Source organism: Virgibacillus chiguensis, from assembly GCF_900129865.1.
Classification (GTDB): domain Bacteria; phylum Bacillota; class Bacilli; order Bacillales; family Amphibacillaceae; genus Virgibacillus; species Virgibacillus chiguensis.
Genome location: NZ_FQXD01000015.1, coordinates 57,672 through 110,030 on the forward strand (window position 1 = coordinate 57,672; position 52,359 = coordinate 110,030).

General features: G+C 36.3%; 49 protein-coding genes, 1 other RNA gene and 1 riboswitch (1 of these 51 cut by a window edge). Of the genes, 30 read left to right on the plus strand and 20 right to left on the minus strand.

Translation table 11 applies throughout. The features are described 5' to 3' along the window. The 3 genes in view from recR to dnaX are tightly spaced (at most 32 nt apart) and all read right to left on the minus strand, a layout consistent with a single transcriptional unit that may run on beyond the window. Nucleotides 1-587, minus strand: partial view of a recombination mediator RecR gene (gene recR / locus BUB45_RS15235; protein WP_073011599.1) — the 5' portion only. Its footprint begins 10 nt before the window's first position; only the first 587 of its 597 coding nucleotides appear in the window; its start codon is at nucleotides 585-587; its stop codon lies off the left edge, out of view. 17 nt (nucleotides 588-604) lie between these two features. Beyond that, on the minus strand, nucleotides 605-919 hold the full coding sequence (locus BUB45_RS15240; protein ID WP_050350515.1) for a YbaB/EbfC family nucleoid-associated protein: 315 nt from the start codon (nucleotides 917-919) through the stop codon (nucleotides 605-607). Between the two features lie 32 nt (nucleotides 920-951). Next, on the minus strand, nucleotides 952-2,640 hold the full coding sequence (gene dnaX / locus BUB45_RS15245) for a DNA polymerase III subunit gamma/tau (RefSeq protein ID WP_073011601.1): 1,689 nt from the start codon (nucleotides 2,638-2,640) through the stop codon (nucleotides 952-954). A gap of 549 nt (nucleotides 2,641-3,189) precedes the next feature. Here dnaX and BUB45_RS15250 point away from each other — a divergent pair. The 4 genes from BUB45_RS15250 to BUB45_RS15265 all read left to right on the plus strand — a co-directional run bounded on the left by BUB45_RS15250 (nucleotide 3,190) and on the right by BUB45_RS15265 (nucleotide 7,920). Next, nucleotides 3,190-3,753, plus strand: coding sequence for a beta-class carbonic anhydrase (locus BUB45_RS15250; protein WP_073011603.1), 564 nt, complete (start codon nucleotides 3,190-3,192; stop codon nucleotides 3,751-3,753). A 479-nt stretch (nucleotides 3,754-4,232) separates the two neighbouring features. Next, entirely contained in the window at nucleotides 4,233-4,637 is a 405-nt protein-coding gene (locus tag BUB45_RS15255) for a hypothetical protein (RefSeq protein WP_073011605.1), read from the plus strand. 60 nt (nucleotides 4,638-4,697) lie between these two features. After that, a complete protein-coding gene (locus BUB45_RS15260) occupies nucleotides 4,698-7,214 on the plus strand; it encodes a hypothetical protein (RefSeq protein ID WP_073011608.1) in 2,517 nt (838 codons plus the stop codon). A 4-nt stretch (nucleotides 7,215-7,218) separates the two neighbouring features. After that, nucleotides 7,219-7,920 (plus strand): ABC transporter ATP-binding protein, encoded by a 702-nt coding sequence (locus BUB45_RS15265; protein WP_073011611.1) that lies wholly within the window; start codon nucleotides 7,219-7,221, stop codon nucleotides 7,918-7,920. Nucleotides 7,921-8,008: 88 nt separating this feature from the next. Here the strand turns inward: BUB45_RS15265 and ffs are convergent. Together ffs and tadA are read right to left on the minus strand one after the other, a co-directional pair. Next, nucleotides 8,009-8,274, minus strand: an RNA gene (gene ffs, locus BUB45_RS15270) — signal recognition particle sRNA large type. 88 nt (nucleotides 8,275-8,362) lie between these two features. After that, nucleotides 8,363-8,845, minus strand: a complete 483-nt coding sequence (gene tadA / locus BUB45_RS15275; protein ID WP_073011614.1) for a tRNA adenosine(34) deaminase TadA — start codon at nucleotides 8,843-8,845, stop codon at nucleotides 8,363-8,365. Nucleotides 8,846-9,053: 208 nt separating this feature from the next. Between tadA and BUB45_RS15280 the strand changes: the two genes are divergently transcribed. After that, nucleotides 9,054-9,587, plus strand: coding sequence for a cysteine hydrolase family protein (locus BUB45_RS15280; protein ID WP_084723737.1), 534 nt, complete (start codon nucleotides 9,054-9,056; stop codon nucleotides 9,585-9,587). A 66-nt stretch (nucleotides 9,588-9,653) separates the two neighbouring features. Further along, on the plus strand, nucleotides 9,654-10,946 hold the full coding sequence (locus BUB45_RS15285) for a glycoside hydrolase family 18 protein (RefSeq protein ID WP_073011617.1): 1,293 nt from the start codon (nucleotides 9,654-9,656) through the stop codon (nucleotides 10,944-10,946). Between the two features lie 268 nt (nucleotides 10,947-11,214). On the opposite strand, the gene BUB45_RS15290 is transcribed toward BUB45_RS15285, so the two are convergent. Together BUB45_RS15290 and BUB45_RS15295 are read right to left on the minus strand one after the other, a co-directional pair. Then, nucleotides 11,215-11,730 carry a type 1 glutamine amidotransferase domain-containing protein gene (locus BUB45_RS15290; RefSeq protein WP_073011621.1) on the minus strand — a complete coding sequence of 172 codons (516 nt, stop codon included), beginning with the start codon at nucleotides 11,728-11,730 and terminating at the stop codon, nucleotides 11,215-11,217. Between the two features lie 63 nt (nucleotides 11,731-11,793). Then, entirely contained in the window at nucleotides 11,794-12,228 is a 435-nt protein-coding gene (locus tag BUB45_RS15295) for an RrF2 family transcriptional regulator (RefSeq protein WP_073011624.1), read from the minus strand. Between the two features lie 140 nt (nucleotides 12,229-12,368). Here BUB45_RS15295 and hmpA point away from each other — a divergent pair, with 140 nt between their 5' ends. Further along, complete coding sequence (gene hmpA / locus BUB45_RS15300; RefSeq protein WP_073011627.1) at nucleotides 12,369-13,601, plus strand: NO-inducible flavohemoprotein; 1,233 nt, start codon at nucleotides 12,369-12,371, stop codon at nucleotides 13,599-13,601. Nucleotides 13,602-13,956: 355 nt separating this feature from the next. Here hmpA and BUB45_RS15305 read toward each other — a convergent pair whose 3' ends face one another. The 3 genes from BUB45_RS15305 to acsA all read right to left on the minus strand — a co-directional run bounded on the left by BUB45_RS15305 (nucleotide 13,957) and on the right by acsA (nucleotide 17,343). Next, complete coding sequence (locus BUB45_RS15305) at nucleotides 13,957-14,565, minus strand: class I SAM-dependent methyltransferase (protein WP_073011630.1); 609 nt, start codon at nucleotides 14,563-14,565, stop codon at nucleotides 13,957-13,959. A gap of 113 nt (nucleotides 14,566-14,678) precedes the next feature. Beyond that, nucleotides 14,679-15,218, minus strand: a complete 540-nt coding sequence (locus BUB45_RS15310; RefSeq protein WP_073011728.1) for a nucleotidyltransferase family protein — start codon at nucleotides 15,216-15,218, stop codon at nucleotides 14,679-14,681. 415 nt (nucleotides 15,219-15,633) lie between these two features. Further along, the gene (acsA, locus tag BUB45_RS15315) at nucleotides 15,634-17,343 is read right to left on the minus strand and encodes an acetate--CoA ligase (protein ID WP_425303971.1); all 1,710 of its coding nucleotides are present in this window, start codon (nucleotides 17,341-17,343) and stop codon (nucleotides 15,634-15,636) included. 958 nt (nucleotides 17,344-18,301) lie between these two features. Between acsA and BUB45_RS15320 the strand changes: the two genes are divergently transcribed. The 5 genes from BUB45_RS15320 (at nucleotide 18,302) to BUB45_RS15340 (ending at nucleotide 22,210) form a co-directional block, all read left to right on the plus strand. Beyond that, nucleotides 18,302-18,643: a hypothetical protein gene (locus BUB45_RS15320; protein ID WP_073011636.1), complete on the plus strand. Its 342-nt coding sequence runs from the start codon at nucleotides 18,302-18,304 to the stop codon at nucleotides 18,641-18,643. Between the two features lie 80 nt (nucleotides 18,644-18,723). Continuing rightward, on the plus strand, nucleotides 18,724-19,377 hold the full coding sequence (locus BUB45_RS15325) for a DUF5819 family protein (protein WP_073011638.1): 654 nt from the start codon (nucleotides 18,724-18,726) through the stop codon (nucleotides 19,375-19,377). 78 nt (nucleotides 19,378-19,455) lie between these two features. Next, the gene (locus BUB45_RS15330) at nucleotides 19,456-20,418 is read left to right on the plus strand and encodes an HTTM domain-containing protein (RefSeq protein ID WP_073011640.1); all 963 of its coding nucleotides are present in this window, start codon (nucleotides 19,456-19,458) and stop codon (nucleotides 20,416-20,418) included. Then, nucleotides 20,405-20,812, plus strand: a complete 408-nt coding sequence (locus BUB45_RS15335; protein ID WP_212590780.1) for a thiol-disulfide oxidoreductase DCC family protein — start codon at nucleotides 20,405-20,407, stop codon at nucleotides 20,810-20,812. Before BUB45_RS15330 ends, BUB45_RS15335 begins: the two co-directional genes overlap by 14 nt. A 198-nt stretch (nucleotides 20,813-21,010) precedes the next feature. Continuing rightward, entirely contained in the window at nucleotides 21,011-22,210 is a 1,200-nt protein-coding gene (locus tag BUB45_RS15340) for a transglutaminase-like domain-containing protein (RefSeq protein WP_073011645.1), read from the plus strand. Nucleotides 22,211-22,350: 140 nt separating this feature from the next. On the opposite strand, the gene BUB45_RS15345 is transcribed toward BUB45_RS15340, so the two are convergent. Next, on the minus strand, nucleotides 22,351-23,595 hold the full coding sequence (locus tag BUB45_RS15345) for a dicarboxylate/amino acid:cation symporter (RefSeq protein ID WP_073011648.1): 1,245 nt from the start codon (nucleotides 23,593-23,595) through the stop codon (nucleotides 22,351-22,353). Between the two features lie 523 nt (nucleotides 23,596-24,118). On the opposite strand from BUB45_RS15345, the gene bioB reads away from it, so the two are divergent. Further along, entirely contained in the window at nucleotides 24,119-25,111 is a 993-nt protein-coding gene (bioB, locus tag BUB45_RS15350; RefSeq protein ID WP_170861767.1) for a biotin synthase BioB, read from the plus strand. Nucleotides 25,112-25,673: 562 nt separating this feature from the next. On the opposite strand, the gene BUB45_RS15355 is transcribed toward bioB, so the two are convergent. After that, on the minus strand, nucleotides 25,674-26,210 hold the full coding sequence (locus BUB45_RS15355) for an HD domain-containing protein (RefSeq protein WP_073011651.1): 537 nt from the start codon (nucleotides 26,208-26,210) through the stop codon (nucleotides 25,674-25,676). 236 nt (nucleotides 26,211-26,446) lie between these two features. Further along, nucleotides 26,447-27,538, minus strand: coding sequence for an oxidoreductase (locus BUB45_RS15360; RefSeq protein WP_073011654.1), 1,092 nt, complete (start codon nucleotides 27,536-27,538; stop codon nucleotides 26,447-26,449). A gap of 396 nt (nucleotides 27,539-27,934) precedes the next feature. On the opposite strand from BUB45_RS15360, the gene BUB45_RS15365 reads away from it, so the two are divergent. The 5 genes from BUB45_RS15365 to opp4C are packed head-to-tail and all read left to right on the plus strand — an operon-like array spanning nucleotide 27,935 to nucleotide 33,681. After that, on the plus strand, nucleotides 27,935-28,969 hold the full coding sequence (locus BUB45_RS15365; protein WP_073011657.1) for an ABC transporter ATP-binding protein: 1,035 nt from the start codon (nucleotides 27,935-27,937) through the stop codon (nucleotides 28,967-28,969). Next, nucleotides 28,966-29,979, plus strand: a complete 1,014-nt coding sequence (locus BUB45_RS15370) for an ABC transporter ATP-binding protein (protein ID WP_073011660.1) — start codon at nucleotides 28,966-28,968, stop codon at nucleotides 29,977-29,979. Before BUB45_RS15365 ends, BUB45_RS15370 begins: the two co-directional genes overlap by 4 nt. 26 nt (nucleotides 29,980-30,005) lie before the next feature. Then, nucleotides 30,006-31,763 carry an oligopeptide ABC transporter substrate-binding protein gene (opp4A, locus tag BUB45_RS15375; RefSeq protein ID WP_073011662.1) on the plus strand — a complete coding sequence of 586 codons (1,758 nt, stop codon included), beginning with the start codon at nucleotides 30,006-30,008 and terminating at the stop codon, nucleotides 31,761-31,763. Nucleotides 31,764-31,795: 32 nt separating this feature from the next. Further along, a complete protein-coding gene (gene opp4B, locus BUB45_RS15380; RefSeq protein ID WP_073011665.1) occupies nucleotides 31,796-32,761 on the plus strand; it encodes an oligopeptide ABC transporter permease in 966 nt (321 codons plus the stop codon). A gap of 17 nt (nucleotides 32,762-32,778) precedes the next feature. Next, nucleotides 32,779-33,681: an oligopeptide ABC transporter permease gene (opp4C, locus tag BUB45_RS15385; RefSeq protein ID WP_073011668.1), complete on the plus strand. Its 903-nt coding sequence runs from the start codon at nucleotides 32,779-32,781 to the stop codon at nucleotides 33,679-33,681. Nucleotides 33,682-33,736: 55 nt separating this feature from the next. On the opposite strand, the gene BUB45_RS15390 is transcribed toward opp4C, so the two are convergent. After that, nucleotides 33,737-34,423, minus strand: a complete 687-nt coding sequence (locus BUB45_RS15390) for a copper homeostasis protein CutC (protein WP_073011671.1) — start codon at nucleotides 34,421-34,423, stop codon at nucleotides 33,737-33,739. Nucleotides 34,424-34,576: 153 nt separating this feature from the next. Beyond that, nucleotides 34,577-34,676, plus strand: a riboswitch (TPP riboswitch). A gap of 168 nt (nucleotides 34,677-34,844) precedes the next feature. Here BUB45_RS15390 and tenA point away from each other — a divergent pair. The 5 genes from tenA to BUB45_RS20660 all read left to right on the plus strand — a co-directional run bounded on the left by tenA (nucleotide 34,845) and on the right by BUB45_RS20660 (nucleotide 39,099). Further along, the gene (tenA, locus tag BUB45_RS15395) at nucleotides 34,845-35,540 is read left to right on the plus strand and encodes a thiaminase II (protein ID WP_073011732.1); all 696 of its coding nucleotides are present in this window, start codon (nucleotides 34,845-34,847) and stop codon (nucleotides 35,538-35,540) included. Between the two features lie 294 nt (nucleotides 35,541-35,834). Then, nucleotides 35,835-36,488 (plus strand): response regulator transcription factor, encoded by a 654-nt coding sequence (locus BUB45_RS15400; RefSeq protein ID WP_073011674.1) that lies wholly within the window; start codon nucleotides 35,835-35,837, stop codon nucleotides 36,486-36,488. 1 nt (nucleotide 36,489) lies between these two features. Then, the gene (locus tag BUB45_RS15405; protein ID WP_073011676.1) at nucleotides 36,490-37,935 is read left to right on the plus strand and encodes a sensor histidine kinase; all 1,446 of its coding nucleotides are present in this window, start codon (nucleotides 36,490-36,492) and stop codon (nucleotides 37,933-37,935) included. Further along, nucleotides 37,935-38,663 carry a hypothetical protein gene (locus BUB45_RS15410; RefSeq protein WP_139300179.1) on the plus strand — a complete coding sequence of 243 codons (729 nt, stop codon included), beginning with the start codon at nucleotides 37,935-37,937 and terminating at the stop codon, nucleotides 38,661-38,663. Before BUB45_RS15405 ends, BUB45_RS15410 begins: the two co-directional genes overlap by 1 nt. Nucleotides 38,664-38,976: 313 nt before the next feature. Next, nucleotides 38,977-39,099 carry a hypothetical protein gene (locus tag BUB45_RS20660; RefSeq protein ID WP_280157521.1) on the plus strand — a complete coding sequence of 41 codons (123 nt, stop codon included), beginning with the start codon at nucleotides 38,977-38,979 and terminating at the stop codon, nucleotides 39,097-39,099. 85 nt (nucleotides 39,100-39,184) lie between these two features. Here the strand turns inward: BUB45_RS20660 and BUB45_RS15415 are convergent, their stop codons facing one another. Beyond that, nucleotides 39,185-40,201, minus strand: coding sequence for a D-alanyl-D-alanine carboxypeptidase family protein (locus tag BUB45_RS15415; protein WP_073011681.1), 1,017 nt, complete (start codon nucleotides 40,199-40,201; stop codon nucleotides 39,185-39,187). 21 nt (nucleotides 40,202-40,222) lie between these two features. After that, a complete protein-coding gene (locus BUB45_RS15420) occupies nucleotides 40,223-40,933 on the minus strand; it encodes an N-acetylmuramoyl-L-alanine amidase family protein (protein WP_073011685.1) in 711 nt (236 codons plus the stop codon). 393 nt (nucleotides 40,934-41,326) lie between these two features. Between BUB45_RS15420 and BUB45_RS15425 the strand changes: the two genes are divergently transcribed. Beyond that, nucleotides 41,327-41,911: a TetR/AcrR family transcriptional regulator gene (locus BUB45_RS15425; protein WP_073011688.1), complete on the plus strand. Its 585-nt coding sequence runs from the start codon at nucleotides 41,327-41,329 to the stop codon at nucleotides 41,909-41,911. Nucleotides 41,912-41,946: 35 nt separating this feature from the next. Further along, nucleotides 41,947-42,867 carry an MBL fold metallo-hydrolase gene (locus BUB45_RS15430; RefSeq protein ID WP_073011691.1) on the plus strand — a complete coding sequence of 307 codons (921 nt, stop codon included), beginning with the start codon at nucleotides 41,947-41,949 and terminating at the stop codon, nucleotides 42,865-42,867. Nucleotides 42,868-43,037: 170 nt separating this feature from the next. Here BUB45_RS15430 and BUB45_RS15435 read toward each other — a convergent pair whose 3' ends face one another. Together BUB45_RS15435 and BUB45_RS15440 are read right to left on the minus strand one after the other, a co-directional pair. Further along, nucleotides 43,038-44,363 carry a 6-phospho-alpha-glucosidase gene (locus tag BUB45_RS15435; protein WP_073011693.1) on the minus strand — a complete coding sequence of 442 codons (1,326 nt, stop codon included), beginning with the start codon at nucleotides 44,361-44,363 and terminating at the stop codon, nucleotides 43,038-43,040. Between the two features lie 23 nt (nucleotides 44,364-44,386). Next, nucleotides 44,387-45,994, minus strand: a complete 1,608-nt coding sequence (locus BUB45_RS15440) for an alpha-glucoside-specific PTS transporter subunit IIBC (RefSeq protein ID WP_073011696.1) — start codon at nucleotides 45,992-45,994, stop codon at nucleotides 44,387-44,389. 1,018 nt (nucleotides 45,995-47,012) lie between these two features. On the opposite strand from BUB45_RS15440, the gene BUB45_RS15445 reads away from it, so the two are divergent. Together BUB45_RS15445 and BUB45_RS15450 are read left to right on the plus strand one after the other, a co-directional pair. Beyond that, nucleotides 47,013-47,657 (plus strand): pentapeptide repeat-containing protein, encoded by a 645-nt coding sequence (locus tag BUB45_RS15445; RefSeq protein WP_073011698.1) that lies wholly within the window; start codon nucleotides 47,013-47,015, stop codon nucleotides 47,655-47,657. Nucleotides 47,658-47,898: 241 nt separating this feature from the next. Then, a complete protein-coding gene (locus BUB45_RS15450; RefSeq protein ID WP_073011701.1) occupies nucleotides 47,899-48,666 on the plus strand; it encodes a MurR/RpiR family transcriptional regulator in 768 nt (255 codons plus the stop codon). A 216-nt stretch (nucleotides 48,667-48,882) separates the two neighbouring features. Here the strand turns inward: BUB45_RS15450 and BUB45_RS15455 are convergent, their stop codons facing one another. Continuing rightward, nucleotides 48,883-49,077 carry a hypothetical protein gene (locus BUB45_RS15455; protein WP_073011703.1) on the minus strand — a complete coding sequence of 65 codons (195 nt, stop codon included), beginning with the start codon at nucleotides 49,075-49,077 and terminating at the stop codon, nucleotides 48,883-48,885. A 909-nt stretch (nucleotides 49,078-49,986) separates the two neighbouring features. On the opposite strand from BUB45_RS15455, the gene BUB45_RS15460 reads away from it, so the two are divergent. The 3 genes from BUB45_RS15460 (at nucleotide 49,987) to BUB45_RS15470 (ending at nucleotide 51,755) form a co-directional block, all read left to right on the plus strand. Beyond that, nucleotides 49,987-50,682: a hypothetical protein gene (locus tag BUB45_RS15460; RefSeq protein WP_073011706.1), complete on the plus strand. Its 696-nt coding sequence runs from the start codon at nucleotides 49,987-49,989 to the stop codon at nucleotides 50,680-50,682. Between the two features lie 61 nt (nucleotides 50,683-50,743). After that, the gene (locus BUB45_RS15465; protein ID WP_073011709.1) at nucleotides 50,744-51,463 is read left to right on the plus strand and encodes a hypothetical protein; all 720 of its coding nucleotides are present in this window, start codon (nucleotides 50,744-50,746) and stop codon (nucleotides 51,461-51,463) included. Between the two features lie 28 nt (nucleotides 51,464-51,491). Beyond that, the gene (locus tag BUB45_RS15470) at nucleotides 51,492-51,755 is read left to right on the plus strand and encodes a hypothetical protein (RefSeq protein ID WP_073011712.1); all 264 of its coding nucleotides are present in this window, start codon (nucleotides 51,492-51,494) and stop codon (nucleotides 51,753-51,755) included. Between the two features lie 142 nt (nucleotides 51,756-51,897). Here the strand turns inward: BUB45_RS15470 and BUB45_RS15475 are convergent. Further along, nucleotides 51,898-52,359: hypothetical protein (locus BUB45_RS15475; RefSeq protein ID WP_342068362.1), on the minus strand; the 462-nt coding region annotated here is incomplete at its 5' end.

Here is a 52,359-nt window from a genome sequence, read left to right on the forward strand (position 1 = left end):
CTTCTGCCTTCCAATGCTTTGGAAAGTGTAACTTCATCTGCATATTCCAAATCACCGCCTACTGGTAAGCCATGAGCAATACGTGTAGTACGAATGCCTGACGGTTTTACAAGCCTAGAAATATACATCGCGGTTGCTTCCCCTTCAATATTGGGATTTGTCGCAAGAATTAACTCTTCTACTTCTTCATCCTTTAAGCGTTGAATTAAACCAGGAACATTAATATCTTCTGGTCCAATACCGTCCATGGGCGAAATAACACCATTTAATACATGGTATTTCCCATGAAATTCTTTCATTTTTTCCATAGCGATGACGTCTTTCGGATCTTGAACGACACAAATAACAGATTGATCTCTCGATGTGTCTTGACAGATCGCACAAGGATCCTGATCGGTAATATGTCCGCAAACAGAACAATGTGTCAGCTCGCGTTTTGCATTTACCAATGAATTTGCAAAATCCAAGACGTCGTCTTCTTGCATATTTAGTACAAAGAAAGCCAGACGGGCGGCCGTTTTCGGGCCGATACCTGGCAATTTAGTAAAACTATCGATCAGTTTAGAAATCGGTTCTGGATAATACATTTATGTGCCTCCTAGAATTAGAACATCCCAGGCATATTTAAACCTTTCGTGAATTGTCCCATTGTATCATTTGTCTTATCATCTATTTGCTTTAATACATCATTTGTTGCTGCTAAAATAAGGTCTTGCAGCATTTCAGCGTCATCAGGATCAATAACCTCTTCTTTTATTTGTACATCGGTTATTTCTTTTTTTCCATTAGCAACCACTGTAACCATGCCACCGCCAGCAGATGCTTCGAACGTCATTTCATGCAATTCATCCTGTGCTTTCATCATTTTCTTTTGCATTTTTTGCATTTGCTTCATCATGTTATTCATATTTCCCTTCATGGAAAATACCTCCTTTAGAAAATGTAATCGTATTAATCATGAATTTCTATTATATCATCACCAAATAGCTTCTGTGCTTCCGTAACTACTGGATCCTCAACAGCTTCCTCTTTGGATGATGTTTTTTCTTGTTTGGCAACATATTCATTGCGCAATTCTACCCAATCTTTCTCGGGGATCGGTATGATGGTCAAGTTTTTTCCTAACACAGAAGTTAAAACAGATTCCACCATTTCCTGATTATCTAAGAACAAAGAACAATGAATTTCATACTTAAACGCTACGACAAGTGCTTGTTCAGACGCCGCTGCAGGTTTACTATCCTGGATAGTAGCGTGTGCAGGAGCACTTGCTTTTTTCAATTGTCCTAAAAATGTTCCCCATTGAGCGTGAACTTGTTTTAAAGCTGTTTTTTCAGCTTCACCTAGTACATGTCGAATCCGTTCAAAAGGCACTTTGTACGTATTTTTTGCGGTTCGATTTGGAGTCCTTCTATTTTCACGTTGTGGTGTTGTTTGTGTTGGTACGACAGGGTTATCCTTTAATTGCTTTATTTCCTTCTCCAGTTTTCCAAGTTTTGATGTAAGCTTCATTATCGTATCAGAGCTTGCTATCGAATCAGTCGTTCCTTGTTCCTGTATACCATTTGCTATTGTCAAAATAGCAATTTCGATATAAACTTTTGGGCTATTCGTCCATTTTATTTCTTGCTGACATTGATTTAACTGTGCCATTGCCTCTTGAATCCAATGGTCGGATATCGTATCTGCTAATGATTGAAAAGCTTCATCAACGCGCGCCCGTTCTAATAATTTTTCTAATGTCGGAGCACTTTTGTATAACAGCAGATCACGTAAAAAATAAATCATATCATAAACGAAGCGAGCAGGATCTTTTCCTTTTTGTATTAATTCATTTAAATCCATTACCGCTTGTTGCACATTTTTTTCATACATATGGCGAATAATATTTGTTAAAGTATGTTGCGAGACACCACCTGTAACTGCTAAGACATCTTCTAATTCTACCGCATCATCACTGTAAGAAATAGCTTGATCAAGAATACTTAACGCATCACGCATTCCACCTTCAGCAGCAAGTGCCACCGTGTCCAAAGCTTCTTTAGAAACTGTCACTCTCTCAGCTTCCACAATCGTTTGCAATCGCTCTACAATAGAAGGATTGGAGATCGGTTTAAAATCAAACCGCTGACATCTGGATAAAATCGTAAGGGGAATTTTATGTGGTTCGGTCGTTGCTAAGATAAAGACAACATGACTTGGTGGTTCTTCCAACGTTTTCAGTAACGCGTTAAAAGCACTTACTGATATCATGTGTACCTCATCAATGATATATACTTTGTACGGCACTTGGCTAGAAGCATATTTTACATTTTCTCTAATTTCTCTTATATCCTCAACACTTGTATTGGAAGCCGCATCGATTTCAATCACATCGGAAATCGATCCATTTTGAATTCCTTTACATGCTCCACATTCGTTACAAGGCTCCTTTACAGGAGAATGCTCACAGTTGATTGTTTTGGCAAAAATCTTCGCAGCACTTGTCTTTCCTGTCCCTCTTGGTCCAGAGAATAAATAAGCATGAGAGAATTTCTCTTGTACAATCGCATTTTGCAATGTACGGGTAATATGGGCTTGCCCAACGACATCTGCAAAAACCGTCGGACGCCAAACGCGATATAAAGCTTGATAGCTCATGATATGATTCTCCTTTAAAATCTCTTTCTAATTATACTCTATTTAAGGGGGAAATGTGAACCATAGCGTTACATAAAGTGAAAGCAAACATTGAATTATTTGCTATTGGCTAAATAAGAGCGAATATGCAGTGAGAAGACCCGCAGAAAAAAAGCGAACTGCTTTTTCCACTATAGGGTTTTTCACTTATGTAAAACAAAAGCTTTCGCCGTGACAAGCCAAGCTTTTCTAACGAGAAGGCTATGGCGCATGCTGCTGGAAAGCGTAGTGTTTTTTACGTCTGTATGTTTTTAAAACAATTATTGCACTAAAAAAAACAATAAACGTGTACATAAATTACGTGCTGAGAAGATAGAGGTTATATCTATATCGAGGGAAACTGAAGACAAGCTTTTTGACAAATGATATGCGAAGTGCCGATTTTTCCGATATAATAAATATATATTGAAACAATTTAGCTTTTAAAGGTTAATAGAGCTTTTCTTTGAAAAGCTCATTGCTAAACAGCAAGCTAACAGCTTTTATATTTACTAAAAAGGGGTTTTGTATATGAATCTTTTAGGAGAAATCTTAACACATAATAAAGATTTTGTAGAGAAAAAGGAGTATGAAAGCTATCAAAGCAGTAAGTTTCCTAATAAGCATGTCCTTATTCTCTCTTGCATGGATACAAGGCTTGTAGAACTACTACCAAAAGCAATGAACATCTCTAATGGAGATGCAAAAATACTTAAAACAGCAGGAGCGCTTGTTTCCCACCCGTTCGGAAGTATTATGCGCAGTATTTTAGTCGGTGTCTATGAGCTTGAAGTAGATGAAATTTATGTTGTTGGACATCATGATTGTGGCATGGCCAGTGTAAAAGCAGAGCAAACGTTAGAAAAAGTAAAGCATCGCGGCATCTCTCAAGAAACATTGGATACATTACAATATTCTGGTGTTGATTTCAACCGTTTCTTTCGAGGGTTTGATAGTGTGGAAGATAGTGTAAGACATAGTGTATCCACAATTGGAAACCACCCGCTAATGCCTGATTCAGTGCCTGTTCACGGCCTAGTAATGGACCCTGAAACGGGAAAGCTTAATCTTGTTGTGGACGGCTACAAAAAATAATATCATTACCCATGTTTATGCCCCTGTCTAAACGAGGGGCATTTAATATATTGAAAGATATTTTTAATTTTAATAAATGATTGCAAATATGAATACAAAGGAAAATCCTTTTATTAGCTCGTTTCTCTATCCCTTTAAAATGGGAACCCTTTCTTTTAAATGTAAGTATGTGTTTAAAAACTTTTACAGTCGCTCGTGTGATTAAATGCATATAAAATCTTTACTACGAAGCACGTAATGAGTCTATGAAGTTATTTGAATTGGATATAAAGAAATGTAGTAACTCTTCGCTTTCACCTATCTCTTCCTTTTCCACCAAATGAAGTAACTCTTAACTATAGATTATGAATAAAGATTCAATCCAATATTTATAAGCATCAAATTCTCTTTTCAAATTAATTAGTTTAATTTTTTAAAATATTGTTTTTTTCAAAATATACGATATAATCAAAGTATATTCCATACAAGGAGGTGAAACTATGATAAAAAAGTCAGCTATAGTTGGTATCTTTACAGCTTTTGTATTTATTTTTACATCTAGTGTCGCTTTTGCTGATACCCCTATACCTCAAAAAGAAAAAACAAATGATGTCGAATTAAACCAACTGAGAGTCAGTTTAACTCCTAAAACACAACGGATTCAAGGTGCTTCCCGAGCGAATTGGACTTTAATAGCAGCACATAATGATGGTAGATTACCTATCAGCTATACACTTCGACCAGGTGATGGTACCCGTTATACAGCGACATCGTTTAGTAACAGATATTCTTTTAATCACCGCTATGACCCATCAGGCTCGTCAAGGACTTTCAATGTAACTGGTAATGCAATTTACGATTGGGGAATGGGCTCTGATAACGCAACCGTATATTGGAGACGGTAAACAAACGAACAAGTCAGGTGTTGATATCTAATCAATGCCTGACTAACAAGGAGGTGCTTTATGTTCCATATCCATTGGCAACATATAAAATCTCGACCATTTGCTTATTTTTTTACACTATTATTAATCACCATTATTCTTGTGTGTCTTCCAATTGCTGCTTCCTCTTTTACACAGGCAAACGAACAAGTAAAAGGAGACATTACGGATTTTTCAAGAGGAGAGTACGATCTACTTGTACGCCCGAAAAATGCGACTTCCTTGATTGAAAAGAGATTAGGACTTGTGGAACAAAACTATTTAGGGGTGGGAACGGGTGGCATTACATTAGATACATGGAAGGAGATTCAAACAGACGAACGCATTGAAATCGCTGCTCCTGTTGCAGCTTTAGGTTCGTTTACGAAAACAGAGACTACTTTTCAAATACCAAAATTGGATCCACCTGTTCGTTATACCGCGCAATATTATACTAATAATGGCGCTACTTCCTACAAAATAGGAAAAGATGTTGGGTATGTATTACACCCTTTACCTAATGGTCAGCTGGTCGAGAACAATGAAGTTTATTCTTCGAACAAGCGTATGGTTGATACTTGGTTAAATAATACTCCTGGATTTATCTTACCCGCTTCCTATCACCCTGTTGTAGCCATTGACCCTGAATCAGAAGCAGCTTTAACCGGAATTGATTTTTCTCCCTTTCAAACAAATTCACTGAAACCTTATTTTGATATGCCGGGAGCAAAAGAAATACCTTTAATAGGTGTGGAAAATACGAAAACGCCTATCCAAGCTAGTATTACAGTAGAACCGCTCAATTTTACTAAAACGGAGCTTCAACAACTAAAGGACGATGTTGGCCTCTCCGAACAAGAAAACTTGGGAGACATCATTTTTACAGATGATCTTAGATTGATCCAAACGGTGAAACAACGCCTAGCAACTATTCCCGCTTTAGAAACAAATACACACACTGTTGATTTCTCTAGTGTGCTTACATCATTTGAAAAAGATTGGTATATGTTAGACGATGCGTATGAAATCGTCATGCACAAAGACTATGATTTAGCGAAGCACGGAGAAGCTTTAGCCATTAGTAATATAAACGTTCATAGCAGTTTCTTCAAGGTATCACCACTTGACTATAAACTAGATGGAGAAGACATATATGTCAATCTATTAAACCAAGAAGGGGATATCCCCATACATAGAGATGTGGAAGAGGTAAACTTTCAAACCTACAACGCTGAAGCAAAGGAAGAAGAATTTGTCTATTTTGTGGAAGTAGCAAAAGCTCCACTTCAAGAATACAAAAACAGTCTTGCTGCCAGCCCACTTGGAATCTATCAATATAACTATGGAACATTGCAAGCAACTGGTGAGGCTTTACATCCAACCCATTTAGCAGGCGATTTTTTGCCAACTCCTGCTCATGGGCTAGTGCCCTTAGAGTGGGCGGAATTCTTTAAAGGAAATGCACCGATTGACGCCATTCGAATTAAAGTTGCTAATATTACGGGTTATACAGAAAAAGCAGCCTCAAAAATAAAGGAAATCGCAGAAGATATTGAAGCTAAAGGGTTACATGTAGATATCATAGCTGGGGCTTCCCACCAAACTTTAGTTCTCGATGTAGAGAAGATTGGAAAAGTAGAACAACCATGGACAACATTAGGTGCAGCAGATAAAATTCTTAATAGCTGGAATCTCTTTTCCATTGCAACTGGAATTACATTTCTTCTTGTTGCAGTTTTAGCCCTTATTTCTCGTTTCCAAGTAATGCAAACAGAGCAACAACCTGAACGTCATCGCTTGGCTTGGATTGGTTGGTTACCAACAACCATTAACCGCTTCTATCGCCAACAATGGTTCGGACAATGCATTCTCGCTATCATCACTAGTATGATTATCTTATTCGTGACATTTGGTACTCCATCGATTATCTGGTTTGGCTTTGGCATTTCTATTGTTATTATTCTCGTTATTAAATGGTTCGTTGGTTATATTTATACGAATAGAAACGAGCGACCGATAAAAATTAAGCCACGCAAATCATTGCTATTAACCAATATGTACTACTATCGACACCACATTCTTGCAACTGTTTATCAAGTTTTACTTACTACTTGCTTACTTAGCTTTTTACTTCCATTATCGTACATTACCATTCGTAACATGACCGAAACAACGCTGGGATCATACATCCATTGGCAGATGAACGAAGAACAGTGGGTTCTTGTCATAGGTATTAGTACTTTAACGCTATTTACATTAATCGAATCGCTGTTTCATTTATGGAAAGCTAGAAAAAACAACCTGTATCTCCTCTACAAAATTGGTTGGAAAAACAAGCATATCCGTTTGCAATTACGTAAAGAGACACTAATTTGGAGCTGTATTTCAACAGGGGTAGGGTTTATTGTTAGCATTTTTTTAATCCTATTGACAGAGAATATGACATGGCTATTGACTGGAGCAAGTATTGGAATAGCAATAGGAATAGTTATTTTTATCTTAATAATCAATGAGTATATTGCAAGTCAGTTTATTGGGCGAATACAAAAGGAGGGATGAATACATGGAAATAAAAATTAAAAATCTTACCAAAACGTATCAAACGAAGCAAGATGCAAAAAAAATTCTTCATCAGGTGAATTTGCAAGTTCATCATGGAGAATGGGTCAATATTATTGGTCGCTCCGGTTCAGGGAAGACAACCTTGTTAAAATGTATCGCAGGTTTAATACCAGTAGACAACTTATCTACTATTTCGCTTGGACCACTTGAAATGCAACATGCTACAGAGGAAGAAAAACGTGATTTTCGCCGAAACCATATCGGTTTTATTTTTCAAGAATATGAGTTGTTTCCTGCTTACACCGCAGTACAAAATGTAATGCTCCCTGAATTACCTTATAAAAACAAGGAAGAACTTTCTATAAGAGCAAAGGAACTATTAGAAACATTAATGCTAGAACATCGTATCAAAGCTGTCCCAGACCAATTATCGGGTGGGGAAAAGCAGCGTGTGGCAATCGCCAGAGCCTTGTTAAATAACCCTGGGTTATTGCTTTGTGATGAACCAACGGGAAATCTTGATCGAGATTCACGCGATCAAATTCTGCATATTTTAAAAAAGTGTCAAGCTGAAGGGAGAACGATTGTTTTTGTGACACATGATTTGGAGATTTTGCCTTACGGAGATCGTGTCATGAGCATGAACAGCGGGAAATTAGAAGAGGTAGATGCAGAAATCGTTGCTACAAATCCATTTCCCTAATAAAGGAATTAAATCTATTTACAAAGCTATCATATTAGAAAAGCTCTATCCAATAGTTGGACAGAGCTTTTTATAGTCATTATGTATACCGTGCACCCGTCATCGATACGGTGACCCTATGCGTTACTCAAGTTCATGGCTCGGCTTAGGCTTCCCCGCGGCACACAGAAATGACCACTTACTGCTGCTTCCTTCCGGACCTGACAGGATTCGTGGGTTTCTGTTGCGCAGGACCTAAACGTCAACACCAATCCCTTGAGGCAGACCATAAAGTCATCGTACCTCAGACGGGAATTCGGCCTCGCTATAGCGGATTGCGAGTACAGGGCACCGCTACCTCCCCGCTTAGCACGGTACTAATCATTATAACGATAATACAGGCAAATTGCAATAGCAGATGGTGGAAAGTTTGGGTACAATTATATTTAAACGATATCCAGGTCTAATTTTCTTTTTGGTCTAGCTTTTTTTGCTTGCGAATCTTTTTAAAAAAATCCTTTAGTAAGGTAGCACATTCTTCTTCCAAAATGCCTGCAGTTATATCAACTTGATGATTAAAACGGTCTTCATGTAGTAAATTTAGCAACGTACCAGCACAACCCGCTTTAGGATCAGGCGCCCCATAAACAACCCTTTTTATTCTCGACTGCACAATTGCGCCTGCACACATTGGACAAGGTTCTAATGTAACATACAACGTACAATCCTCTAATCGCCAACTACCAATCTTATCATTTGCTTTTTGTATTGCTAACAATTCCGCGTGCGCCAACGTACTTTGTGTTGTTTCACGTACATTATATGCGGTAGCTATTATTTCATTTTGGTATACAATGACAGCACCAATCGGAACTTCATTTTGTGCGGCTGCTTTTTTTGCTTCTTGTATAGCTGTAAACATCCTTTGTTCATCTATCGTATTCATCTCATCACACTACTTTCTAGTTTGAAAAACGGAAATTCGGTAATAATACTAAAAAAGTATCCGATACACAACTGATCTGTGATGTCCACCCTTAACCGTTTTTCATTGGATATGACTTATAATTGAATTTTCGTGTACTTTATCTCACAGATTAGTCACATGAAAGATAGCCTTATATACTCTATCAGAAGAGAGAGAGGAAATTTTCGTGCTCAAATCATTGGAAAAAACCGCCGTTTTATTTGTCGATATTATCAACGATTTTCATTTTGATGGTGGAAAAGCATTAGCTTCCAACACAAAAGAAATCCTTCCGCACCTTATTTCTTTACGGGAATTTGCCAAAACCAATGCATTGCCTATTATTTATGTTAATGATCATTACGGTCTTTGGCAAGCAGACTTTCGTAAAATAATTGACCACTGCTACAATGACGCAAGTAAAGACATTATAGAAGCTTTAAAGCCAGATGACCAAGACTATTTTCTTATTAAACCACAGCATTCCGCCTTTTTTCAAACGCCTTTACAATCTTTGTTATCTGAATTAAATAAAGACAGCCTCATTATGGCAGGAATTGCCGGGGATATTTGTATTCTGTTTACAGCAAAGGATGCCTATATGTATGGATATAAGATGCATATTCCAGAAAATTGCATGGCTTCAGAAGGGAAAGATAATAATGCTTATGCCCTATATTTATTACACGCGGTTATGAAAGCAGACACAACAGCAATATAATTAGCATACCTCCGTCTCCCTCCTCATAAAGTAACAGTAGCAAAACTTTGAAAGGAGGGATTTATTTTGCAAATTCATGTTGTGTCTGCAGGAGATACGTTGTTTCAAATCGCTTCTACATACAGAACTTCTACGCAAGCAATTATTGATGCCAATGAGTTGGATGCACCTAATAATTTAGTTATCGGTCAAGCGCTTGTCATTCCTATTATTGGACAATTTTACTTTGCTCAACCTGGAGATAGTTTATTTTCCATTGCCCAACAATTTAACATACCTCTTGAAACGTTAGCACAAATAAACGGAATCTCGCCAGGAAATTTCATACCAGTGGGATTTCAATTATATATTCCGCCAGCACCTAAGACTCCAATTACGACAAACGCATATATTGAGCCTTCCGGTGATACGGTGTCAGAAACCCTAAAGAATTCTGCTCGAAAAGCAGCGCCTTATTTAACTTATTTAGCTATTTTCAGCTACCGTGTAGGCCGCGATGGCAGTCTAACACCACCGCCGTTAAATGGTCTAGCTGACATTGCTGAACAAAATAATGTAGCAAAAATGCTTGTTGTAACCAACCTAGAAGGAGGAGAGTTCAGTCCGGAACTTGGGCATATTATCGTTACCGTACAAAGCGTACAAAATACGTTGCTTGATAATATTATTAATACAGCAACTACACAAGGGTATAAGGATGTCCATTTTGATTTTGAATTTTTACCAAGCGAAGATCGTGAAGCATATAATGCATTTTTACGGAAAGCAAAAGAAAGGCTGTCTCAAGCAGGCTTATTAATGTCCACTGCATTAGCACCAAAAACACGAGCCGATCAACCAGGACAATGGTATGAAGCCCATGATTATGCAGTACATGGGGAGGTTGCTGACTTTGTTGTCTTAATGACCTATGAATGGGGATATACGTATGGTCCACCATTAGCTGTTTCACCTATCAACGAAGTACGAAAGGTAGTAGATTATGCACTCACAGTAATTCCAGCGAACAAAATCTTATTAGGGCAAAACTTATATGGTTATAACTGGACATTGCCTTATGCTGCTGATAACGGAAAACCCGCTCAAGCCGTAAGTCCACAGCGAGCTATTACCATTGCACGAGAAAATAATGCGGAAATTATGTTTGATCAAGGAGCACAAGCACCGTTTTTCACCTATACGGATGAGGCAGGGACAAGACATGAAGTATGGTTTGAGGATGCAAGGTCGATTCAGGCAAAGTTTAATTTAATCAAGGAATTAGGGTTGTTAGGCATTTCTTATTGGAAAATAGGGCTTGCCTTCCCGCAAAATTGGTTATTATTACAAGATCAATTTACGATTACAAAATTAGAATAACCGTACACGCTAACTTTTGCTTCAAAAACGTGGACTACATGATAAAGCCTAAAAAAGCTTCCACATTCTCTGCCTTGAAGCAATTGGAAGTTTCCTTATTACTATGAGCTTTATTAGAAAAACTTGGCAGTCACCCAGTTGCTGGTCTCTGGAGCCGGACGTGGCTTATTCCGTTATTTCATTATCCCAAAACACAGATTTTTAAAGCTTTATCATCTACTAAAAAATAAGCCCTCCACTACAAGAGGACTTATTTTTTGTACCTATTTTATTTTAATACATTTAAAGACTCCCGATTAAAAGCGGGAATGTCATCTGGCTGGCGACTTGTAACGAGTTGGTTTTGGCAAACAACTACTTCTTCATCTACAACCTTGGCGCCTGCATACTCCATATCCACTTGGATGGATTTAAATCCAGTTGCTTTTCTTCCTTCCAATGTTTTCGCTGTAATTAACAGCTGTGGACCATGACAAATGGCAAAAACGGGTTTTTTCTCGTCCATAAAATGCTTGGCAAATGTGACAAAGCGTTCATCTGCGCGCAGCATATCAGGAGAAAAACCACCCGGAATAAACAGCGCATCAAAGTCACTCGGATTAACATCGTCAATTCCATAATCAATCGTAACGGTAACTTGGTTGTTTTTCCCTGTTACTTGTTTCCCTTTTTCTTTTTCAATTGTAACTACTTCATGTCCAGCATCTTGAAAAGCTTTGGCTGGATCTGTATATTCTACATCCTCAAACATATCTGTGATGACAGTTGCAATTCTTTTACTCACAAACGATTCCTCCTTTATGAATATTACATAAGTACTTTTTCCCGAAAATCACAAATTAAAACATCATATCCCCATAAGCTTACGCAATGCTTGTTCATTATGGATTAAATCCTTTAATGTATATGTATCTAACACTTGAAAAAAAGCCATTAATGCTTGATTTAGTGCATGTTTTAAAGTGCAAGCTGGAGAAATAACACAGTGATTCGTTTCCTTATCAAAACACTCCAATAATACAAAATCGTCTTCCAATGTTCGAACTAATTGACCGATATTGATTTCCTCCGCTGGCTTTGCTAAACGGAGACCGCCATGCCTGCCACGAATGGATTCGATCAGTCCTAATTTCGTCAAGTTATGAACGACCTTTCGTAAGTGCTCCTGTGATATATGATAAACAGTAGAAATTTCCTTAATCGTGGTTAATTCCTGTTCTGTTTTCATTCCAGCCAATATTAATACTCGAAGGGAGAAGTCGGTGTATTTTTTAAGATTCATTTTGTCACCTGCTATATAATGGTTTTTGTTTTTCACAATATTGTAACACAAATGTGATGGAAGTGGTTTTATATCATGTTCTTTCATTATACAATAAAGATGTATTCAAAATACATCTTTATTGTATGGGAGGATTTTTTATGGAAACAACGGCAAAAACCAAATTAGATGAACAAAGTAAGCAATTGATTAAAGCTACAGTTCCAATTTTACAAAAGCAAGGGACAGCTATTACAAAGCGATTCTATCAACTTATGTTAAGCAATCACCCCGAGTTAAATCACCTTTTCAATCAAACGAATCAACGACGTGGCGATCAACCTATCGCATTAGCCAATACGGTGTACGCAGCTGCAGCAAACATTGACCAGTTAGAAAAAATCGTACCTCACGTCCGGCAAATTGCCCATAAGCATCGAAGTTTAAACGTAAAACCAGACCAATATCCGATTGTTGGGAAATACTTATTATTAGCGATGAAAGATGTCTTAGGAGATGTAGCGAGTGATGAAATAATTGCTGCGTGGGAAAAAGCATACAGTATCATTGCGCAACTATTTATCGACATGGAGCAACAGCTATATGAAGAAGCTGAAGCACAAACTGGTGGATGGACAGGATTCCGTAATTTTAAAGTCATTCAAAAAATAAAAGAAAGCGACGTCATTACATCGTTTTATTTGCAACCTGAAGATGGCCTTGCCATTCCTGATTTTTTTCCCGGGCAGTATATCACGCTGAAAGCAGAGATTCCAGAAGAACCTTACACCCATCTACGCCAATACAGCTTATCTACATCACCTAACAAAGATCACTACCGAATTAGTGTTAAACGTGAAGCCGGTGATGCCAAAACTCCAAACGGAAAGGTATCCAATTTCCTACACGAATCGGTGAACGAAGGAAGTGTTTTACCACTTACAGCGCCAGCTGGTGATTTCTTTCTAAATAGAAACGATAACAGACCTATCGTGCTCCTTAGTGGTGGAGTAGGAATAACACCAATGATGAGCATGTTGGAAACAGTCATTCATACACAACCGAATAGAAAAGTAGTCTTTATTCATGCTGCAAAATCAGGTAATTATCACGCATTTAAGGATCGTGTAAATACAATTAGTAAGCAACATACAAATGTTTCAAGCTATACTTTATATAGTCAACCTGAAAACGAGCATCCATGTGATGTAAATGGCTATATCAGTTACAACTGGCTACACTCTGTTTTGCCAACTACCAATGCATCCTTTTATTTCTGCGGTCCAAAAGGCTTTATGCAAACAACATTGCTTATCCTCAAACAATTACATGTAGACGATGCAGATATCCATTATGAGGTTTTTGGCCCCGCGGCAGATATGAGCGCTTCGTAACTTTTTTCTATTCTGTTTTGAAGCTTGTATTAACATTTGGAAATAAAGTGATCTTCCATCAGTGGGGGATTTATCCCTCACTGTTGCGAATAACCATTTGTCACGAAATCTTTATGGAGTAATTCTTCCATTTTCTTAAACTTTAACTCCTAAAAAATTTTACCCTTTGCTATAGTATAGCGGTGATCTAAATATCCTAGGAACTTAGTTTCTTTTATCGTCCTCTTAGACTTATCTTGAAGGAGTAATTTTACTACAGTATTCGGAATAAAACCTAAACTATTGTTGAAGCAAAGGAAATAACACATGGATAACACAAGCTCAGTCAGTGTGTTATCCATTAACCCTCACCAACCTACCGAGCTGTTTTCTGAACGGCTACTTGCACAACATGGCACAGACCTGAGTGTCTCTTTCCTTCATGTCGTTCGGCCTCTCCATAATAAAAATGAATCCATTTATGACCATCTAACCAGTTCAACATATCTACAGGACGATATAACATCGATTTCTCCTTTGGCCCTCCACTTTTATATGCTAATTGATCCTCCGAGTAAACTTCGAATAGGAGATAGCCACCCGTTTTGAGCGAGTTCAACATATTATTAATAAAAAAGACTTGCTTTTCTCTAGGAACATGCCCAAACACCATAAAAGCAGCGTCATATTGTTGCACAGGTACGCTTTCTGTGGTAAGGTCTTTAACTACGGTTTGAACAGCTACATCTTTTTCTTGAGCGAGTTGGGTTGTTTTTTTAAGCCCTACCGTGGATTGATCATATGCTGTTACATGATGCCCACATTCTGCTAAATATACCGCATTTCTACCTTCCCCTTCTGCAAAACAGGCTACTTTCAAACCTGCTGCAAGCATCTCATTCATGGAACGAATAAACGCATTTGCTGTTTTGCCATACACAAACTCATTTTCTGAGAAACTTTCATCCCAAAATTCCTTTGACATTGTTTCCTCTCCTTGCTTCATTATCGATTAAGTAGTTATATATCATAAAATACCCCTATATGTAATGTAACAGATAAGCACAAGATGCGAAATAAAAGGGGCTTCTATTGTTTTTACGTGACATAAATCTTTAGCTTCTTCCACGTAGATTGCCAATTCTTCTTATTTACTCTTTGTCGATAGATTTGCATTCTTTTCTCGTTTCGCAAAAAATACGGAGTCGGTTTTACTTCTAACTGAAGAACATCTTCTATGCCATGTGGGGCTGTTAAAATAACATTTTCATGCTGATCTAGCCTTACCCCTAATGCAGTTGCAGTTTCTGGAAACTTGGCGATAGCATCTTCGGATGAAAGATATGGTGGAACGTGATTTCTAGTATGCATTCTTGCTTGGTTTTTCACCGACCATGGAAGAGCAGGCAAAATATGATGAAGTTTCTCTTCTAATTGTTTATCTATATCTTCTGCCGTGTGTTGATGATTAAAATAAATGACATCAATATCAGGAAGTGGTGTCTTTTCTATTCCATGCAATGTATCCCAAATTTTCGTCCTTACAAAACCAGCACATACCCAGCAATCTGGTAAATCAAGTGACATAACTGCTTTTAATACCGTCATCATTTCAACGTCTTGCCCAATAGCGTTCATAATATCTTGTTTCGTTGCTAACAAATGTCTCACCCCTCTATTTGTACATCATAGCACCTATTACATAGATGTAGGCTATTTTACGCTAGTTAGTATTGCATCTTTACATTTTCAGCAATCGGGTTTATTTGTGAAAATTGAAGACAGAAAACAAAATTAAAATATCATCTTTGGTATTATAATCTATCTAGTTTAAAATGGATTGCAACATAATTTACCCAATCCCTTTTTTGTATTGTGCAGAATTATTTCCTGAAATACCTCAATAAACCGACTATGCATAAAAAAATTAAAGCAAAGCTTCCAATAAATCCAAGTAGCATAAATAATATGAAATCCAAGATTTTATTCCTCCTTTTTCCAAGCGCGATAAAAACTGGTCATCCAACTGTGGGATAACCAGTTTTGTTACATCTTATTCTTCTAATGTAGATGTATCGCCTGTTGGCAATCCGAGTTCCCAGGATTTTAATAAACGCCGCATGATCTTTCCACTCCGCGTTTTCGGAATAGAATCTTTTACTTCTAACTCACGAGGAGCAGCATGTGCGCTTAAACCTGTTTTCACAAACTGCCTTATTTCTTCTCGCAAAGCTTCTGAATCCTCATAGCCTTCATTTAAAGTAATAAAGGCTTTAACAATTTCTCCTCGTTCTGGATGCGGCTTGCCGATTACACCAGCTTCTGCAACAGCTGGGTGCTCAATGAGCTTGCTTTCTACTTCAAATGGACCTACTCGTTCTCCTGATGTATTAATGACATCATCTAAACGACCCTGAAACCAAAAATAACCATCTTCGTCTTTATAAGCACTATCGCCAGACACGTACCAATCTTGGATAAAATAGCTTTCAAACTTTCCAGGGTTATTCCAAATGGCGCGCATCATCGATGGCCAGCCTTTTTTAATGGCTAAATTCCCCATTTGATATGGTGGTAATTCATTTCCTTCATTATCAACAATGGATGCCTCAATACCCGGTAGCGGTTTCCCCATAGAACCAGGCCGTATTTCCATAGATGGGAAGTTTACAATAATATGTGCCCCCGTTTCTGTCATCCACCATGTATCGTGAATACGAAGGTGAAAGGCCTTCAATCCCCATGAAATTACTTCTGGGTTTAAAGGTTCACCAACACTCAAGATATGACGTAATGCAGAAAGATCATAATTTTCAACTGTCTCCTTACCGGCACTAACGAGCTTACGTAATGCGGTTGGTGCTGTATACCATACCGTAACGCAATATTTTTCAAGTGTATGGTACCAATCATCAGGCGTAAACCTACCACCACGAACGACATTCGTCACGCCATGAAGCCAAGGGGCAAAAATACCATAGCTTGTGCCTGTTACCCAACCAGGATCGGCAGTACACCAATAAGTATCGTCTTCCTTTAAATCCAACACCCAATCGCCCGATGCATAGTGCTGTATCATCGCATGATGCACGTGATAGACCCCTTTTGGTTTTCCAGTAGATCCAGAGGTATAATGAAGCAGCATACCATCCTCTAGATCAACCCATTCCATTTCTGTTTGATCGCTAGCGGCTTTCATTTCCTCGTGATATTGAATGTATGATTCCACCTTTCCCTCGTAATCGCCAACTAGAACAATTTTCTCAAGTGCTGGTAAATCAGCTTGTGGTACGCGCGCCAATAAATCAGGCGTTGTAATCAGCATTTTCGCCTCACTATCTTGAAGACGATCTCTAACTGCCTGCTCCATAAATGCTTCAAATAAAGGCCCTGCAATGGCACCAACTTTTAAGATACCAAAGAAAGCAGCATAAAACTCTGGCGTTCTCGGCATAAATAAAAATACACGATCTCCTTTTTTTATTCCATATTTCCGTAATACATTTGCAAATTTATTACTCTCATGACGTAGATCATTAAATGTCAGCTTCTCCTCACGGTCCGGTGATGAAAATAACAGTGCAGTCTGATTGCTTTTATTTGGGTTATCAGCATGACGATCAACAGCTTCATAAGCCATATTCACCTTTCCTGTTTCAAACCAGGAAAAATTCGTTTTTATGCTCTCCCAAGCAAATGATTCTTTCATACAATTATAATCTTTTAAATTATGATTTCCCTCTCTAGCAGGGATTTTTTTCATTTCCACGTGTCATCACCCCTAATGTTTTAATGGTATCGGTTACAAAAAGCCTGCTGTTTACTTCAGTTTACCTTCTATAAATCTAAACTCGAAACAAAAGGATGCACTCTTTTAAATTATGAAAACATTTTGGTAACTACTATTATTTTAGAACATTTTGTGACATTTTTAAAGTGATATCTAAACTTTCAGCCTATCTATATGGAGAAAAAAGCGGATATATTTACTTTTAAGCTAAGATACCAGTGAGGAGGAGCAGTTTGCTATATCATTTTCCTAGTCAATATTGTGTAAAAAGAAACCCCAGCACCCTTAATAAATGACAGACTAGTCCTTTTCGTTCAATAAAATTTACCTATTATTGGGATTTTTTCGCTTTTTTAACAGGACTTATAGCACTTGTAATCGCAGCGCATAAGTCTTAATATTATGACAAGTTGTTTTATGAATGAATTAACACATAAAATAATTCACCTTCGTTCAGCCTACCAAGAATATCCTATTAACTAAGTTTGACTAGCTACTTGTAGAAAAACGTAGCTCACCCCAAGTCTTTAGCAAAAGCTTTTCGTTTTTCTTATGCTATAAACCCTAAAATTTTATACTTTTGTATAAAAAAACATCTTCTTAGCTAGAAATCCATTTTCATACTAAATGGTGGTTCACTCCATGCTAGTCATGGTGGGTTCGTATAGGATAAAAATAAGTCAACTCTCAAAATTTCATTATATTCACCTTAGAATAGAAAAACTTGGCTTGATGCCAAGTCTTATAGCGAAAGGCTTTGTTCTTCTTATACGATAAACGCTAAAAATTTTATACTTCCTATAGTGCAAAGAATGCCTACATTATTTAAAGGAGGCGATTCATGAATAGAATTTAGAGGAATACAGTTTTGGTCATTGTTGCTATTGTTGCTTTTGTTTTAGTTTTTATATTTAATTAGGAGGATGATTTGATGAAAAAGAAGCTAATCACCGGAGCACTGGCATTAAGTTTATTTATTGGAGGAACAACGACAACCTCTGTCTTTGCTGGAACAGATAATATTAAAAATGAAAAAGCAGTCCAAACTGAATTGGCTACCAACAAAGAAGTATCTCCTCAGGCTACTCCCGCAGTTGCCGGAGCTTATGCATTAAAAGGAGCAGGCGTTGCGGGTGCAGCTTTTGTTGGTGGAGTTACCGCCAAAGCTGGTGCAGATGCTTATGATTGGGCTAAACAACAATTAGGCGGCAGTGATGAGAAGATGAGAGGTAATGCAGAATATGAAGATATCAAAATTGTTTTTGACCAATAATTCTTTACTTGCCCTTTACTAAAATATAAGACGATTGTCCCACAAATTGGGACAATCGTCTAATTCATAGAGGTGATCCTATGTTAAAAAAAGTAATCATTCTATTTTCGGCTTTTTTGTTTTTTATCCATTTTATGTTTACCGCTATTTATTTAGCTCCTTTTAATCCAGTAAAAGCCAAATATGGGTTTATTGTAAATGCCTATATGGAGCCTTTATTTTCACAAAACTGGAAATTGTTCGCACCAAATCCAGCAAGTTCAAATAACCAATTTCTAGTTCGTGCACAATTTTCTAATGGCGAAACAACAGAATGGACCAATTTAACATCGTTTATGATTGAAAAAAACTATAAAAATCGCTTTACTCCTTATAATCGTTTAGTGCGCATCCAACGAGGTGCATTTATGTCCCTGTATCAAAAAGATGATGTAACACGGAAACTATCCCAAGAAGTAGAAGAAAGAGATTTAAATAAAGAGGAGTATGATTATATTCTAGACAATGAAATGACAAAAGAGCAAGAAGAAAATGGGATAAATATATTAAACCGATATGCTCAATCTTATGTAAGTAGTTTATATCCTGAAAAAGATATCACACGCACACAAATTGTCATAAGAGAAACAAAAGCCACACCTTTTTCCGAACAAGACAATCCAAACTTTGAAAACGAAAGAACTATTCATGAATTTGATTGGAAGGAATTTGAAACAGTTTCTTCTGTGTTTTAAAGGCTTATCTATCAATTTTAAACTTTTTCATATAGCAACCACTTATTTCCACCATTTTTAAGAGGAGGAATTTTAATTTTGAATACTATTTACAATAAGCTAACTACTGAAAAACATATGTTAATCGGCGCCAGTTTAATTAGAGTTGCTTTTGGTCTATTAATTTTATATTTTTATTTTATTCATTATGGGCAACGACGATTTCTGTGGGGGCCAAATGGCATGCAGGAGCACGAGACGTTTACGCAAAATCTAATTACCACTAGTAATCTTTCTTTGTATCAATTAAATGATTCTGTCTTGTACTTTGAAATCATTTTTCATATTGGCATTGTAGTCGCTTTGCTCTTTACCTTAGGTTTCATGGGTCGACTAACAGCCATCTTAAATTTTGTTTTTATTTGGTCTTTACAACATGTAAATGTTTTAATTCTAGACGGTGGAGACAATGTAATGAGAATCATTCTGTTTTATTTGTTATTTGCAAATACAACAGCATTTTTTTCATTGGATCGCTATAGAAGAAAAGAGAAAACACCTAGTAGCATCACAGCAACCCCACTATCCAATAGCTTTCATAATTTAGCCATTCTTGCCTCCATTATACAAGTTTCCTTTATGTACTTAACTTCTGGTATGCATAAAATTATGGGAGAGGTGTGGCAAAATGGTACAGCGCTTTACTATATCTTGCAGGTAGATGAGTATACGCATCCATTTTTCAAGGAATTCATTTTATCATCTAACATTCTCTTGCTAATTGGCGCATATGGAGCTATTTTTGCACAAATAACCTATCCATTTCTATTATTTAACCGCTATACCAAATATATTGCTATTTTTAATATTATCGCTATGCACGTCGGAATTGCCATTGTCATGGGTTTGTTTACATTTTCTGCGACAATGATCTCCATACAACTGCTTTTACTAAAAGATAAAGAGTATGCTTGGGCATATGCTATCATCAAAAATCTATCATCCAAGTGGAAACTAAGAAAGGGGAGAAAATATGAGGCTGAGCATGTTGAACAGGCCTAATAAAAAAAACAATGTCCTTGTTTTTTATGATACTTGGTGCCCTATTTGTACAAAAAGTATGAAAACACTAGCAAGATTAGATTGTTTTCGTCGTCTTCAATATGAATCTACTAGAAACAAGGCTGTTCTAAATGAGTACAGTTTAAATTATGAAAAATTGGAAAAACGAATGCACACTATTCGATTAAAAGATGGTAAAATAGAAGAAGGTATAGATAGTATATTTCGTATAGTTAAACAAATTCCCCTTTTATGGATAGCTGTTCCCTTTCTCCAACTATCTATATGGATAGGAGTAGGATCCAAAATATATGACTGGTTGGCAAGTAAACGAAAAATACTTCCCGTTGGGGGCTGTGAAGGTGATTTTTGTAGACTTCCCGACAGAAGCTAACGTTTGCAGATTATACCTATAAAATCTCAATCAGTGGGGGCTCTTTCATCCTCCACTGTTTGTTTATAACCCAAGGACTATGGCCTAAAGGTCCCTACGTGTATTGGATATTTAGCTTCTATTTAGACTTATTTATGAATTCTAAAGCAAGTCCACAGCATCTTATACGCTAAATAAAATAATAAAGCAGGTGAAGATTTGGACAATAAAGTAGTGTATACATTTCAATATAAAAATCCTACCTCAGCTAACGTGTATTTATGGTTAGCAACCCCACCAGATACGAAACATCAGCAGGTTATTAACGAAAAGAAAACGCCTCCTTGTCAAAAAAATGAAGATACAATTGGGAATAAAATTAGCTTTTATGAAATCAAACCCAACGAAACCATAAAAGCTTCTTATAAAATACAATTGTTAAACAATACGGAAGATACTTTGCCCGAATTAACACAAGAAGAAAAAAATTATTATTTAAGATCCACACCTATGGTTTGCGTAAACGAAGAAGTAAGAGACATTGCTTCCCTCGTTACTAAAGGGGTGGAAAATCCAAAAGAGCAAGCCAAGCTACTATTTTTTTATATTGTCAAAAATTATAAATATAAATTCCCCCCAAAAGCTAGAGGAGTTACCCATTTCCTCAAAAGTAAGAAAGGAGATTGTGGTGAATTTTCTTTTTTATTTGCAGCGCTATGCCGTGCAATAGAAATTCCTTGTCGTATCATGGTAGGGGCGTTTACAGGTGGAAATCATCGGGCGCATGTATGGAATGAAATTTACCTCGAACAAGAAGGTTGGATACCCGTCGATACGAGTATGGCTGCTACAGTAAAAAGGCAGCTATGGAGATATTTTTTCTCTCCATTTCAAACTTTGTTTTGGAAAACATATTTCGGAAAAACGGAGCATCAACGCATTGTTTTTTCTATTGACACAGAACATCAGCCTGTACCAGCTTACCCAAAAGCTATTGTGCAGAATAAACAACCATATAGCCCATTTGATATAGCAGGAGAGCCATTTATTTGGGGGAAAGATTTAGTTCAGAATAAAATACCTTACTTCCAACCTATGTACCTATATTATGAAGATCAGAAACCCTTGAAAGATAGAACGGAAAATTTTCTTGGTCTATGGAATGTTCAGGAAACTGGAAAACAAAAATTAACACTTCTAGTTAGATCAATATCAGGATATATTGCTCTGCTATTTGCCATATTTTATTTTTCCACTAACTGGGATCTGTTAAGTATTCTGTTTCCATTTCCCGCGTTTTTGTTTTGTCTATCTTTCGTTATAAGAAAAGAAAGGGTACTATTCTTCTCGTTCGCAACCGTTTTTTTTGGAATTATTATGCTTTTAGTCAGTATGGGCGCAATATCTACCATTTTATAAACCTGTGTCATTCATTCCATGAGGAGGCCTCTTTCACCATGTATTTGCCTGCGAAGCATCTATGTCGTGATAGAAGGCCGTCTCTCCTCTAGCAGAAAAACGCGCCTTCTCGTAGACGCGCTCTTAAAATTTACATTCCATTATGCTGTTTGTTCGGTTTGTTCCTCATCTATACCATTTTTCCGTTTATCATCTTCCGAAATGATATACGCACACGCTGCATCACCCGTAATATTTAACGATGTTCGTATCATGTCTAGCAACCGATCTACCCCGATAATTAAAGCAATTCCATCTACTGGTAAACCTACTTGTTTTAACACCATCGCTAACATAATCAGCCCTACCCCAGGGACTCCTGCTGTTCCGATACTTGCTAGTGTAGCTGTTAAAACAACCATTAGCATTTGACTTAAGCCTAGCGGTTCTGCATACACTTGCGCAATAAAAACCGTAGCAACTGCTTGCATAATTGCAGTTCCATCCATATTAATCGTTGCACCTAATGGCTGCACAAAACTACTGATCGATTTTTTTACACCGAGTTTTTCCTGCGCTATTTTCATAGATACTGGTAGTGTTGCACTGGAACTGGATGTACTAAAAGCAACGGACATTGCCGGGAAAAACGCCTTATAAAATTTTAATGGGCTTGCTTTTCCTAACGTTTTAATAGCAATACTGTACGTAATTACTCCGTGTAAAACAAGAGCCAAAATAACTGCCAACATATACATAAACATGGAACCTATTGCATCTAAACCAGCTTCTCCAATTGCTGATGCAATTAAAGCGAACGCCCCATAAGGAGCTGTTTTCATAATCGCATTCACAAGAAAAATTAATATGTCATTGGCCTGCTCAAATAAATTTCTGATTCCACTCGTTTTTTCTCCTAACATAGCTAGTGCAACTCCAACAAAAATGGCGACTGCAATAATTTGCAACATATTTCCTGTTGATAGTGCTTCTACTGGATTTTCAGGAATGATTTGCACAAGCGTATCCATAATCGGTGGCGCGGCTTGTTCTTCATAGGAAGCATCATCTATGGAGAAATTTCCTCCTTCACCTGGCTCTAGTACTAATCCAACTCCTAATCCAATAACTAGCGCTATGGCTGTCGTTACTAAATAAAAACTAATCGTCTGTACCCCAATTCTTCCTAATTTAGATGGGTCGCCTAATCCAACTGTTCCAAGCACAATCGAAACAAAAACAATGGGAACAACTATCATCATAATTAAGTTTAAAAATATTTCTCCAACAGGATTTAATACATACGTATCAATAGGTGTAAACAGTTCTGCAGGAGCAAAAGTTAAACCTATTCCAGCGAAAATTCCTAATAGTAAGGCAAGTAATATTTTTTTGGTTAAACTCATAAGCATTCGTCCTTTCTTGTTGTGTGAACAGTTAAATATAAACAGAAAGCTAAGACTTATCTGTATTCTTAAACTACTAAAATTGAGATGTCTTATAAATTCTTAGAAAAGAATGCGCTTTCTCCGTAATTTGCCACTAAAAAACGAATTATTCTAGTGATTTATTCTTTTTTTCATGTTTTCCTATATGAAATATAGATGAGTAGAATAAAGAAATGGGATACAGAGCAGTGTGTTACAAGGTATAAAATTATAGAGTTGCTTTTCTATTTTATCATTTTTCTTACTACTTGAATAGTCCTATTTTTTGTAAGGTAGATGATAATACTATATTCCTTATTTAATCGTATACATAACCAGTAAAAATTATTTTTACGATCCAATTAACGTAGCGTTTTTTATTACGCGCATTCTTGACAATAGTTTATAAAATCTTTATTGTTAACCTATATAAATTTATGTTTACAATTTGTTTTTTAGGATTTCTTCATCAAAATTTTTAGGAGAGGATGAAATAGAGAAGATGATAGACTTTCAATCTTTAGCAAAGGCTGTTTTGGAAGGATACCAGATAACAGAAGGAGAAAGTTTAGCCATTTTAGATTGCCCTGACGAAGCTATACTTCCATTACTACATAGTGCTTACGTGATTAGAAAGCATTACTACGGTAATAAAGTAAAACTTAATATGATTATTAATACAAAATCAGGTGCTTGCTCAGAAAATTGCGGCTATTGCGCGCAATCCCGTGATTCAACAAATCCAATTGAAAAATACAAAATGATGGACAAAGATTCGATTGTAAAAGGAGCAGAACGAGCTAGTCAATTGCATGCAGGCACCTATTGTATTGTTGCGAGCGGACGCGGACCTACAGATAGAGAATTGAACCATATTATTGGTGCTGTCAAAGAAATTAAAGCCAAGTATGATTTAAAAATTTGCGCTTGTCTCGGTATTCTAAAACCTGGGCAGGCAGAACAGTTAAAAAAAGCAGGTGTAGACAGATATAACCACAATATTAATACATCAAAAGCTCACCATGCTACGATAACTACTAGCCATACTTACGAAGATCGTATACAAACTGTAAACAAAGTAAAGGAAGCGCGTATTTCTCCTTGCTCAGGCATCATTGTCGGAATGAAAGAAACGAAACAAGATGTTATACAAATGGCATTTGCCTTACAAGAACTAGAGGCTGCTTCTATTCCTGTGAATTTTTTACACGCCATGGAAGGAACCCTTTTAGAAGGTACAGATGAGCTTACGCCTCTCTATTGCTTAAAAGTTCTATGCCTATTTCGTTTTACAAACCCCCAAGCAGAAATTAGAGTTTCCGGAGGACGGGAAGTTAATTTAAGAAGCTTGCAACCGCTTAGCTTATACCCAGCCAATTCTATATTTATAGGCGACTATCTCACAACTGCTGGACAAGTGGCAAAAAAAGATTATCAAATGCTTACAGATCTTGGTTTTGAAATTGATGATGTGAACTCCGAAGTACCCGTCTAAAACAAATGCATACCACGGTATAAATGATAAGCAAACAGCCCCCGCGTACTACTTATCGTTTATGCCGTTTTTCTTCTAATAAAACCAAAAAATCTTATGTTTCTCTATAAGGAGAAAAAGACTTGCACCTTGCTATAAATAGAGAAAACAACATACCAAAAACTCCTAATGCTCGAAGATAGAAAATAGTTTCGTCTGCTAAGTAGTATGGGGAAGCTCGCGAATAGTCACCAAGGATTGTATACATGCCAATAAAGGTAAACAGTAACCTCCCATTTTTAATGTTTTATTTTTACTGCGTACCTAGAGGTTGATTTGCCCAGCGTAAATTCAACGTAATTCGTATGCGCTTTCAGTTTTACGAACGGAAATGGTAATATGAGAAAAGGAGAAAATAAAAAATGCATGCCTGACGTTCAAGATTTTTTACAGAGGGGAGATAAAGAAGGGTGCTTTTTATTGAAGCAACAGAGATTATGTAAAACAAGAAAGCAAGGAAAATGGGATAGGAGATAGATAACGCTCCAATCCATACAGTATGCTTTCCTACTTGTCATTCAATTTAAATAATATGTTTCATCTCGTTCATGCTTAACCATTGCATGATCTTTTGATCTAACAATTGAATTCGCTCTAAGGCCGATTTGTCATCAATGCGCCTGTAATGATGGTTTCCACCAGTTTCTTCATCGGCCTCATCTGCCAAGTGTACAACTTGCTGTAATGGTTTTAATTGTAATTCGCCATTCGGCAAGTAAGAATCCGTATGCAACAATATAGCTACAGCTATTTCTTTAGCTACTTGAGGGTCCTCGCCAATACGAATGAGTAGTTTATGCGCACGACTTGCACCTTTAATTGCATGAATATCATTTTTTCGATATTTGTCATAATCCCATTTTCCTTCTGTATACCAAGTATAATGCCCTACATCATGCAATAGAGCCGCCTTCGTAGCATGATCGCGATTTACTTGATACTGCTTGGCAAGATCAAATGCATATTCTGCAACCGCAATGGCATGAGCTATACCTGAACGTTTCAAATAACGCTGTGTAACAGGATGTAGGAACACAGTTTCTAATGTTACATTTCTCATCTATAGATACCTCCTTTATATGTTCTTTTTTAATACTCTCTAGTATAAGGGGAAATTTTTAAAACTATAGCATATGAACATGAGTTATTGCAAGTTATATACTCGGTCCGATTGTTCCTTTTTTTTGAACTAAATTTATCTCAGCTCCTTATATTTCCTTTAAAGTAAGTAAAAAACAACTGCCATAAATAAAAGCACCCTTATGCATGCTTCTATTTGCGACAGTTGTTTATACATTACATTTCTAATTCAAAGTCTTTGACGTATGCTTTTGGTGTCAGTATTGCTTTTCCATCAAATGCTTGTAGCTCTTCGCCATTTTTCACCCGATTTGGAGTATCAGGATTTGCTAACGCTTGACGAGCAATAGCTATAAAATCAGCCTTTCCTTGCTTAATAACTGCTTCTGCTTTTTCCGGATCGCCTAAACGTCCGCAAGCAATTACAGGCTTCCCAGCATATTTTTTCGCTACCTCTGACATCGTCATTGTTCCTTCACCAAATCCAGGTGTCGTTGCGTCATCATCGGAAATATGAATATAGTCGACATCCGTTTTTCCTAGTTCAGAAAAGATGATGGATGCTTCTTCCTCTCCACCAGGCCATTTGTAAGCTTTATCGGTAGCTTTTAGTTGAGAAATACGAATCCCTACAATCATTGTCCCGCCAACTGCTTCTTTCACATCAGCTATAAGTTCCTTTAACAGTCGAACTCGATTTTCTACACTGCCTCCATACTGATCCTTTCTTTGATTAATATTTGCTGATAAAAATTCATCGAGTAAATAGCCATTTGCTCCATGTAATTCGACTCCATCAAACCCAGCCTTCTTTGCATATTTCGCGGATTGAACAAAGCCCTGTTTTACTTCTTCAATTTCATGAAGGGTTAATTCCTTTGCTTCTGGATACGGACCGCTACCACCGTAAATTTCTGCCTTATCACTTGGAGGTGTAAACGGCGATGGTGCTACGGTAACATTTGTATAATAATTCCCTTGCGTTTGAGCACCGCCATGCATCAATTGCGCAATCATCAACGCCCCATGGGATTGTACACTTTCTACAATTGGCTTCCAATGTGTAGCATGCTTTTCCGTGGCTAAACCACCTTGAAATTCATATGCTTGACTATATTTCGTGTCAGGATAAACGCCTTCTGTAATGACAACAGCGAAGCCACCTTTAGCATATCGTTCATAATAACGCTGAACGCGCTCATTCGGTGTTCCATCTGCTTCAGAGCTTACTCTTGTCATTGGAGCTAAAATATAGCGATTCTTTAACACATATGTTCCGAGATACCCTTGTTCAAACAATTTATTCATCATCTTCACCCTATTCTTTGTTGTTATTTAAAATTAACATTTATCGCTAATTTTATGCAGTATATTATTGCAGGTATTTTTATTTTCTGCAAATTAGTTGCTTATACGAACTGTTTTGAACTTAATTTGGCATACTGGCTTTTAAAAATTGGTATTTCAAATCTAAAACCGATGTATATTCATTATCTTTTAATTTTCACCATATGCTTTGGTATAAAAATGATTTTATATTAGGAAAATGCCTCTCATTACAAAGCATAGTACTTTATTATTATAGTTGTGAAAAAATTCCTAATAAAAGTATAAATAGACTTGTTAAAAAATAATAAATATTATATACTCTCAAATAACAGAAAAATTACGATTTATTGAATTTAACAATAAGGGGGGCTTAAGTTGTCTCAAGAACAGCAAGATCAAAACGTACTTAATATAAAGAATTTACATACAGGTTTTTTGATAAATGATGAATTACATCACGCTATAGTAGATGTGAATTTTAACGTGAAACCTAAAGAAATAGTTTGCGTTGTTGGTGAATCAGGCTGTGGAAAGAGTGTAATGTCATTATCAATTATGCAGCTTCTTCCAAAGATAAATTCTAAAATTTCAGCTGGAGAAGTTCTTTTTAATGGAGAAAATTTGGTACAAAAGTCCGAAAAGGAAATGAACCAAATTCGTGGTAAAGATATTGCAATGATTTTCCAAGAACCAATGACAGCTTTAAATCCCGTTTTTTCAATTGGATGGCAAATGCGCGAGATTTTATTTAATCATTTAGACATTACTAAGCAGGAAGCAAATCATAAAGCAATTGATTTGTTAAAACAAGTGGGGATATCACGTCCAGAAAAAATTCTTAATGAATATCCTCACCAATTGTCTGGTGGAATGCGCCAGCGTGTAGTCATCGCTATGGCAATTGCTTTACAACCGAAGCTTTTAATTGCAGATGAACCTACTACAGCATTAGATGTAACCATTCAGGCGCAAATACTAGAGTTACTTAAAGATATCCAAAACAAAGTGAATATGGCCATAATGCTTATTACCCATGATTTAGGTGTTGTAGCAGAAATGGCTGACCGAGTCATTGTCATGTATGCTGGTAAAATTGTGGAAGAGGCTAGTGTTGTAGATCTATTTACGCAACCAAAACACCCATACACACAGTCATTACTAGATAGCATACCTAAAATGGACCAGACAACGGACAAATTAAACACTATTGATGGTGTCGTTCCTTCATTAGAAAGCATGCCTGAAGTAGGGTGTCGCTTTACAGATAGATGCCCAAAAGCTTTTGGAGATTGTCCACTCGTTACACCACAACTTGCTAAAGTGAATAATGATCACTATGCACGCTGCCTCCTATATGACGAGTGTTATTCAAAAGAAACATCTTATGCTAAGGAGGTAGAAAACGTATGATGCAAACTGACGAAGTAAAGAAAAAAGATTTAACACAAAAGGATACACTTTTAGAAGTCCAAAATTTAAAAAAATATTATCCCATTCATACTGGATTTTTCAAAAGAAAAACAGGTGATGTGAAAGCAGTAGATGATATTTCCCTTACACTTAGAAAAGGAGAGACGTTCGGTCTTGTTGGTGAATCAGGTTGCGGAAAATCTACCGCAGGACGCACCATTTTAAGGCTCACAGATGCTACTGATGGAAATATTTTCTTTGAAGGGGAAAACATCACTAAAGTAAGCGGTTCCAAACTTCGTAAAGCGAGACAGGATTATCAAATGGTTTTTCAAGATCCATATGCTTCATTAAATCCGAAAATGATGGTTGGCCATTTAGTAGATGAGCCTATTCGTAATTATAGAAATAAATCACATAAAGACTTAAAACCCGAAGTACAACACCTATTAAAACGCGTCGGTCTACGTGAAAAAGATTATTATAAATACCCACATGAATTTTCTGGGGGACAACGACAACGGATTGGAATAGCACGAGCACTCGCTTTAAACCCTAAATTAATTGTTGCAGATGAACCAGTTAGTGCACTTGATGTCTCCATCCAATCACAAGTATTGAACCTTTTAAAAGAACTGCAAGAAGAGTTTGATTTAACATATTTATTCATTGCCCATGACTTAAGTGTTGTCAAACATATGAGTGATCAAATCGGCGTCATGTATTTAGGTAAAATGGTGGAAGTTGGAGATAATGAATCCATTTATAGAGAACCATTGCATCCTTATACACAAGCACTTATTTCTGCCATTCCTGAACCGAATCCACTAATAAAGAAGGAGCGCATTATCTTAAAAGGCGATGTTCCAAATCCACAAAACCCGCCAAGGGGATGCGTTTTTCATACGAGATGTCCAATGGCAATGGAGAAATGTAAAGAATTTGTACCTCAATTAAAGGAGGTGAGGCCTAACCACCAGGTCGCATGTCTTTTATATGAGAACCAATAATAAAACCATTTAAGGGGGAGTCATTGTTGAAAAAGAAAGTTTGGTTGTTTTTATTCATTTTCCTTTCGTTCACTTTATTTTTAGCAGCATGTGCAGATAACACGTCGGAGGAAGGCAATGCTGAAGGAGACGATAAAACAGAAGAAGCAGAAGGGTCTGACGATGATGCTAAAGAAGAAGGAGAGCCTAAAAAAGGTGGCACTGTAACATTTGCTTTTACGCAACCGTTTCAAGGCTTGTTGGAGCGTGGATTATACGAAGGAGAAGATGATGACAAAATTTTAAGGTTTGTAACGGATAGCTTAGTCGATACGAATGATGAATTACAACCTGAACCTGGCATGGCGGATTTTGAGGTAGACGAAGATAATAATACCGTCACTTTCACGCTAAAAGATGGTATTACATGGCATGACGGCGAGCCACTGACTACCGAGGATATCGCCTATTCCTATGAAGTTATTGCTCACAAAGATTACGAGGGAATGCGCTACACAAATGTCAATATGATTGAAGGTGCAGAAGCATATAACAAAGGAGAAGCAGACAGCATTTCCGGCATTGAAATTGTTGATGAAAAAACCATCGTATTAACGTTAACAGACGTTGCACCAAATACAATTTCAAATTTATGGAACTATCCAATGCCAAAACACCATTATGAAGGAATAGAAGTAGCTGATTTACCGGAATCAGACGCCGTACGTAAAAACCCAATTGGTACTGGACCATTCAAGGTAACAAACGTTGTACCAGGTGAAATGGTAGAAATGGAAAAGTATGCAGATTATTGGCAAGGAGAGCCACACTTGGATGGTGTCGTTTATAAAGTTATTGATGCTTCCGTAGCTACTGGATCCCTCAAGAATGGAGAGATCGATATTATGCAAGCTCCAAGTAGCCAATACCCGGAAATAAAAGAATTAGATAACGTAGAAGCAATCGAAGAACCAGCACTGGGCTTTAACTATATTGGCTTTAAATTTGGTCATTGGGATGCTGAAGAAGGTGTTAACGTAATGGATAATGAAAAATTCCAAAACAAACAACTTCGTAAAGCAATGGCTTATGCAATCGACGTGCAAGGAATTCTCGATTCCTTTTCCAATGGTCTTGGTGAGGTAATCGGAGCACCAGTACCTCCTGTCAGCTGGGCATATGCGGATCAAGCAGAACTAGAAGATTACAGTTATGACCCTGAAAAAGCGAAAGAACTATTAGATGAAGCTGGTTACGTGGATACTAATGAGGATGGTTGGCGTGAGAACCCAGACGGAGAAGAGTTTACAGTAAACTTCGATACGATGTCAGGTTCAGATATTTCTGAGCCACGTGCTCAATACATTTTACAGAATTGGCAAGATGTTGGAATTAATGCGAAATTAAACGGTGGTCTAAAAGAATTTAATTTATTCTATGATGTCCTGGAAAAAGATGAGGAATCGGTGGAAACATTTATGGGCGCTTGGGGGCTTGATTCTGACCCTGATCCAACTGGTTTGTGGAAATCAGATAGCGTATCAAACTTTGCTCGTTGGGTGAATGAAGAGTCAGATGAGTTAATTGAAAAAGGACTTAGCGATGAAGCTTTTGATCAAGAATACCGTAAAGATGTATATGCTGAATGGCAAAAATTGATTAACGATGAATTGCCAAACATTTTCCTATACGCACCAGTGGACGTCTATGCAGTGAACAAACGTCTACAAAATGTTCACACCAATTCATTTACAGCTCAGCAAGACACACATTTATGGTGGGTAACAGACGCTGATAAAGAATAGACTATAAAACTAGTGAATAAGGGGAAAATAATATGCTCATATACACATTACGAAGAATAGCCATCATGATCCCCATTATTTTCCTGGTCTCTGTAGTGGTATTTTTCCTGGCAAACCTTATGCCAGGAGATGCCCTTACAGGGAGAATTGATCCATTAAATACAGATCCAGCTTATATTGAAGAAATGCGGGAGAAGCTTGGCTATAACGATCCCATTTATGTGCAGTATTTAAACTGGATTAGTGGATTTTTTCAAGGGGATTTTGGACAATCCTTCGTGCATAAAATGCCCGCTTCAGAATTAATATTATCGCGACTGCCTAATACCATATTATTAGCCGTGGTAGCCATGATTATTACATACATAGTTTCCTTTTTAATGGGGAGATACGCAGGCCGCCATCCCTACACATTAGGCGACTATGGTGTACAAGTATTAAATTATTTAGCACTTGCCATGCCGAGTTTTGTAGCAGCCTTATTGTTTATTTACTTTGTTTCCTTTCAATTAGGATGGCTTCCAGCGACGGGAAGTATTGGGTCGGGGGTAGATCCTGGAACATGGGAATATATTATTAGTAAAGTAGAACATGCTATCTTACCGTCATTATGTCTTGGTTTATTACCCATTGCTAGCTATACGCAATTTTTACGTAATGACATGATTGAAAGTTCTCAAAAAGATTTTGTACGTATGGCACGTGCCAAAGGAACGCCAGAAAGGAAAATATATAATAAACATATTTTACGTAATTCTGTTATTCCTATCGTTACATTATTAGGATTTGATTTAGCTGGTATTATTGGCGGTTCTGTTATTATTGAAACCATTTTCACATACCCAGGGGTAGGGCAATTATTTGTAGATTCCATTAATAATCGAGATTACACCGTCGTTATGGCTGTTACAATGTTACTAACCGTAATGACACTTATCGGAAATCTACTAGCTGATATTTTCTATGCTTTAGTAGATCCTAGAATACGATTGGATTAGTGGAGGAGGTAGATTAAATGGAACCATCAACAAACCAAACCGTACAGCTGGCCCCTCCAAAGAAGAAAAGCTTATCACAATGGGGAATTGCTCGTAAAAAGTTTGTCCGAAATATTCCTGCGATGGCAAGTCTTATTTTCCTGTTCGTTGTAACAGCATTATCGATGTCAGCTTCCCTTTTATCAGACATTGATCCGAGTCGTATTAACCCAAGACTCGTTGAAGTGCCGCCTTCTGCTGAACATTGGCTTGGAGCAGATTCTGCTGGAAGAGATATTGTCACCATGCTGCTATACGGTGGGCGGACGTCACTATTAATTGGTTTTTCTTGTATGACCATTATTATAACCATTGCGACAATAATAGGAACCATTTCAGGGTATTACGGTAACATAGTAGACAGCATTCTTATGCGATTTACCGATTTCATGATGAACTTCCCATTTCTCATTTTTGTTATCGTATTACAAGCAATCTTTGTTGACAGTGGAGTGTTAGCATTAATTCTTGTTATCAGCTTGCTTAGCTGGACAGGGGCTGCAAGGGTAATTCGAAGCAAGGTAATGTCGGAAAAAGAAAATGAATATGTGTTGAGTGCTATATCCATTGGTACAAGGCCTTCTAAAGTTATGATTAAACATATATTACCTAACGTCATGTCAACGATTATCGTTCAAGCAACGCTGTTATTAGCAGCGATGATCGTGGCGGAGACAGGACTTAGTTACCTTGGATTTGGGGTTCCTGTCGGTACACCAAGCTGGGGCAATATGCTACAAGCAGCACGCGATCCTGGCACGTTTGAAAACCTGTGGTGGATTTGGCTACCACCAGGTTTATTAATTACATTAACTATTTTATCCATCAACTTTATCGGTGAAGGGTTTAAGGACGCTTTCAATCCGAAATCAAAAAAATAATGCATGAAGCGAGCCTGAGCTTATTTAATAAACTCAGGCTCTACCTATGTCAGATTTATTTTTGGAGTATATTCTTTATGTGTTGTATCTTGCTGCGATCCAGTTTATAGGCGAATGAATCATTCCTTCTAGCGCCAGAACCAAAGTGGAATGCGTGAGGCTTTACTTGCTCGTATACATCAGCAAAGGTTGCTGGCTTTAAACCATGCCCCACCATCATATTTACATGTGTATCCGCAGCCAAATCAATTAATTGTTGTAGTTGCGAAATTGCCTCAGGTGCTTTATAGTTACCTCCTGCAGTTAACACTGTCGTTATTTGCTTATATTGTGCCAAGCATGCTAACGCTTCTTCTTGGTCACGAGCAAAATCAAACGCCCGATGAAAAGTTACTTCTAAATCATCAGCCACGTTTAATAGCTGTTTCAACACTTCTTCATCAATCGTTTTTTCAGCAGTCAATGCCCCTATAACGATACCGTTTGCACCCATCTTTGTAATCAGATCTATATCTGCCTTCATCGTGTCTAGATCGTATTTGTTGTATACAAATGATTGACTATGTGGACGAACCATGACATTGATAGGCAAATGGACAGCTTCAACTGCTTTTTTTAGTAAACCGTAACTTGGTGTAAGCCCTATTTCTGCCATCGCAGGGCTAAGTTCAATCCGATCTGCTCCATACTGCTCTGCTTCTATCACATCTGTTAAGTTCGTAGCAATAACTTCTAAAAGCATGAACAACCCTCTCCTTTACATACAATACCCTTATCCTACCTGATGAGAGCGCCTTTTAATAGACCAAAAAGATGCAAAGAACATACTGCTATCCTCACTTCCTTTGCGTAAATCTATCATCTATGCTTTAATGGCAATACATAGTGTTATTATATATCTCACTAGGGGAGCAATTTTATTGCTGAGAAAGGAAACTTGACCCTTTGAACCTGATCTAGTTTGTACTAGCGTAGGGAAGTGACAACTTGCATGAATAGTAATAATCAGGCAATCACTTCCCCGTTCTATTTACATCGTAGAATGGGGAATATTATTTTCTCCAGATGCAAGTACGTCTTATCCTGAACTACAAAGGTTTGTTGTTTCCACATCTTCTCTAGCATTAAAATAATTTCAATTATTGAGAGGAGAATATAGTATGATGCAACAACTATTTACAGATCATTTATGGAAAAAGGTAGAGCCAATTTGGAAATCCTATTTGGAGCATCCGTTTGTAAAAGGGTTAGGAGAAGGTTGGCTTGATAAGGAAAAGTTCAAGCACTGGATGAAGCAAGACTATGTTTATTTAATAGAATATTCTCGCTTGTTTGCACTAGGAAGCGCGAAAGCACATGATTTATCAACAATGACAACGTTTGCCAATTTACTTCATGGAACCTTGCATATGGAAATGGATTTACATCGTAACTATGCAAACAAGTTTGGCATAACTGCTGATGAATTAGAAGAAACAGAAGCGGCGGCAACAACGACTGCATACACAAGTTATATGCTAAATGTGGCACAACAAGGTGGCATAGAAAATACAGTCGCCGCCGTACTGGCTTGTGCTTGGAGTTATAATTACATTGGCAAAGCATTGGCAGCCTGGCCAAACGCCTTGGAACATGAATTTTACGGCAATTGGGTACAAATGTATTCCTCCGAAGATTTTACAGCACTGGCTAACGACTGCATTGATTTAATTAATACAATTGCGGAAGATAAACCAGAACACGAGTTAGCCATCTTGGAAGATATCGTTGTGAAAACGAGCTATTTTGAATATATGTTCTGGGACATGGCAGAACATCAAGCCATGTGGCCTGTCCCTGTTGCTGCCCAAAACTTATAAATTCTTTGCAAATCTTTATCCGTTGAAATGGTAACTTAGATTAATTTCGGACGGCATCATCTGCGGTTTTTAACTTCATAAAAATCCGCAAAGCTCATCATTTAAAAGCTACGGCTATCACCATAAAGACTTGGTGACATGTCGTAGCTTTTTTATTCCTTAAGTAGAACGATGCAATAGCTTGCTAACAGTCTATTATAACCTATAGATTTCGAAAGGATATATATACCAGATAAATATGATACAACATTGTTACACAGATAATTTATAATGAAAGAGAGGGAGGTTTGCCCAATGGTGCGAATACTAATCGTTGAAGATGAAAAACCAATATCTGACTTAATAAAAATGAGTCTCGGAGATGCAGGATATGAATGTTTCTGTGCCTATGATGGAGAACAAGCTGCTGATATGATCGAAGCAAATCATTTTGATTTAGCAATTTTAGATATTATGCTCCCCAAAATTAATGGCTACGATTTACTAGAATATATCCAGCCTTACGATATACCAGTCATATTTTTAACTGCCAAATCAGATGTAACGGATAAAGTAAAAGGGTTAAAGCTTGGAGCGGAAGACTACCTAACGAAACCTTTTGAAATCGTAGAATTACTAGCCCGAGTGGAAACTGTTTTACGCAGATATGATAAACACAAACGATTTATAGAATTGTTTGATATAAAAATAGATACGCTTTCCAGAGTCGTAACCAAATCAGGAAAAACTGTTAATCTAACAGCGAAAGAGTACGACTTGTTATTATTATTTATCAACAATAAAAATATTGCTCTATTTCGGAGTAACATCTCTATGAAAGTATGGGGAGAAGATTTTGTCGGTGAAAGCAGGACGATTGACCTGCACGTACAACGTATGCGACAAAAGCTTGGTTTAAAGGATAAAATCGTAGCAGTCTATAAGGTGGGCTATAGACTGGAGGTATAGCATGAAGTTATTTTGGAAAATATTTTATTCCACGATGATCGTATCTGTCTCCTGCTTCAGCATTGGAAGTTATATATTAATTGACTCCGCTTTTCAAGATTCTATCAAGCGCGAAGCCACTTCTGTATTTGAGGAAAATGATATTTTAAGATACTCGCTACAAAAAGAACTACGAGAGGCTTCCGTATCGGATTTTTACTTCGCTGATGAAAAAAACAAGGAATCAGCATCCAATGAAGAGCTACTCATAACCGTTGCCTCCTCCTTAACCATTTATGAATCTGGTGGAGAACTTACTTTTCGCATTAGTAACCAGGACGGAGATATCGTATACGATAATTTTAATGAAGATTTAAGTAACGATGCCGTTACACAAGTATCGAATCAATCTAAAGGCTACCAAGTAAAAAATGTTAATGGGAAATATTTTCTTCACGCTATGACACCACTGCAATTACATGGAGATTTATTCTACATTGAAAACTTTCGAGAAATATCCGATATTTTTGCGAGTAAAAATGACCAATGGACAATGTATATGTATATTACGCTGCTGATGATTGGAATAGGTGCAATCGTCATGCTAGTCACTGCATGGCTACTGACAAAACCGATCTATAAATTATCGAAAGCAACGAAACAGATTGCTAAAGGAAATTTTGAAGAACGAACGATTGTTAGCAGCTATGTTGAGGTTGAGGAATTATCCCGCAATTTTAATTTTATGGCTGAACATATTGAAGAAATGATTTCTCAGTTAAAAGAAGCCAATCAAAGACAAGAAACATTTATTGGGAGTATTAGTCATGAATTAAAAACACCACTTACTACCATGATTGGTTATGCAGATATGCTTCGCTCTAAAAAGTTAGATTCAGAACAAACATTTATGGCAGCGAATTATATTTTTCAAGAAGGAAAGCGAATTGAGGAGTTAACAATGAAATTACTCGATTTGTTGGTATTAAAAAAACGAGATATTGAAACAAAACCCATAAAAACAACTGCCTTTTTCAGCCCCTTGCAACAGTACATGGAACCTATTTTTGAAAAAGCAAACATCGATTTTTATGTGGAAGCAGAAGAAGCTATGATACTTATTGAGCCCGATTTAATGCGAACCGTTTGTACCAATTTACTCGATAATGCAAGAAAAGCAATCGATCATGATCATGGAGAAATTACGCTTCATGGCTTTATCCACCAAAACGACTATCACATCCGTATTTGTGATAATGGAAAAGGTATTCAAGCAGTTGAAATGGGTAAAATTACCGACGCTTTTTATATGGTTGATCAATCAAGAGCAAGGGTACAAGGAAGTGTTGGCTTAGGACTTGCTATTTGCAGTGAGATTATCCATTTACACAAAGCTGAACTGACATTTGACAGTGAATTTGGCAAAGGTACTTGTGTGACAGTAATAATTAAAGGTGTGAAGCGATGATGAAAAAGAAAAAAATACACCTTACCAACATTCTTTTAGCCATCATAGGGGTCAGTATTGCTTTCTTACCATTTATTTTAAAAAATGTTCAAGAGGAGCGTTTGTTGAATCATATTTTTGTATCAGATTTCCAAACAGAAGAAAAACAAGTGAATGATAATCAAACGACATCCATTGAAGAAAAATTAAAATTAATTGTTAATCATTATGACGGAAATGAAAACATTGCCATCATTGAAAAAAGTAATGATGAGACGAAAAGAGCTGAATACCTTTCTAAGGGAATTAATGAAATCAAAGAACTGCAAAACAAAGGATTGTTTCCACAAATTGATATGCAACCTGAATTCACGATCATTAATTCCAATATCAAAACATTTTTAAATACACAACATCCCCAGCACACAGTAACGATCTGGGAGGCTTTTTTTTCCACTAATGGTGTAGAAATAAATATATCAATGGACACCCAAACGAATAAAATCTATGAGTATCGAGTGAGCCCAAATAATAATAAACCCTTATCTATAACTGATCATGATCAAACTACTACAAAATTAGCTAATTATTTTAATGTGAAAGTAAGTGAAAAAAAATTAATCGATAAAAGAACGGAAAAAATATATACGCTAGCGGACGAAGACGTCTTCATTTCCTTTTTTTCCGATAGGTATTTTGCAAGTTTCTATTTAATTCCTGCATTTGAAGCAGAAAAGAGGCCATTTTGATGGATAAATGAGCTAACTATGATACGTTGATCTATTATACTTTCTAGTAAGAAGAGAGATCGCAGGTTTAACACTTCCATTTCTCACCATAGACAACTGTTCAAAATATGAAAACTTATCCAATTCAGTACGTTATCCATGAACAGTTCGTTCTAAAATGAGCACACAAACAACCTTGATCTCGCTTTTCCCCCCTTTTTAATATAGATTACTTGGGGCTGTTCACAATCAGGTAATTGATTGTGCAACAGCTTTTTTGTGTATACACAAAAAAACAGACCACAAAGGGTCTGCTCTCATGTATTATTGATTTATGACAAATAAAAGAATAATACAAGCCCAGTATACGCAAACTGCAGCAAATTATCAATTATATTTACCGATGGATGTAGAAGAAATGATTCCTATGGATGATTCGGTCCGTCTCCATTTTTAGGCTTATATTAAACTTTAAATTCTTATGCTTTCCTATAATACAAAGAAACAGCCTGTAAATTACCTACAAGCTGTCTTCACTGCCGTTATTCTGCTGTCAAATATTCTTCTAATGTTAAGTCATTCTCTGTAATTTCTTTAGCAGCCTTCTTACCTACATAACGAATATGCCATGGCTCATATTGATATTGCGTAATTTCTTCTTTTCCTTTAGGAAAGCGAATAATAAAACCATATTCAGCTGCATTTTCCGCTAACCATTTACCTTCATCTGTATTAGCAAAGTCCTCATTTAATTGGAAACCCATATCTCTACTCGTCACATCCATCGTTAAACCTGTCTGATGCTCACTTTCCCCTGGTCGAGCACTTACTTGGTTAGCTTGTTCTTCTCCTAACGATTGGACATTAGATGCAAATACTGTTTCTTGGCGATCATAAGAACGATATCCTGATTGAGCAAACAACTCTAGCCCCGCCTTATCTGCAGCGGCAAACAAATCTTCAATTGCTGTAGCTGCAATTTTACGCACTTTCTTCTTCGGTAAATCTTCTGTAAAAGGATAATTTATGTCGGGTACCACTAAATCAACAGGTGTATAATCTGCTGGTAATGCATTTTCCTTATTTACTAGCACCAATTGTTCATACGGATTTGCGATTACATTAGTTCCGCTATCTGTTGTAGCAGGCTCTGCTTTTGCAGGTAGTTTTTTTCCAGGTTCAAAATCATGATTTCCATCTTCAACCAATTGCTTAACTACCTCCGCTGTTTCTTGTTCATATATACCAGTCAAAGGTAAATCTTTCTGCATTTGTAAATCAGTAATGGCCCATACTGTAGCTGCATCAAAATCACCATTATCTTTTATATCATAGCCAATTTCTTTTAAAGCAAGCTGTAATGCCTTCACATCTTCTCCGCTATCTAATTTTTGCAAAGCCGCTTCAGGCAGTTGTAATTCCTCCACTGTATTTTCTGTGTTATCCTCTGCTTTGGACTGCTTATCTGCTTGTTGTTCTTTATCGCCATTTCCACATGCTGATGTAAATACTAATACGAATGATAAAACGATAAAGCTGATGATATGTTTCCGTTTCATGCTTTCCTCTCCTTCGCAACACTAGCTTGAAACATTTTCATTTGTTTCAAAGTAATTCTTTAACCCACTTACAATTGCTTCTGCCACCGTTTGGTTGTATTCATCAGACTGAATAACTGCTAATTCTTCAGGGTTACTCATAAACCCTAGTTCTAAAAGAATAGCTGGTACTTCATTGTTTCTTAATACAGCATAGCTATCTTCGAGTATCCCTCTATCCTTTAATGAGATGGCATTACCCAGGGACTGGTGGATGCTCTGTGCCAACCGATAATCCTTTTCTTGGGAATAATAATACGTATGAAAGCCACCTACGCTAGGATCCTCAAATGAATTGTAATGAATACTGATAAAAGCGTCCGGCATTGCTTCATTACTCATGTTTCTTCTTTCTTTTAACGGTATTTTTACATCTTCTGTCCTAGTCATTATAACATTAGCTCCTACTTCACGTAACGCTTTTTCTATCGGTTTTGTTGTATTTGTAACTAAATCTTTTTCATATATGTCATTAATTCCAATTGAACCAGGATCTCTTCCTCCATGTCCAGGGTCGATCATTACTGTATGCCCGCTCAATTCGCCTGAATCCGTTGTAGCATTTAATGTTTCTTGTTCTGTTTCGCCTATTGTCTTCGTCTTACCTTCCGCAGAGTCATTATCTCCACATGCTGCTAATAAAATGAATAACAGAGATAATATAATTAACTTGATTATTTGCTTTCGCTTCATAAACTATATTCCTTTCCCTCTGCTCCTAAAATTTTATCTAATCTAAAGACATATGATAGATTAAATAATTAGAACTTTATTGTTTATTAACTTTAAACCCGAGATTCTTATATATAGCTTATGAAAGCAACGTATCAGACTACCATAATTATTCAATCATAGTTGTATCATATATTAAAAAGAATATTACTCACTTTCACATTTCACAGTTTCTAAAAAAAATTAATTGTTAGAAAAACTTAGCTTGTCGCCAAGTCTTATGGCGAAAGCCGTAGTTGTTTGCTTTTAATATAAACCCTGAAAAACCTTTATAACTTTCTATAGTTGCAAAAAAAACAGAATCCTTTATAATTTAATTAACGTTAATTAAATTATTTTTTTGGGGGTTTATAAGTGAGTAAAGGGGAACAAACAAAAAAGAAAATTCTGGAGAATGGTCTAATATTATTTTCTACTAAAGGTTATGAACAAACTTCCCTAAAAGACATTGCTTCAGAAGTATCCATAAAAGCGCCTGCAATTTATGCTCATTTTGCTAACAAAAAAGTACTGTTTGAAAGCATATTTGAAAAAGTAATCACAGATTATATTGAACATTTAACCGACCGTATATCTACTATTCAGAAATCATCTACAAAAGAACAACTCTATGAACTTTTAGTTGGAACTAACATATTTTTTTATGAGAATAAGCATATAGGACTCTTTATGAAAAAGTATAGCCTTTCACCACCTGAAAGCATCAATCCTATAACTCAAAAAAAAATGCAAACACTAACCAACAATATTGAAGTTATATTATGTTCATTTCTTGAGGAAACCCCAGATCGACAATTTATTGAAACAAATAAAATAATAGATTCATTCTTTTCTCTGCTTGACGGTAGCTTCTTCTATTTAGAAAATTTTTCTGGACAAGATTTTTATATAAGAATGAATAATATTTGGGAGGTGTTTTGGAAAGGAATTCAAAAATGACCAATATTAAATTCTACAACAAAAGGAGTAATTCTATGATAAAAATTAAAAAAAGAACATTTATTCCTTCACTACTTTTTGGTGGATTTTTAGTCATGAATAGGCATAAATTCCCTCAGTTAATTTTTTCTCTTCTTTACGGTGTAAAACCTTTTGGATTAATTAAAAAAGAAGACATAAAATTAGATGATCATGTAAAATGGTTTGACGATTATTATACAATCAATTATATAGATGAAAAAACGATTGCCATTGGTGAGCCAAGGTATTATCAAAGCAATGTTAACTATCTAATATTAGGAGACAATCAAGCGTTACTATTAGATACTGGGCCAGGGATTCGGAATATTAAACCTGTAGTAGAAAGCTTAACATCCCTGCCTATAACTGTAATGAATTCGCATTTTCACTATGATCATGTGGGAAACCATGAAAAATTTAGTGACATTAAATTAACAAAGAATCAAATAGAAAAACAAATAGTAAAAGAAGATACTTTAATACCTCGTAAATATTCATTTGTGGGACAATTAGAAGGATTTGCTCCTCCTAAAATAAAATTTAAAGAAATTTTAAAAGAAGGTACTTTCATTGATCTTGGAAATAGACAGCTAGAAATTATTTTTACACCGGGACATAGCAACGATTCTATCTCGTTATATGACAAAGAATTAAATCAATTATTTGTAGGTGATCTTATTTACCATGGCCCAATCTTGGCTGCTACATTAATCCCTGGTGTAGATATAAAGAAATATCTTTCTTCAACCAAAAAATTAATTAGCAAAACAAACGCTGATACCTTATTGTTTGGTGGTCATACATTAGATGTAAATCATCCATCTATTCAACAACATAACTTAATAGATCTCAAAATGTTTTTAGAAAGGAATGAAAGAAGCAGGGTATTACCTAAAAAACAAAAAATTAACGATAAAGTAGATATCCTTTACTAAAAAGAGAGACGACTTTATCAAGACTTCGCTTATTGCAAAGTCTTGATGAGAAAACTATAGTTTCCTCCTTATATACAAATTTTAAAATTAAATGCTTTCCTACAATGAAAAAAACTGTCCAAAAAGGTTTTACTCACCTTTTTAGACAGTTTGGGTTTTAATTTATTTCATTAGGATAGTTCTGGCCAATACGCTTTATTCGCCTCATATAAATCATCTAATAAATCTTTCGCTACTTTTGCACTTGGCACAATTTTAGATAATGTCAATGCTTGCCATAGTTTTTGATATGATTTTTCTGCCCAAGCTTCAACGACAAGCTTTTCAACTGCGACTTGTTGTTCCATTAACCCTTTTTGAAAGCGAGGAATCTCTCCCATAACAAGTGGCTCAGGACCTTGGCTACCAACGATACATGGGACTTCTACCATCGCTGTCGGTTCAAAATTACTTATTGCTCCGTTGTTTTCAACAATAAGGAGCATGCGTTCTTTTGAATTATAAGCAATTGCACGAGCCAAATCTACGATATAAGAAGCATGTTCATCAATTTCTAGTTCTGTTCCCTCTGCTGTTTGGTTATCAATTATTTTTTGACACTCACCGAAAACAAACTTTTCACGTCCGTCCATAACTTCATTCGCTCGTGTATACTCTGGATTCGACTGTTCTACGACATAATCTGGATAGAAATAATATTTTAAATATGTGTTTGGAACGGTTGTCGGATCAAGGGCTTGTACATCTTTTGCTTTAGCAAATGTACTGTTCCAGCTAGCATCTGAATGCTGTTTACTCTCATCTACTGTTACATAGCCATGTTTAGAAACATGCTCGCGAATTTTAGGCATGAGGTCGTTTCCTTCTTTATCACGAATATCAAACCACCATCCAAAATGGTTCAATCCAAAGTATTTCACTTCCATCTCTTTACGAGAAGATAGTCCAATGGATGCAGCCATTAATTCTTCAATACCAATTGGCATATCACATATATTTAATATTTTGGAATTTGGACGTAAAAGACGCGTTGCTTCTGCTACAATAGCTGCAGGGTTTGAATAATTTAAGAACCATGCATCTGGTGAATATTTTTCCATATAATCAACAAGTTCAATAACTGGTCCAATGGAACGCATACCATATGCAATTCCACCTGGTCCACATGTTTCTTGACCGACAACACCATATTTTAGTGGTATTTTTTCATCTTTTTCACGCATTGCATATTTACCAACACGGATATGAGCCATGACAAAATCAATATTACTAAATGCTTCTTTCGGGTCAACCGTTTCAACAAACTTAATTTGTGGAGCTCTTTCTTTTAATAAGATCCTACAACCTCCTGCTACAGTTCCTTGACGTTCTTCATCATTATCATACAGCTTTATTTCTTTAATTGGAAAACGATCCAAGTTTTCTAAGAGCATTAATATAATCCCAGGCGTAAATGTACTACCTCCACCAGCAATTGTAATTGAAAATTGTTTCATGATTTTTTCCTCCTTGATGTGTTTTACTGCTTTTGATTTAAAAATGTATCTATGGAATCACGGACTTGTGGCACGGATAATCCAACAATGACTTGAATACTCTTGTTATTTCTTACCACACCGTGGGCTTCCCCATATTCTTTAAAATACATGTCATCTTCTACTTTATTTGGGTCATGTACTGTAACACGTAAACGCGTTGCACAATTTGTAACATCTTCTATATTTTCTGTACCACCAAGACCTTGGAGATAGATAGCTGCTTTTCGTTCATATTCATTGTTGTATTTTTTTTCTGCATGAGCTACGTCGTTTTCAGATTCTGCTTTACTTGCTTTATAGTCTTGTTTGGTGTACAGCTTTGTTTCGCCATTGTCTTCCTTTTCTCGACCTGGCATTGGAATATCAAACTTCAAAATTAAAAACTTAAAGGTATAGTAATAAATGACAATGAAGAGGATTCCAATGATAAATTGAGCCATGTACACACCCCAATGGTCCCCCATAAGCGGTACCCAGTTTGTTGCGGCTATTTCAATTAATCCGCCACCCATATTACCAACTAGACCAAATCCATGCATAATCGTAACCATAGTTGCTCCAAGAACTGCATGAAGTGCAAATAAGTATGGAGCAATAAATAAGAATGTAAACTCAAGTGGCTCAGTAATACCTGCAAATACAGCGGTTAACGCTGCTGCAAATAATAATGCACCAACTTTTTTACGCTTTTCTGGTTTTGCTGTATGATAAAGCGCAAGTGCAATACCGATGGAACCAAACATTTTGATGTTTCCTTGTAACAAGAAGCCACCACCTGGGAAGAGATCATTTAATGCATCAGTAGACTGTGAATATTCTGTTAAATGAGAGATCCAATACGACTTCATACCACCGTCAACCACTGCTGGTCCATATTCAAATGGTGTATAAATAAAATGATGTAGCCCCGTCGGAATTAAAATTCGCTCCAAGAAGTGAAACAGCCATACACCGATATAACTGGACGAAACTAAAAAGTCTTGTAAAGATGCAATACCATTTTGCACCATTGGCCAAATCCAGCTTGTAAGAAAAGCAAGTGGAATCATTAAGAAGAAAGAGATCATTACTACGAATGGTCCACCTTGAAAAATCCCAATGGATTCTGGCAATTTCTTTTCATAATACCGATTGTGTAACCAGATAACGAGCGCAGAAATAAAGATGGCACCGATAATGTTCGTATCTAATGTTTTAATACCAACAATTTCTTTTAATCCGCTTGTACCACCAACTTCACTAGCAAAGTCGACACCGAATGCTGGCCCCCAAATCGTTAAAATGCCGTTAATAAAGTAGTTAAACATTAAGTAACCCATGACAGACGAAAGAACAGCACGACCTGGCGCTTTCTTTGCCAGAGATATTGGAAGCCCAATAACAAATACAAGCTCCATTTGATTAAATACGGTCCAACCACCATTTTCGATTAATGTCCAAATTTGGTACCATAGTCCATCTGGGTTAGCCAAATCTCCCATGACAGCCTCATTTTTGAACAATGTTGCCAAACCTACCACTATACCAAAAAATGGAAATAAGAGCACTGGTACAATCATGGCACTTCCAAATCTACGGATTGCATTCATACATATACACCACCTATTTTTTAGTAAAATAACAAATGATAACCTATTCTTTTTAAAACGTAGCTTATCGCCGCGTTTAAGAGTAAAACGCTGTTGATTTTTGTACGATACACTTTAAAAGCTTGATATTTTCCTATAAAGTAAAAAACTTCTTCATTAACTTTTTATACTTGAATACCTCCTCGACACTTTTATACCTTTTCAAGGAATGCTTCAACAGTTAATCTTACATCATACGAAAAATGAAATAATAAGGAACAAAGGCGCAAGCGCCCGTTCAGCAACGTAGCGACTGGAACGAATCAACTAAAGTTTTAGGAATCATGCTCCTGCAACAGGAGTATGCCGGCGCCCTCCGGCAAGCCCGTCTTTAGTCGGCCTTTCTATTTAGAACGAACCGATGATGACTTATCGTAGGGCGATTTCGTGAAGTCGCCTAGTTGCTGGGCGCTGGAGCCGGACGTGGCTAAATAACTTAGTAAGTTTATCCACAGCTGCTAAATTTTATAATTTCCTAGACGATGAAAAAGCTAACAAATGAATGTTCCATTTTTTTGATGTCGCTTTCATTTGTTAAGTTAAGTATAGAAGGGCGCACGCATTCATTCAATAGGTTTAGAGGGTTTAGGGAAAGCGTTACCATTTATGAACGCGTTTTCATAAACTGGGAATTTTCCCAACTGAACAACATAGAAAACGTTTTTTCCTCTTTCCATGATAATTAGAACATGCTGTCGTTTTTAGCAACTCGTGAGTAATTGTGAACTTCGAATAACTATCTTGTGAACTTCAGCGACTTCATTGTGAACTTCGAGTAACTATCTTGTGAACTTCAGCGACTTTTCATGAAACTCAAGCGAAATTATGATGAACTTCAACAATTTTCTTTCCTTGGTTGCCAATCAAGTGGTTCTTATCCTATAATAAGAACAAACGTTTTGCATTTAACGGATTCGTATAACTTGGCTTATACTATAAAACCTTTCCTATAACATAAAAAATTTAAGGAGCTACTATGATGGCAAAAGTAAAGATTGAAAATCCAAATATCGATATCGATTTACCTGCCGCCTCTCTTCAAGATATATTTGAAAACGAGGACCCTTCTCTACGTCATTGCACAATTTCTACTTGCTCTGCTGAAATAAAAAACTATGATCGTACAGACTTTTCACAAGTCGTATTTAAACAGGTCAAATTAAATGGTTCCTCATTCAAAAACGTAGAATTAACAGACGTTATTTTTGATCACTGTGATCTATCCAACGTAGATTTTTTAGGGGCGATTATTCATCGGGTAGAATTCAAAGACACAAAGATGGTCGGAGTGAACTTAGCCGACGCCACGTTAAGAAATGTGCGTTTTGAAAATAGTATCATGCATTTAAGCTCTTTTAATTATAGTAGTCCGAAACAGATCATTTTTGATCATTGCTCTTTAAAAGGTACGGACTTTTATGCATGTAAATTTAATAAAGTTCAATTCCAGCACTGTGATATAAACGAAGTCAATTTTTCGCAAACGCCACTAAAGAATGTAGACCTGAGTAATTCTACTTTTGAAAGATTAATTGTCTCTTTAGACGAACTGGAAGGTTGTATTATTTCTTCAGAACAGGCAGTAGCATTTGCCGCAATGTTAGGTTTAAAAGTAAAGGAATAGGGGGAGTGTCAACAGAATTCTGTTTGTTTAAGAGTAAATAAGAGCTTGTTGTTGCTATAAAACAACATTTTTGCAAGGTGAAATTCCCTTTTGATTGTTTCCACTTTACGTTCTTTTTCGTTGCACATAGCCTTGATTATAAACGATAGAAGTTTACAAATCCGTTAAAGCGAACAAGAATTATCCTCCTAGCAAAAGAATGTTATACTGGAAATAATCAAAGCTTAGGTAGGAGTGTCCGATGAAACTAGAAACATTAATTAATAAAAATTACGAAAAATTAAACAAAAATGACCTGCATGTTCTCCAATACATACTGAGCCATCGGGAATCTTGCTATGATTTAAGTATTGTCGAATTAGCAAATGCTTGTTTTGCCTCTCGTTCATCCATTCATCGCCTAACGAAGAAACTTGGCTTTAGTGGCTATAGTGAATTTAGGGTTTTTTTAAAGTGGGAAGGGAAAACAAAACATCCAACAGATGACCTTATGGAGTCATTCCATTCAGATGTAGCGCAAACGCTAAAGAACTTGGATTCCGTTGATTTTGATACTATTAGCAAGTTATTGTACCAAGCAGGGAGAATCTATATACATGGCACAGGAACCGCTCAACTAATGTGTGCCAAAGATTGTCAACGTATGTTTTCTATTATTGAGACATTTATTATCCTTATTCACGACCAAGTGGAATTCGAAGCGATGTATAGGGGGATGCAGGATACGGATGTGGTCCTAATTATTTCATTATCTGGTGATACACCAACGCTGATTCCAAATATTAAACAGCTAAATGCCAAAGGGATTGATGTCATTACAATCACTAATTTAAAAAATAATAAACTCGCACAAATGTCCCCTAACAACATATATGCCACAACAACGCCTGGAGCAACCAAGGAGGGAACAGAAATCACTTCATTTGTCCCGTTCTATATTGCTATTGAAATGATGTACCGTAAATTTATTGAGTACAAGGAAAAACAAGAAGAAATAAACGATGTATAGCCCAATCTAAAGGTTTTTCACCTTTAGATTGGGCTTTTTTTATATACTTAATAAGTAACTCAAGGATATTTTTTTATAGTACAAAACGCAGATTTAGATGCGAAATCCTTTACTTTACCTATTTCTTGGGCAATCAACTTTGTAAATTACACTTTAGAGAAGAACCCTTCCGGCTATTTTGAGTGGTCTCCCTGTATTGTTTCCAAAAAAATGAACCTACTTTCTTGATTTTAACAATTGAAGAATAGATATAATCACCATAATTAATATAATTGGTACGATAAAGATTAAATCCACTCTAATAACAGCTCCAACTTCTGTTTTCGACCACTGCCATACATAATATTCCCATACCATCCAACCGATGATTAAAAGAATGGTAACTACTTGGGTCTTTGTAATTTTTTTCAATATATTAAATCCTTTCAGATCATATTTTAATTAGTAAACAAATAGTTAACTACTAATTAACCTTACCTAAATAGTAGTAATATTAATAGCACTAACCAAAAAGGGTGTTTTTTAAACAACTTTCCCAATACAGTAATGTTGTGGGTTTCACATGTTTTATTTAGCATCAAAAATGACCAAGTAACCTTTTTTGTATATGATAACCTTAAAACATTATACAACACTTTACACAAGATATAAATATTAAAAACAAAAATTTTTAAGCTTTTAATAGGATAAAGCTATTCTCTTACTACAAATTATAAAGGAACTGTTAAATATCTATAGAATAAATGTGGAAGGCAAAAGAAGGATCTTTTAATGGGTTTACTGATGTGAACAAAGCCTTGATCGTTTTTGCAATTAAGAATGCTAAAACCTACGCCCCCGGCAGGATTCGAACCTGCGACACACGGTTTAGGAAACCTACCAAGTATATTTCAGTTGATGTTAGTTAGTACCAGAATACTTTTGCAATAATGGTTGACACAGCTTTAGAATTTACGTTCAACAAATTATTTTAGTTCATTTCGCTTACCACGTTACCAAAAGTGTGACCACCATTAAAGCAGGCTCTATTAAAGATTAGTTAGGGATTCCCGAACAAAGCTGTTAGATTTAAAAAGCTACATTGATCAAACAATGTAATAAAGCAACCATCCTATAAACTTCCTCCAAGAACATAAGTTATTTGTCGATTATTGTCTAATGGAATATATTGCATAATAAGGTAATATTTTGTTATCGTTAGATTATTAGGATGGTCTAAATAATATCCTAGTAAAATAGATAAGGAATGGAGGTTGCTTAAAAGGAAAACACCTAAGAAAACACATACAAAATATTTTAGACTGAGAGGGTGCATAATTAATGTTTAAGAAAATAATATCGTCAACACTAGCTATTTTTATTCTGTTTTCATTTTCTGTCAGTATTTCTGCTACAGAAAGCAATAGAGATAAGACTTTAAATTCGTTAAAAGCTCAATTAGAAGCTATAGAGGAGATTGGTGATACTAATCAAATTAAAGAGTATAAAGACAAATCACGTAAGTTAATTAATAATAATGAAGTCAATCTGAACGCTGAAAATATTAATTACGATAATAGTCGCTTAGTAAAATTTAAAAATACTCAACAGAAAGCGCTTGTTCTCCAAGTAAGTTCTAATGACTCAACTTATCACGAGATGAGTAACTTTGCAATTTACTTTGATTCAAACAATAATGTGTTAGCTACAACTGAATTCTTAGTAAGTGAATCAAAAACAGGTACTTTTAAATTTGATTACTATATTAACGATAACAAAGAATTTACTCAAGTTTCAAAAGAAAAATTTTTCACTGAGAAGGAATACGAAAACAGTAAAATTACCCCTGCTGTTGATTGGGATGGCTTTTTGAAATGCATGGGTATTACTGGAGCTCTAGTAGGTCCTTTACAAGTTGCTTGTACTTCAGCTTGTGCAATTCCAGGAGTAGGAACAGCAGTATGCGTAGGTTGTATCGGGGTAACTATTGGTTTGCCTTCTGGCTCTCTAATAGGATGCCTAACATCTAATTGGTAAGTTATTGACTCAATAGACAAATTATTTATGCTACTATTTTAATTAAGTGGAGGGTAGATTTATGAAGAAGTTATCACAGAAACTAGTTTTTATTATTCTTAGTCTTGCGTTAGTTTGTGCCAATGGTTTTCTAAATGTAAAAAGCACTTATGCTGCTGAATCTAATAACAATCTTCAACAGAAATTTGAAGAAACAATGGATTCAGTTACTGAAATAGAAAATAAAGAAGCTAAAGCAAAGTATAGAACATTAACTACTAACCTAATTAAAAAAAATAATTTAAAAATAAATACTAGCATTATTGATCACAATAATGCTAAGGTATATAAAACTAAAAACAAGGAGTATACAGTTTATACTGCGCAAATAAAAAGTCCAAATACAAAGTTTCATGAAATAAGTAATTTGACGGTATTTTATGATAAAAACAATAAAATAAAAGACTATTTAGAAACTCAAGTCAAAGAATCAAGTAAGGGTACGTTTCAAATTAGTGCTTTTCTAAATGGAAAGGAAGTTTTTAATGAAATAACAGATGATGAATTCACTACTGCTGAAGCAAATTCCCAAAATAATACTGGCGTTAAACCTTACGGGGTGAACTTTGGAAAGATAGCTGACTGCTTAGGACTATCTTTCAGTGTAGCTGCTGGATTAGGTGCTGTCTGCGGCACTGTATGCGTTGCTACGGCCGGAACTGGTTGCGCAATTTGTATTGGCGCATACCTCGGGTTCGATGTATCTTCTGTAACTGCTTGTGTCGTTGGTGGTGTAGTTTAAAATAGCCTTAAAATAAAGGAAGGTTCATTTGGATAAAATTTTAATATCAACTTTTTTATTAGCTTTAATAATTGTAACTTTCCTTGCAATTGTTAATAAACAATACAGAAAAGGAGAGATAGGGGAAGCATTGTCTTTTTTTATGCTTTCTGGAACCTCAGTTTATTTCGGTTCAGCTCTCCACTCTGCTTTAACTATATTATTTTTTATCATTTCTCCTATTTTGGCTCTGATAGGTCTAATGTTATTAGTAAAAGCGAGAAAGAATAGAAACATTTACAAAAAATATTAGCTGTAAATATTAACCTATCCCTCAAAAAACGCTGAAATTGTGAGAATAAAAAACCTCATGCTACTAAAATAATTAGCAATGGGGTTTTTTAGTGTTTTGTCTCCTCCATAATAAAGTAATCATTATTTAGCTTTCCTTCAAGTTACTTTAAGTCATTAATAAGCACCCAAGAGATAATGCCACCAAGTAACACACGATCTGATTTAACCTGTTTAACCGTGTATGAGTTACCCTTAACAAAGTCAGCAATCGACTCACCTGTCGCAAATGTGCTTGCGGATTTTTTGACTGTTACTTTTTGTCCTGGCTTAAATGATTTTGGTTTTGGCTTGCTGGATGCGCCGGAACCACCTACATCTGATTTATATACCCACGAATAAATTTCCTTGAGCAGCACCTTATTCCCCTTTATTTGCTGTACGGTGTAGTTTTTACCCTTAATGCTAGACGGTATATTTTCACCAGTAGCATATTTTTCCGCTCCCTTGCTTAGATACACCTTACTGCCAACTTTTATGGATTTAGTAGAGCTTTTGCTACTAGAAGAGTTCGACTTACTGCCAACATCACTCTTTTTGACCCATGAATATAACTCTTTAAGCAA

Excerpts from the sequence above, each read along its gene's own strand:
- BUB45_RS15240 (WP_050350515.1), bottom strand. The coding sequence starts at position 919 with ATGAAGGGAAATATGAATAACATGATGAAGCAAATGCAAAAAATGCAA.
- BUB45_RS15295 (WP_073011624.1), bottom strand. The coding sequence starts at position 12,228 with ATGAATCTTAAAAAATACACCGACTTCTCCCTTCGAGTATTAATATTG.
- BUB45_RS20660 (WP_280157521.1), top strand. The coding sequence starts at position 38,977 with ATGACAAATAAAAGAATAATACAAGCCCAGTATACGCAAACTGCAGCA.
- BUB45_RS15465 (WP_073011709.1), top strand. The coding sequence starts at position 50,744 with ATGAAGAAGTTATCACAGAAACTAGTTTTTATTATTCTTAGTCTTGCG.
- BUB45_RS15415 (WP_073011681.1), bottom strand. The coding sequence starts at position 40,201 with ATGAAACGGAAACATATCATCAGCTTTATCGTTTTATCATTCGTATTA.
- BUB45_RS15305 (WP_073011630.1), bottom strand. The coding sequence starts at position 14,565 with ATGTCAAAGGAATTTTGGGATGAAAGTTTCTCAGAAAATGAGTTTGTG.
- hmpA (WP_073011627.1), top strand. The coding sequence starts at position 12,369 with ATGGAAACAACGGCAAAAACCAAATTAGATGAACAAAGTAAGCAATTG.
- BUB45_RS15255 (WP_073011605.1), top strand. The coding sequence starts at position 4,233 with ATGATAAAAAAGTCAGCTATAGTTGGTATCTTTACAGCTTTTGTATTT.
- BUB45_RS15265 (WP_073011611.1), top strand. The coding sequence starts at position 7,219 with ATGGAAATAAAAATTAAAAATCTTACCAAAACGTATCAAACGAAGCAA.
- BUB45_RS15325 (WP_073011638.1), top strand. The coding sequence starts at position 18,724 with ATGTTAAAAAAAGTAATCATTCTATTTTCGGCTTTTTTGTTTTTTATC.
- BUB45_RS15460 (WP_073011706.1), top strand. The coding sequence starts at position 49,987 with ATGTTTAAGAAAATAATATCGTCAACACTAGCTATTTTTATTCTGTTT.
- BUB45_RS15440 (WP_073011696.1), bottom strand. The coding sequence starts at position 45,994 with ATGAATGCAATCCGTAGATTTGGAAGTGCCATGATTGTACCAGTGCTC.
- BUB45_RS15445 (WP_073011698.1), top strand. The coding sequence starts at position 47,013 with ATGGCAAAAGTAAAGATTGAAAATCCAAATATCGATATCGATTTACCT.
- BUB45_RS15420 (WP_073011685.1), bottom strand. The coding sequence starts at position 40,933 with ATGAAGCGAAAGCAAATAATCAAGTTAATTATATTATCTCTGTTATTC.
- opp4C (WP_073011668.1), top strand. The coding sequence starts at position 32,779 with ATGGAACCATCAACAAACCAAACCGTACAGCTGGCCCCTCCAAAGAAG.
- BUB45_RS15355 (WP_073011651.1), bottom strand. The coding sequence starts at position 26,210 with ATGAGAAATGTAACATTAGAAACTGTGTTCCTACATCCTGTTACACAG.
- BUB45_RS15430 (WP_073011691.1), top strand. The coding sequence starts at position 41,947 with ATGATAAAAATTAAAAAAAGAACATTTATTCCTTCACTACTTTTTGGT.
- bioB (WP_170861767.1), top strand. The coding sequence starts at position 24,119 with ATGATAGACTTTCAATCTTTAGCAAAGGCTGTTTTGGAAGGATACCAG.
- BUB45_RS15360 (WP_073011654.1), bottom strand. The coding sequence starts at position 27,538 with ATGAATAAATTGTTTGAACAAGGGTATCTCGGAACATATGTGTTAAAG.
- BUB45_RS15370 (WP_073011660.1), top strand. The coding sequence starts at position 28,966 with ATGATGCAAACTGACGAAGTAAAGAAAAAAGATTTAACACAAAAGGAT.
- acsA (WP_425303971.1), bottom strand. The coding sequence starts at position 17,343 with ATGAAAAAAATCCCTGCTAGAGAGGGAAATCATAATTTAAAAGATTAT.
- BUB45_RS15400 (WP_073011674.1), top strand. The coding sequence starts at position 35,835 with ATGGTGCGAATACTAATCGTTGAAGATGAAAAACCAATATCTGACTTA.
- BUB45_RS15345 (WP_073011648.1), bottom strand. The coding sequence starts at position 23,595 with ATGAGTTTAACCAAAAAAATATTACTTGCCTTACTATTAGGAATTTTC.
- dnaX (WP_073011601.1), bottom strand. The coding sequence starts at position 2,640 with ATGAGCTATCAAGCTTTATATCGCGTTTGGCGTCCGACGGTTTTTGCA.
- tadA (WP_073011614.1), bottom strand. The coding sequence starts at position 8,845 with ATGAATACGATAGATGAACAAAGGATGTTTACAGCTATACAAGAAGCA.
- opp4B (WP_073011665.1), top strand. The coding sequence starts at position 31,796 with ATGCTCATATACACATTACGAAGAATAGCCATCATGATCCCCATTATT.
- BUB45_RS15410 (WP_139300179.1), top strand. The coding sequence starts at position 37,935 with ATGAAAAAGAAAAAAATACACCTTACCAACATTCTTTTAGCCATCATA.
- BUB45_RS15320 (WP_073011636.1), top strand. The coding sequence starts at position 18,302 with ATGAAAAAGAAGCTAATCACCGGAGCACTGGCATTAAGTTTATTTATT.
- tenA (WP_073011732.1), top strand. The coding sequence starts at position 34,845 with ATGCAACAACTATTTACAGATCATTTATGGAAAAAGGTAGAGCCAATT.
- BUB45_RS15435 (WP_073011693.1), bottom strand. The coding sequence starts at position 44,363 with ATGAAACAATTTTCAATTACAATTGCTGGTGGAGGTAGTACATTTACG.
- BUB45_RS15260 (WP_073011608.1), top strand. The coding sequence starts at position 4,698 with ATGTTCCATATCCATTGGCAACATATAAAATCTCGACCATTTGCTTAT.
- BUB45_RS15450 (WP_073011701.1), top strand. The coding sequence starts at position 47,899 with ATGAAACTAGAAACATTAATTAATAAAAATTACGAAAAATTAAACAAA.
- BUB45_RS15405 (WP_073011676.1), top strand. The coding sequence starts at position 36,490 with ATGAAGTTATTTTGGAAAATATTTTATTCCACGATGATCGTATCTGTC.
- BUB45_RS15250 (WP_073011603.1), top strand. The coding sequence starts at position 3,190 with ATGAATCTTTTAGGAGAAATCTTAACACATAATAAAGATTTTGTAGAG.
- BUB45_RS15390 (WP_073011671.1), bottom strand. The coding sequence starts at position 34,423 with ATGCTTTTAGAAGTTATTGCTACGAACTTAACAGATGTGATAGAAGCA.
- BUB45_RS15310 (WP_073011728.1), bottom strand. The coding sequence starts at position 15,218 with ATGAACGCTATTGGGCAAGACGTTGAAATGATGACGGTATTAAAAGCA.